The sequence below is a fragment of the Halobacillus sp. K22 genome (genome assembly GCF_052246795.1).
GTDB lineage: Bacteria > Bacillota > Bacilli > Bacillales > Halobacillaceae > Halobacillus.
In genome coordinates, this window is record NZ_JBQQCN010000015.1 from 1 (window position 1) to 57,671 (window position 57,671).

53 protein-coding genes, 1 rRNA gene, 1 pseudogene, 2 riboswitches and 1 other annotated feature (1 of these 58 running past the window's edge) are annotated in these 57,671 nt (G+C 40.3%); of the genes and pseudogenes, 17 read left to right on the top strand and 38 right to left on the bottom strand.

Annotated features, from left to right (window positions below):
* From ACTWPM_RS11770 to leuS, 4 genes are all read right to left on the bottom strand, one after another.
* Positions 1-124, bottom strand: a 16S ribosomal RNA gene (locus ACTWPM_RS11770); the annotation flags it as partial.
* Positions 125-522: 398 nt separating this feature from the next.
* Complete coding sequence (locus tag ACTWPM_RS11775) at positions 523-852, bottom strand: rhodanese-like domain-containing protein (protein WP_443133237.1); 330 nt, start codon at positions 850-852, stop codon at positions 523-525.
* Positions 853-870: 18 nt separating this feature from the next.
* Positions 871-1,182, bottom strand: coding sequence for a rhodanese-like domain-containing protein (locus ACTWPM_RS11780; protein ID WP_443133238.1), 312 nt, complete (start codon positions 1,180-1,182; stop codon positions 871-873).
* A gap of 135 nt (positions 1,183-1,317) precedes the next feature.
* Positions 1,318-3,732, bottom strand: coding sequence for a leucine--tRNA ligase (gene leuS / locus ACTWPM_RS11785; protein WP_443133239.1), 2,415 nt, complete (start codon positions 3,730-3,732; stop codon positions 1,318-1,320).
* Positions 3,733-3,783: 51 nt separating this feature from the next.
* Positions 3,784-4,004 (bottom strand) — a binding site (T-box leader).
* A gap of 119 nt (positions 4,005-4,123) precedes the next feature.
* Here leuS and ACTWPM_RS11790 point away from each other — a divergent pair.
* The gene (locus tag ACTWPM_RS11790; RefSeq protein ID WP_443133240.1) at positions 4,124-4,246 is read left to right on the top strand and encodes a hypothetical protein; all 123 of its coding nucleotides are present in this window, start codon (positions 4,124-4,126) and stop codon (positions 4,244-4,246) included.
* 280 nt (positions 4,247-4,526) lie between these two features.
* Entirely contained in the window at positions 4,527-5,099 is a 573-nt protein-coding gene (locus ACTWPM_RS11795) for a class I SAM-dependent methyltransferase (RefSeq protein WP_443133241.1), read from the top strand.
* A gap of 8 nt (positions 5,100-5,107) precedes the next feature.
* Here ACTWPM_RS11795 and ACTWPM_RS11800 read toward each other — a convergent pair whose 3' ends face one another.
* Positions 5,108-6,148, bottom strand: a complete 1,041-nt coding sequence (locus ACTWPM_RS11800) for a tetraprenyl-beta-curcumene synthase family protein (protein WP_443133336.1) — start codon at positions 6,146-6,148, stop codon at positions 5,108-5,110.
* A gap of 35 nt (positions 6,149-6,183) precedes the next feature.
* Positions 6,184-6,981 carry a lysophospholipase gene (locus ACTWPM_RS11805; protein WP_443133242.1) on the bottom strand — a complete coding sequence of 266 codons (798 nt, stop codon included), beginning with the start codon at positions 6,979-6,981 and terminating at the stop codon, positions 6,184-6,186.
* Between the two features lie 61 nt (positions 6,982-7,042).
* On the opposite strand from ACTWPM_RS11805, the gene ACTWPM_RS11810 reads away from it, so the two are divergent.
* Entirely contained in the window at positions 7,043-7,555 is a 513-nt protein-coding gene (locus tag ACTWPM_RS11810) for a gamma carbonic anhydrase (protein ID WP_443133243.1), read from the top strand.
* 165 nt (positions 7,556-7,720) lie between these two features.
* Here the strand turns inward: ACTWPM_RS11810 and metK are convergent, their stop codons facing one another.
* Complete coding sequence (gene metK / locus ACTWPM_RS11815) at positions 7,721-8,917, bottom strand: methionine adenosyltransferase (RefSeq protein WP_443133244.1); 1,197 nt, start codon at positions 8,915-8,917, stop codon at positions 7,721-7,723.
* Positions 8,918-9,142: 225 nt separating this feature from the next.
* Positions 9,143-9,255, bottom strand: a riboswitch (SAM riboswitch).
* A gap of 578 nt (positions 9,256-9,833) precedes the next feature.
* Between metK and pckA the strand changes: the two genes are divergently transcribed.
* Positions 9,834-11,426, top strand: coding sequence for a phosphoenolpyruvate carboxykinase (ATP) (pckA, locus tag ACTWPM_RS11820; RefSeq protein ID WP_443133245.1), 1,593 nt, complete (start codon positions 9,834-9,836; stop codon positions 11,424-11,426).
* A 53-nt stretch (positions 11,427-11,479) separates the two neighbouring features.
* Here pckA and ytkD read toward each other — a convergent pair whose 3' ends face one another.
* A complete protein-coding gene (gene ytkD / locus ACTWPM_RS11825) occupies positions 11,480-11,956 on the bottom strand; it encodes an RNA deprotection pyrophosphohydrolase (protein WP_443133246.1) in 477 nt (158 codons plus the stop codon).
* Between the two features lie 249 nt (positions 11,957-12,205).
* Here ytkD and ACTWPM_RS11830 point away from each other — a divergent pair, with 249 nt between their 5' ends.
* A complete protein-coding gene (locus ACTWPM_RS11830) occupies positions 12,206-13,048 on the top strand; it encodes a DUF6612 family protein (protein ID WP_443133247.1) in 843 nt (280 codons plus the stop codon).
* A gap of 39 nt (positions 13,049-13,087) precedes the next feature.
* On the opposite strand, the gene ACTWPM_RS11835 is transcribed toward ACTWPM_RS11830, so the two are convergent.
* The 7 genes from ACTWPM_RS11835 to ACTWPM_RS11865 form a co-directional block, all read right to left on the bottom strand.
* Positions 13,088-13,399, bottom strand: coding sequence for a hydrolase (locus ACTWPM_RS11835; protein WP_443133248.1), 312 nt, complete (start codon positions 13,397-13,399; stop codon positions 13,088-13,090).
* Positions 13,400-13,473: 74 nt separating this feature from the next.
* Positions 13,474-14,574 (bottom strand): o-succinylbenzoate synthase, encoded by a 1,101-nt coding sequence (gene menC, locus ACTWPM_RS11840; RefSeq protein ID WP_443133249.1) that lies wholly within the window; start codon positions 14,572-14,574, stop codon positions 13,474-13,476.
* Positions 14,564-16,042 carry an o-succinylbenzoate--CoA ligase gene (locus tag ACTWPM_RS11845; RefSeq protein WP_443133250.1) on the bottom strand — a complete coding sequence of 493 codons (1,479 nt, stop codon included), beginning with the start codon at positions 16,040-16,042 and terminating at the stop codon, positions 14,564-14,566. Before ACTWPM_RS11845 ends, menC begins: the two co-directional genes overlap by 11 nt.
* Before the next feature lie 99 nt (positions 16,043-16,141).
* Positions 16,142-16,960, bottom strand: a complete 819-nt coding sequence (menB, locus tag ACTWPM_RS11850) for a 1,4-dihydroxy-2-naphthoyl-CoA synthase (RefSeq protein ID WP_443133251.1) — start codon at positions 16,958-16,960, stop codon at positions 16,142-16,144.
* A gap of 66 nt (positions 16,961-17,026) precedes the next feature.
* Positions 17,027-17,821 (bottom strand): 2-succinyl-6-hydroxy-2,4-cyclohexadiene-1-carboxylate synthase, encoded by a 795-nt coding sequence (menH, locus tag ACTWPM_RS11855; protein WP_443133252.1) that lies wholly within the window; start codon positions 17,819-17,821, stop codon positions 17,027-17,029.
* Positions 17,812-19,557, bottom strand: coding sequence for a 2-succinyl-5-enolpyruvyl-6-hydroxy-3-cyclohexene-1-carboxylic-acid synthase (gene menD, locus ACTWPM_RS11860; RefSeq protein ID WP_443133253.1), 1,746 nt, complete (start codon positions 19,555-19,557; stop codon positions 17,812-17,814). The genes menH and menD overlap by 10 nt, the downstream gene beginning before the upstream one ends.
* Entirely contained in the window at positions 19,557-20,948 is a 1,392-nt protein-coding gene (locus ACTWPM_RS11865) for an isochorismate synthase (RefSeq protein ID WP_443133254.1), read from the bottom strand. The genes menD and ACTWPM_RS11865 overlap by 1 nt, the downstream gene beginning before the upstream one ends.
* A 235-nt stretch (positions 20,949-21,183) precedes the next feature.
* Here ACTWPM_RS11865 and ACTWPM_RS11870 point away from each other — a divergent pair, with 235 nt between their 5' ends.
* From ACTWPM_RS11870 to ACTWPM_RS11880, 3 genes are all read left to right on the top strand, one after another.
* Positions 21,184-22,128: a 1,4-dihydroxy-2-naphthoate polyprenyltransferase gene (locus ACTWPM_RS11870; RefSeq protein WP_443133255.1), complete on the top strand. Its 945-nt coding sequence runs from the start codon at positions 21,184-21,186 to the stop codon at positions 22,126-22,128.
* 86 nt (positions 22,129-22,214) lie between these two features.
* Positions 22,215-22,610: a hotdog fold thioesterase gene (locus ACTWPM_RS11875; RefSeq protein WP_443124413.1), complete on the top strand. Its 396-nt coding sequence runs from the start codon at positions 22,215-22,217 to the stop codon at positions 22,608-22,610.
* 16 nt (positions 22,611-22,626) lie between these two features.
* Complete coding sequence (locus ACTWPM_RS11880; RefSeq protein ID WP_443133256.1) at positions 22,627-22,995, top strand: hypothetical protein; 369 nt, start codon at positions 22,627-22,629, stop codon at positions 22,993-22,995.
* 46 nt (positions 22,996-23,041) lie between these two features.
* Here ACTWPM_RS11880 and ACTWPM_RS11885 read toward each other — a convergent pair whose 3' ends face one another.
* The 6 genes from ACTWPM_RS11885 to ACTWPM_RS11910 form a co-directional block, all read right to left on the bottom strand.
* Positions 23,042-23,641, bottom strand: coding sequence for an ECF transporter S component (locus ACTWPM_RS11885; RefSeq protein WP_443133257.1), 600 nt, complete (start codon positions 23,639-23,641; stop codon positions 23,042-23,044).
* 167 nt (positions 23,642-23,808) lie between these two features.
* Positions 23,809-23,957, bottom strand: a riboswitch (FMN riboswitch).
* A gap of 498 nt (positions 23,958-24,455) precedes the next feature.
* On the bottom strand, positions 24,456-24,974 hold the full coding sequence (locus ACTWPM_RS11890) for a hypothetical protein (RefSeq protein WP_443133258.1): 519 nt from the start codon (positions 24,972-24,974) through the stop codon (positions 24,456-24,458).
* A gap of 846 nt (positions 24,975-25,820) precedes the next feature.
* Entirely contained in the window at positions 25,821-26,330 is a 510-nt protein-coding gene (locus ACTWPM_RS11895) for a GNAT family N-acetyltransferase (protein WP_443133259.1), read from the bottom strand.
* Positions 26,331-26,421: 91 nt separating this feature from the next.
* On the bottom strand, positions 26,422-26,859 hold the full coding sequence (locus tag ACTWPM_RS11900) for an N-acetyltransferase (RefSeq protein WP_443133260.1): 438 nt from the start codon (positions 26,857-26,859) through the stop codon (positions 26,422-26,424).
* Positions 26,860-27,533: 674 nt separating this feature from the next.
* Positions 27,534-28,085, bottom strand: coding sequence for a DUF6609 family protein (locus ACTWPM_RS11905; RefSeq protein WP_443133337.1), 552 nt, complete (start codon positions 28,083-28,085; stop codon positions 27,534-27,536).
* 81 nt (positions 28,086-28,166) lie between these two features.
* Positions 28,167-29,594: an alpha/beta hydrolase family protein gene (locus ACTWPM_RS11910; protein WP_443133261.1), complete on the bottom strand. Its 1,428-nt coding sequence runs from the start codon at positions 29,592-29,594 to the stop codon at positions 28,167-28,169.
* Between the two features lie 324 nt (positions 29,595-29,918).
* Here ACTWPM_RS11910 and ACTWPM_RS11915 point away from each other — a divergent pair, with 324 nt between their 5' ends.
* From ACTWPM_RS11915 to ACTWPM_RS11925, 3 genes are all read left to right on the top strand, one after another.
* Positions 29,919-31,115, top strand: coding sequence for a sensor histidine kinase (locus ACTWPM_RS11915; RefSeq protein ID WP_443133262.1), 1,197 nt, complete (start codon positions 29,919-29,921; stop codon positions 31,113-31,115).
* Positions 31,108-31,755, top strand: a complete 648-nt coding sequence (locus ACTWPM_RS11920; protein WP_443133263.1) for a response regulator — start codon at positions 31,108-31,110, stop codon at positions 31,753-31,755. Before ACTWPM_RS11915 ends, ACTWPM_RS11920 begins: the two co-directional genes overlap by 8 nt.
* Positions 31,756-33,434: 1,679 nt before the next feature.
* Positions 33,435-34,925 carry an alpha-amylase family glycosyl hydrolase gene (locus tag ACTWPM_RS11925; protein WP_443133264.1) on the top strand — a complete coding sequence of 497 codons (1,491 nt, stop codon included), beginning with the start codon at positions 33,435-33,437 and terminating at the stop codon, positions 34,923-34,925.
* Between the two features lie 857 nt (positions 34,926-35,782).
* Here the strand turns inward: ACTWPM_RS11925 and ACTWPM_RS11930 are convergent.
* The 10 genes and pseudogenes from ACTWPM_RS11930 to ACTWPM_RS11975 all read right to left on the bottom strand — a co-directional run.
* Positions 35,783-35,906 (bottom strand): annotated as a pseudogene (locus ACTWPM_RS11930) (flagellin); the annotation flags it as partial.
* Between the two features lie 299 nt (positions 35,907-36,205).
* The gene (locus tag ACTWPM_RS11935) at positions 36,206-36,859 is read right to left on the bottom strand and encodes a cysteine hydrolase family protein (RefSeq protein WP_443133265.1); all 654 of its coding nucleotides are present in this window, start codon (positions 36,857-36,859) and stop codon (positions 36,206-36,208) included.
* 32 nt (positions 36,860-36,891) lie between these two features.
* The gene (locus ACTWPM_RS11940) at positions 36,892-38,280 is read right to left on the bottom strand and encodes a YfcC family protein (RefSeq protein ID WP_443133266.1); all 1,389 of its coding nucleotides are present in this window, start codon (positions 38,278-38,280) and stop codon (positions 36,892-36,894) included.
* Between the two features lie 34 nt (positions 38,281-38,314).
* A complete protein-coding gene (locus ACTWPM_RS11945; RefSeq protein ID WP_443133267.1) occupies positions 38,315-39,622 on the bottom strand; it encodes a M20 family metallo-hydrolase in 1,308 nt (435 codons plus the stop codon).
* 193 nt (positions 39,623-39,815) lie between these two features.
* The gene (locus tag ACTWPM_RS11950) at positions 39,816-41,036 is read right to left on the bottom strand and encodes an ArsR family transcriptional regulator (protein ID WP_443133268.1); all 1,221 of its coding nucleotides are present in this window, start codon (positions 41,034-41,036) and stop codon (positions 39,816-39,818) included.
* Between the two features lie 490 nt (positions 41,037-41,526).
* Complete coding sequence (locus tag ACTWPM_RS11955) at positions 41,527-43,497, bottom strand: hypothetical protein (protein WP_443133269.1); 1,971 nt, start codon at positions 43,495-43,497, stop codon at positions 41,527-41,529.
* Positions 43,498-43,512: 15 nt separating this feature from the next.
* Positions 43,513-44,856, bottom strand: a complete 1,344-nt coding sequence (locus tag ACTWPM_RS11960) for an ATP-grasp domain-containing protein (protein WP_443133270.1) — start codon at positions 44,854-44,856, stop codon at positions 43,513-43,515.
* A 159-nt stretch (positions 44,857-45,015) separates the two neighbouring features.
* Positions 45,016-45,858 (bottom strand): putative beta-lysine N-acetyltransferase, encoded by an 843-nt coding sequence (gene ablB / locus ACTWPM_RS11965; RefSeq protein ID WP_443133271.1) that lies wholly within the window; start codon positions 45,856-45,858, stop codon positions 45,016-45,018.
* Positions 45,859-46,142: 284 nt separating this feature from the next.
* Positions 46,143-46,361, bottom strand: a complete 219-nt coding sequence (locus tag ACTWPM_RS11970; RefSeq protein WP_443133272.1) for a hypothetical protein — start codon at positions 46,359-46,361, stop codon at positions 46,143-46,145.
* A gap of 138 nt (positions 46,362-46,499) precedes the next feature.
* Complete coding sequence (locus ACTWPM_RS11975) at positions 46,500-47,558, bottom strand: M20/M25/M40 family metallo-hydrolase (protein WP_443133273.1); 1,059 nt, start codon at positions 47,556-47,558, stop codon at positions 46,500-46,502.
* Between the two features lie 125 nt (positions 47,559-47,683).
* Between ACTWPM_RS11975 and ACTWPM_RS11980 the strand changes: the two genes are divergently transcribed.
* Together ACTWPM_RS11980 and ACTWPM_RS11985 are read left to right on the top strand one after the other, a co-directional pair.
* Positions 47,684-48,235, top strand: coding sequence for a thioredoxin family protein (locus tag ACTWPM_RS11980; RefSeq protein ID WP_443133274.1), 552 nt, complete (start codon positions 47,684-47,686; stop codon positions 48,233-48,235).
* A 97-nt stretch (positions 48,236-48,332) separates the two neighbouring features.
* Entirely contained in the window at positions 48,333-49,331 is a 999-nt protein-coding gene (locus ACTWPM_RS11985; RefSeq protein ID WP_443133275.1) for a potassium channel family protein, read from the top strand.
* On the opposite strand, the gene ACTWPM_RS11990 is transcribed toward ACTWPM_RS11985, so the two are convergent.
* The 3 genes from ACTWPM_RS11990 to ACTWPM_RS12000 form a co-directional block, all read right to left on the bottom strand.
* Positions 49,302-49,730, bottom strand: coding sequence for a YugN-like family protein (locus tag ACTWPM_RS11990; RefSeq protein WP_443133276.1), 429 nt, complete (start codon positions 49,728-49,730; stop codon positions 49,302-49,304). The genes ACTWPM_RS11985 and ACTWPM_RS11990 overlap by 30 nt on opposite strands.
* 124 nt (positions 49,731-49,854) lie before the next feature.
* The gene (locus ACTWPM_RS11995; RefSeq protein WP_443133277.1) at positions 49,855-51,201 is read right to left on the bottom strand and encodes a glucose-6-phosphate isomerase; all 1,347 of its coding nucleotides are present in this window, start codon (positions 51,199-51,201) and stop codon (positions 49,855-49,857) included.
* A gap of 150 nt (positions 51,202-51,351) precedes the next feature.
* Positions 51,352-52,518, bottom strand: coding sequence for an iron-containing alcohol dehydrogenase (locus tag ACTWPM_RS12000; protein WP_443133278.1), 1,167 nt, complete (start codon positions 52,516-52,518; stop codon positions 51,352-51,354).
* Between the two features lie 150 nt (positions 52,519-52,668).
* Between ACTWPM_RS12000 and ACTWPM_RS12005 the strand changes: the two genes are divergently transcribed.
* Positions 52,669-52,905, top strand: coding sequence for a DUF378 domain-containing protein (locus ACTWPM_RS12005; RefSeq protein WP_014644117.1), 237 nt, complete (start codon positions 52,669-52,671; stop codon positions 52,903-52,905).
* A gap of 49 nt (positions 52,906-52,954) precedes the next feature.
* Here the strand turns inward: ACTWPM_RS12005 and yugI are convergent, their stop codons facing one another.
* Positions 52,955-53,347 carry a S1 domain-containing post-transcriptional regulator GSP13 gene (gene yugI, locus ACTWPM_RS12010; protein ID WP_014644118.1) on the bottom strand — a complete coding sequence of 131 codons (393 nt, stop codon included), beginning with the start codon at positions 53,345-53,347 and terminating at the stop codon, positions 52,955-52,957.
* Between the two features lie 214 nt (positions 53,348-53,561).
* On the opposite strand from yugI, the gene ACTWPM_RS12015 reads away from it, so the two are divergent.
* Entirely contained in the window at positions 53,562-53,918 is a 357-nt protein-coding gene (locus ACTWPM_RS12015) for a helix-turn-helix domain-containing protein (RefSeq protein ID WP_443133279.1), read from the top strand.
* 196 nt (positions 53,919-54,114) lie between these two features.
* Positions 54,115-55,290 carry a MalY/PatB family protein gene (locus tag ACTWPM_RS12020; RefSeq protein ID WP_443133280.1) on the top strand — a complete coding sequence of 392 codons (1,176 nt, stop codon included), beginning with the start codon at positions 54,115-54,117 and terminating at the stop codon, positions 55,288-55,290.
* A 29-nt stretch (positions 55,291-55,319) separates the two neighbouring features.
* Here the strand turns inward: ACTWPM_RS12020 and ACTWPM_RS12025 are convergent, their stop codons facing one another.
* On the bottom strand, positions 55,320-55,895 hold the full coding sequence (locus ACTWPM_RS12025) for a superoxide dismutase family protein (RefSeq protein WP_443133281.1): 576 nt from the start codon (positions 55,893-55,895) through the stop codon (positions 55,320-55,322).
* 105 nt (positions 55,896-56,000) lie between these two features.
* Entirely contained in the window at positions 56,001-56,216 is a 216-nt protein-coding gene (locus ACTWPM_RS12030; RefSeq protein WP_443133282.1) for a hypothetical protein, read from the bottom strand.
* Between the two features lie 95 nt (positions 56,217-56,311).
* Here ACTWPM_RS12030 and ACTWPM_RS12035 point away from each other — a divergent pair, with 95 nt between their 5' ends.
* Positions 56,312-56,698: a kinase-associated lipoprotein B gene (locus ACTWPM_RS12035; protein ID WP_443133283.1), complete on the top strand. Its 387-nt coding sequence runs from the start codon at positions 56,312-56,314 to the stop codon at positions 56,696-56,698.
* Between the two features lie 45 nt (positions 56,699-56,743).
* Here ACTWPM_RS12035 and ACTWPM_RS12040 read toward each other — a convergent pair whose 3' ends face one another.
* Positions 56,744-57,671: the 3' portion of a cation:proton antiporter gene (locus tag ACTWPM_RS12040; RefSeq protein WP_443133284.1), read on the bottom strand. Its footprint extends 251 nt past the window's final position; the window shows 928 of its 1,179 coding nt (coding positions 252-1,179); the start codon falls outside the window, past its right edge — the gene reads right to left on this strand; the stop codon is at positions 56,744-56,746.

The window sequence follows — 57,671 nt, forward strand, 5'->3', positions numbered from 1 at the left end:
CCGTCCGCCGCTCGTTCCACGAGCTTCACCCCCGAAGGGGATCCGCTCGCTTCCCGCGCTCGACTTGCATGTATTAGGCACGCCGCCAGCGTTCGTCCTGAGCCAGGATCAAACTCTCCATAAAAGTTGAGATTGATTAGCTCTTTGCACACCGAATGTGCTTGTTTGAATTCCTTCTATTTAAAGAAAGAATATCTTGACGTACTGGTTGGTTCGTTCAGTTTTCAAAGATCAAATACTGCCTTACCGACAGTAATCAAATTCTAGCATAATGTGTTAGATACTGTCAATGCATTTAATAGAATTTGTTGAATAAAGTTTTTGTTTTCTTCTTGTAAAGTTGCTCTCAAATAAGCAACGTTAACTACTATACCTTGCTATCTAATAAAAGTCAACAGGTTCTCTACGTTTTTTAATTTATTGCTAACCTATCAAATTTCAATGCTTATAGAGTAAAAACTCTTAACCGCAGACATTAAAAAGCACCCCTCTACAGATCATTCCACGCAGCAGGAGCACTTTTTATGATTTTATATAATAAATCGCTTGGTGCCTTTTTTTCCGTATGATCTTTGCCGCTAGTTTTGCACCACGTTTATCATCTGATACTAGCAGAATTTTCTCAGGGCAGTCAAACCTCTCTTTTAAAGTCCTGGATAAATAACTCAAAGGAATGTTTTCTGCTCCTGGGTAAGGGGAGCGGTAAGCTGATATATAATCCCGAATATCAATTACGCAAAAATCAGCGCCTGAAAGTTTGGAGTGGCTATAAGGTTTTAAAGCCGTATTTAGATAAGCATTGTACAGGAACAGGGCTGCTATAATGAATATGGTTACATAGAATAAAGTCATGGCTCTTACCCTTTCTAATTAAAAAACTAATTCTCCCGTCCACTTCAGCATGCCGCCTTGCATGTTTTTAACATGATTAAACCCTTTTTCTTTCATGAATCCGGCTGCGTTCATGCTCCGACTACCTGAACGGCAGACAAGTATATACTCTTCATCTTTAGGATATTGATCAATTTCATAAGGAATGTTTCCCAGAGGAATATGCTTAGCTGTAGGAATCATACCTTGAGCTACTTCCTCATCTTCTCTTACATCTATAATCGTCAGTGTTTTATCTTGCGAAATCATTGTATCTACTTCTTGAGGTGTAATTTCTTCAATTTGGTTCATAACTTCTCCTCCTTCAAATCAACGTACAAGATTTATTCTATTAAAATATACTTCAAAGTCAAGAGATTGATTTCACATCCTCAAAACTATATAAAGGCCACCTCCATATTAATAAGGAAGTGGCCTTTATACTCATTAATTTGCTACGATATTCACAAGTTTTCCTGGTACGGCTATTACTTTTCTTACAGTTTTCCCTTCAAGCCACTGCTGTACATTTTCATTTTCTAATGCTTGCTTCTCTAAGTCTTCTGCAGAAGCTTCCTGATTAACCATCATTTTAGCCCTGACTTTACCCATCACCTGCACAACAATTTCCACTTCATCCTCTACAAGTTTTTCCTCGTCAAATGAAGGCCATTGCTGATAAGTAATTGTTTCTGGATGCCCGAGCTTTTCCCATAACTCTTCCGCTAAGTGGGGAGCTACAGGGGATAGAAGCTTAACGAACCCTTCCACATACTCTTTTGGAAGTTCTTCAGCTTTATACCCTTCATTAATGAAAACCATCATTTGGGAAATACCAGTGTTAAACCGGAGAGCTTCAAAGTTTTCCGTAACTTTCTTAACCGTCTCATGATAAACCTTTTCGAGTTCGTTTTCGGAAACCTCTGGTTTTACAGCTTCAGCTAATTTTCCATCCACGACCAATAATCTCCATACGCGATCCAGGAATCGGCGGGCACCATCCAATCCATTCGTAGACCAGGCTACTGATGCGTCCAATGGACCCATAAACATTTCGTAAAGTCTTAAGGTATCAGCTCCGTGCGAATGAACGATATCATCAGGATTTACTACATTACCTTTAGATTTACTCATTTTTTCATTGTTTTCACCAAGAATCATTCCCTGGTTGAAAAGCTTTTGGAAAGGTTCTTTTGTAGGGACTACCCCTGCGTCGTAGAGAACTTTATGCCAGAAGCGAGCATATAGCAAATGAAGAACTGCGTGTTCCGCGCCGCCAATATATACATCGACAGGAAGCCATTTCTTAAGTTTTTCGTAATCGCCAAGCTCCTGCTCATTATGCGCATCAATATACCTCAGGTAATACCAGCAGCTGCCGGCCCATTGTGGCATCGTGTTCGTTTCGCGTCTTCCCTTCATTCCTGTGTCTGGATCTACTACATTTACCCAGTCATCAATATTGGCAAGCGGAGACTCTCCTGTGCCTGACGGCTTAATTTCCGTAGTTTTTGGAAGCTCCACTGGTAATTCCGTCTCAGGAACCGGTGTAATGGAACCATCTTCCCAATGAATAACGGGAATAGGTTCTCCCCAGTACCGCTGCCTGCTGAACAGCCAGTCACGTAAACGATAGGTCGTTTGCTTTTTACCGCGGCCGTTATTTTCCAACCATTCGATGGCGTGTTCTATTGCCTCATCTTTGCCCAGACCATTTAGAAATTCTGAGTTGATATGCTTGCCATCACCCGTATAAGCTTCTTCGTTTACATCCCCGCCTTCAACAACTGGGACAATTGGCAAATCAAATTTCTGAGCAAACTCATAGTCACGTTCATCGTGTGCAGGTACAGCCATAATTGCTCCGCTTCCGTAGCTCATTAGGACATAGTCAGCTACCCAGATCGGCAGTTTTTCTCCATTAATAGGATTCATCGCATAAGAGCCTGTAAATACTCCGGATTTATCTTTAGCTAGGTCCGTGCGCTCCAAGTCACTTTTGTTCATAGCTTTTTCGACATATGCCTGAACTGCTTCCTTATGATCAGCCGATACGATTTGCTCCACAAGCGGATGTTCTGGAGAAAGCACAGCATAAGTAGCACCAAATAATGTATCTGGACGAGTTGTAAATACATCAAAGGTTCCTTTTTCTCCCTCGATATGGAAGGTTACTTCAGCCCCTTCTGATTTACCGATCCAATTACGCTGCATGTCTTTAATGCTTTCAGGCCAATCTAGATCTTCCAGATCATCAAGCAGCCGATCTGCATATGCCGTAATTTTTAACATCCACTGCTTCATTGGTCTGCGTTCAACCGGATGATCGCCACGCTCACTCTTACCATCAATTACTTCTTCATTAGCAAGTACGGTTCCCAATGCAGGGCACCAGTTTACAGCAACTTCATCTATATAAGCTAAGCCTTTTTCATACAACTTTAAGAAAATCCATTGCGTCCATTTGTAATAATTCGGGTCAGTCGTATTTACTTCCCGGTCCCAATCATAGGAAAAACCCAGTTCCTGAATTTGACGGCGAAAGGTCTGAATATTTTGAGCTGTGAATTCCTCCGGATCATTTCCTGTATCCAGCGCATACTGTTCTGCTGGAAGCCCAAAGGCATCCCACCCAATCGGGTGCAGTACTTCATACCCCTGCATTCGCTTCATTCTTGAAAGGATATCTGTAGCTGTATATCCTTCAGGGTGTCCTACATGCAACCCTGCTCCTGATGGGTATGGGAACATATCCAGCGCGTAAAATTTCTTCTTCTCTGACTCACTGTCCGTTTTGAACGTTTTTTGATCAAGCCAGTATTCCTGCCACTTCTTTTCAATCTTCTTATGATCAAAAGCCATTTCTTTTCCTCCTCATGTTCCTATCAAAAATACAAAAAGCCCCTCATCCCTATATGGGACGAGAGGCTTGATTCCCGCGGTACCACCCAAATTAACGTTTTTTTAACGTTCACTCGTGTATCGATAACGGCGATTCACCGGCAAAAAGCTACCATTAATGTTCACTTCTGCGACATCCGAGGCGAGTTCGTAAAAATCAAGAACAGCTTTCACCAGCCGCTGTCTCTCTAAAAACTTGATTTATTCCTACTACTCCTCTTCCACGTCATTTAGTTTATAATCGTATCTTAATGAAACCAAAAGTCTTTGTCAAGCTTACCAGGCCCATGTTTATAGTTAGAAGATAAAAGGTAAACAAGTTTGTAATGATTCTTATAAGGAGGTCGCATCCATGAAAAATCTTGTACGTAAAGCTGCGAACTATGCAAAGCGCAATCCACAAAAGACCAAGAGTTATGCCCGTAAAGCTGTGAATAAGCTACAAAATCGCAGCAGTAAATCGAAAGCAAAATAACTAGATCCTTATAAACTACATCTTTTACAGATGTAGTTTTTTTATACCTCTACTAACCTCGCTGCTAACTTCCAGGCTCACGTACAGACCCTCCTAATATAAAGAAGCTTGTTTAACTTAGATGAATAAAATTAATAACTTATCTATCAAAGACCTTCCATTAATCTATTACTCCGTGTTAATGAATGTGATGGTTAGCTAAAAAGGATTTATAATTTGAACGTTAATCATGCTACAATAAGGCTTGCCTTAAACAAATGAAAAGGAGCTTTTAGAACTTATGACTTTGCAGCCTATACTGAATTATGCCCATTCTTTAATAAAAGCTGTCATTAACCACGGGGACGTCGCCGTTGATGCTACATGCGGTAATGGTCACGATACCTTATTCCTCAGTAGTCTAGTGGGAAAGGAAGGTTATGTTTACGGCTTCGACATTCAAAAACAAGCGATCGCCCAAACCGAGGAGCGATTAAAGAAACACTGTGCAGAGGAGCAAGTAACTCTAGTCCAGGACTCTCATGCACAAATTGCCAAGTACATCCCTGCCAGCCACCAATTTGAAATTAAAGCAGCCATTTTCAACTTAGGATATTTGCCAGGAAGTGATAAAAACATTGTAACTACACCTCAAGAAACGATTGCTTCCGTAAAGCAGCTCCTTTCCTTTTTACAACCGGGAGGAATAATTGTTCTTGTTATTTATCATGGCCACGCAGGTGGAGCAGAAGAAAAAGATGCTTTGGTGCAGTATGCAACATCACTGGAGCAAAAGTCCTTTCAAGTATTACAGTATGGCTTCATCAACCAGAGGAATTCTCCGCCGTTTATAATAGCCATCGAAAAAAAATAGCCTGGTCCCTATAATGGACGACCAGGCTTTAATTTATGGTACATTTTAGTATTATAGTAAAAGAACTTCGCTTTACGTCCACTCACCTTCAGCAGATCTTTTACAAAACTTTTCGCATTATCGAGCTTTCCTACTTTACGGTCAGCAAGGTACATGCCAACCAGCCCCTCATGAATCATCTGATGAAATGCTGTATCAGGAAGTTTTTGTACTTCTTCATGAGTTTGTTTGACAAAATATTCAAATCGATGCTTCATTTGTTCTTCATGGGCATAATAGGAACAAAAGTTTAAATCCCCTTCTTCTTCGTCTTCCCGCTGATCAATATAATAGTCAAGCAGGATGTGAAGCCCCTGCATAAAAGGGAAGTAACTTTTCTCAACTTGTATCGCTAGTGATTCATCCATACGACCGTTAAGCATATAGGATACAAGGCAAAAAATTCCCAATGTAGAGCCAGTACAGGCAGAGAACTCATACCACTCTAGATGGGGCCACTCAGATTGATGATCTTTAAACCAATTTTTAAGACGCGGTATTCTTTCCTCTTCAATCACGTGTTTATGTACTTGCAAGTCTGTATACAACGACCCAAGTTTCAACGTGTGGTTCTGCACAAAGGGATAATCTGAAGAGTCCTTAAGTACATTTTGACAAGTATATACAAGATCTCTTAAATAATCCCCATCATCTTTATCATCACGGTAACAGTAATAATCTTTCACTTCATTTTCAGGGGTCAAGGCATCTGTCATGGATTCATGAAGCATTCGGAAATCGGTTGGATCCATGGAAGTACTGCGGTCACACAAATTATCCAGATAGTCACTAATGGTTTGATAAGCCACAATAAAACGAATCGACTCTTTCCATTTTGGTCCAGCGAGCATGGAATAAATGGAACCTCCTTCACAATGGAAGGTCTTATCTTCAATACTTGCCATCGCCTGGGTTCTCAGTTCATGGTTAGGGATCTTTTTAGCGCGATCAATCCAATAATTCAGTTCCTTATGAACTTCAGGAAAAACCTCTGTGTACACTCGATACATTAAACGAACAGCATTTTGTGGTACCTGGGTTGCCACTACAACTCCCCCTTTCCTGCTTGTTTTACTTGGAGATTTATGAAATTCAGAGCGAAATTGTAGACGTTTTCCTGCTCAGGTTCATTGAAGATTTCATGATAGAATCCCGGCCATTCTTTATAGGTTTTTTCCTGGCAGCCGACTTTATGAAACCACTCTTTAGTTTTTTCGGAATCTACCATATAATCCTCACCTGCCTGCATGACTAATAAAGGCACGTTCGGAAACTCTCCTACTTCCGATAATGACTTCTTAATTGCTTTACGGAATTCCTTATACCATCGAATAGATATTTTCTCTATGATAAGAGGATCTTGTTTATCATTGGCAATAACATCTGGATTACGCGTAACATACTCTGGTTTAAAAGGGGCTTTCACGAGAACGGAAGGCCAAACTTTATTCATTACATGAGTGACCGCTTCCAGAGACTTACTGGCTCCGTTTAATATCCCTACGGCAGGGGAGGAGAGAATCACTCCATCCACCGAAGGCTTTAACTCTTGCATAACCCTCATGACCACAGTCCCTCCCATACTATGCCCCAGTAAAAAAACAGGACGGGATGAGTCCGCTATTTGAAGCCATTTACGTACAGTATCTATGTAGGCTTCAAATTTTTTTATATGACCTTTTTTCCCTTCAGTTGAGCCTTGGCCTGGAAGATCACCATAAATAACATTAAATCCATCGTCACGAAAGCTTTCTGCCAGTGATTGATAACGTCCGGCATGTTCAAAAGCACCATGAACAATAACAATTGTGGCTAAATTTTGATTGGAGTTTAATCGTTTCACTTCTACACGGCTCCTATCACTTTGCTATACTTAATATAACCATATTATAAGGGGGTTTAGTATGATTTGCGAATATAAAGGAAAAGAACCTCAGATTGATGAAACTGCTTATATCGCTGAAGATACTGTAATAACGGGGGATGTAACGATCGGTGCTTACTCAAGCATTTGGTTTAAAACAGTTATTCGAGGAGATGTATCATCCGTACATATTGGCAACAATGTGAATATTCAGGACTTAAGTCTGCTGCATCAAAGTCCAAATCTTCCATTGGTAATTGAAGATGGTGTGACGGTTGGTCATCAAGTTACCCTTCACTCTCCGCATATTAAGAAAAATGCTTTAATAGGCATGGGAGCCTTAATCCTGGACGGAGCTGAAATAGGAGAACAGGCTTTTATTGGCGCCGGCAGTCTCGTACCTCCGGGAAAGGTGATTCCTCCGAACACCCTTGCTTTCGGCAGGCCGGCCAAAGTTGTACGTGAATTGACCGAAGATGACATAAAAGAAATGAATCGAATCCGGTCCAGTTATATAGAGAAAGGTCAATATTACAAAGGATTGCAAGATTGATCCTGGATAACTCTCCCAGTACAAACCAGACCACTTACGTTTATTTTAAAAAAACTGTTAAACTTCCGATTTGATTTTAAGGTTAAACTCTACATGAGATGGATTCAAAAAAAGGGAACTATCCTATTTAAGGAGTTCCCTTTTTAAAATATAGTAACTGTTCCTTTAACTGAAACGTTGTATTAATTTATCCGCCTTATCCGTTTTCTCCCATGGAAACTCTACATCTGTGCGGCCAAAGTGCCCGTAAGCCGCAGTCTGTCTATAGATAGGCCTGCGTAAATCAAGCATCTTAATGATACCGGCTGGACGAAGATCGAACAGATCTCTTACCGCTGCAACGAGGTCCTCTTCAGTTACCTTTCCTGTGTTAAAGGTATTGATGGAAATGGACACAGGCTGTGCCACCCCAATAGCGTAGGCTAACTGCACTTCAACTGTATCAGCAAGACCAGCTGCTACAATATTTTTAGCTACATATCTGGCTGCATAAGCAGCAGAACGATCTACCTTTGTGGCGTCTTTTCCACTGAATGCCCCGCCGCCATGACGGGCATAGCCACCATAGGTGTCAACAATAATTTTTCTACCTGTTAGTCCAGCGTCCCCTTGAGGCCCTCCAATAACAAAGCGGCCTGTAGGATTAATGAAGTACTTGGTACTGTCATCAATTAAATGACTCGGAACAACTGGATCAATAACCTGTTCTTTAAGATCTTTTTTTATTTGTTCAAGTGTAATCTCTTCAGCATGCTGAGTTGATATAACGATCGTATCTACGCGAACAGGCTGATCATTAGCATCGTACTCAATCGTCACTTGTGTTTTCCCATCTGGCCGCAAGTATTCCAGCGTTCCATCGTTACGTACATCTGATAACCGTTTGGAAAGTTTATGGGCTAATGAAATTGGTAAAGGCATCAATTCTTTGGTTTCATTATTGGCAAAACCAAACATCAAACCCTGGTCTCCTGCGCCTATAGCTTCTATTTCATCATCGCTCATCTGGCCTTCTCTGGATTCATAGGCAACATCCACGCCGCCAGCAATATCAGGAGACTGCTCATCAATTGCTGTCAATACAGCACACGTATCAGCGTCAAATCCAAATTTAGCTCTTGTATATCCAATTTCCTTGATTGTTTTACGAACAATGGCTGGAATATCAACATACGTGTTGGTACTGATTTCTCCTGAAACAAGTACTAGTCCCGTTGTTACCGTTGTCTCACATGCAACCCTTGCATTTGGGTCATTTTTTAAAATTTCATCTAAAATGGCATCAGAGATCTGGTCACAAATCTTGTCAGGGTGACCTTCTGTAACAGATTCTGATGTGAATAACCGGCGATTGGCTGGCATTCTGAAAAACTCCTCCTTCTGTAAGTACAAAGTATTAGACGGAACTCTTTACCAGTATGTGTAGAAACTTTTTCATAGTTTCAATCTATGCTCTTTTCTTATGGATGTCACAACCTAAGGTGCAAGCAATTTGGAATAGCAATAGGCATATCAGGTGGTTTAGATATTGCCTTATAAATAGAAAAAACCCTTCCTGACTCGAGGAAAGGGGGCTGCTTCCTTTCGCTCTTATCGTCCAAGGAGTATTCGTCCTTGCTTCAGGTTAGCACCATGTCATATTGCACATGACGGTTGCTGGGCTTCAAAGGGCCTGTCCCTCCACCTACTCTGGATAAGAGAGTTTCCGTTCTAGGATATCGTATCGAAAACGTACTTTAATGTCAATTAAAGCATTAATGACGTGAAAAATACCTATTTTTAGGATCGTAGCCTTAATTCAATCTCTTATTTTCACTTTTAGGGGCACCCAGCTTTTTTTTGGGAAAAGTATTAAACCTTCCCGCCATTCCTACATAGTATAATTCATATGACTTTTCTCATTCTCCTTCCTTTATATTCTCCATATTAAAGGAAGAAATTAATTACAAAGCTCACCAGAAAATAAGTGGGCGGATTATTTTCATCTTCAGGTTGGCCTTCCTATAAAGGTCTATAGTAATCGATGATGCGGATTTCCCTGCACATTTCTATCTAAGAATGAGAAGGAGGCAGGCACGCCAACACGAAAGCGATTGGCGTTCAATTTCCACCTCATCCAGCTAAAAAAATACCTTTCGAGATTTAAAGAAAAGCCTTAAAAAAATTTTGAAAGCATTTTCATTATTAGTATGGATTAATAAATCAATTGTGTTATACTAATGTTCAGATTAACACATAGCTTGGATTAAAATCTTCTTATAAAGGCGGGTAGACACATATGAGTGCCATTAATCAAATGTCAGAATTGAATCTTTTATTAGCTCAAGACCATGTCCACCATCAATTATCGGTCCCTCAGCTAGTGGAAAGGGTTCTGGATCGCAACGAAGGAACATTGACAGACAAAGGTGCCATCCAGGCAACAACCGGTGCTTATACGGGAAGGTCTCCCAACGATAAATTCATCGTCAAGGATGACCAGTCTAGTCAATTGGTTGACTGGGGCAAAGTAAATCAATCTATTGAAGATGATGTATTTGTAAACCTTTATCATAAAGTACTGGATTACTTAAAGAACCGCAATGATTTATTCGTATTTAAAGGATACGCAGGAGCAGATGAAAAGTTCCGTCTTCCCATTCAGGTGATTAATGAGTTTGCATGGCATAACTTATTCGCCCACCAAATGTTTATCAGACCCGATGAAGACGAAGAGAAGAATCATGAGGCAGAATTCACGGTCATCTCTGCACCTACATTTAAAGCAGATCCAGCAGTGGATGGAACCAATTCGGAAGCCTTTATTATGATCTCTTTCAAACATCGTGTTGTACTCATCGGTGGAACAGAGTATGCTGGCGAAATTAAGAAATCTATTTTTTCAGTTATGAATTTCTTATTGCCTCAAAAAGACGTTCTTCCTATGCACTGTTCTGCAAACATCGGTAAAGAAGGAGACGTAGCTCTGTTTTTCGGTTTATCCGGAACAGGCAAGACGACTTTGTCCGCCGACCCTCATCGAAAATTAATTGGGGACGATGAACACGCTTGGTCTAATTTTGGCATATTCAACATTGAAGGTGGCTGTTACGCCAAATGCATTAACTTGTCTCAAGAAAAAGAGCCACAGATATTTAATGCGATTCATTTTGGGTCCGTCCTTGAAAACGTAGCTCTCGACAACGAATCACACACTCCAGACTACGACGACGTTAACCTGACGGAAAATACAAGAGCAGCCTATCCGATCCATCATATTGATAATATTGTACAGCCCAGTGTTGCGGGGCATCCTCATGCAATCATTTTCCTTACGGCGGATGCCACGGGGGTCCTGCCACCCATCAGTAAGTTAACCAGGGAGCAGGCGATGTATCATTTCTTGAGTGGATATACGAGCAAGCTTGCTGGTACAGAGCGGGGAATAACCGAACCGCAAGCTACCTTCTCAGCCTGTTTTGGTTCGCCTTTTCTACCTTTACCGCCTTCTACCTATGCTGAAATGCTAGGGGAGAAAATCGAGCAGTTCAATGCAGATGTCTACTTAGTTAACACAGGATGGACTGGTGGAAGATACGGAAAAGGCTCCCGAATGAAATTATCTTACACACGTTCTATGATTCATGCGGCTCTCGAGGGAGAATTAAATTCTGTAGAGACTTATACTGATCCTTTCTTTGGGCTCAACATCCCTACCCATTGCCCTGGCGTGCCAGATGAAGTGTTGATTCCTAGAAAAACGTGGGATAATCCAGAAGAATATGACCGGAATGCTCAAGAACTCGCTGAAAAGTTTCATGAAAACTTTAAGAAGTTTTCATATGCTACTGAAGAAATTAAGCAGGCAGGTCCATCTTATCATAGAGACTAACCACTAATGGCTGACCATAAAAAAGACGTCCAGGGACTACCCGGACGTCTTTTTTATTCCTCTTCATGATGCTGTTTAATTCTATGTAAGCATAAAGGAAGAACCTCATCTTTCATCATGAAGCTAAAGCGTTCGTTTGTTTTCATGCCTTTAGGGAGGTGTTGAAAAAGAACAGGGCCATACGTTTCAAAGTAATGCTCCTGTTTAGTCAAGGCTCCTATCGCAGCAAAGTACACATTCTTAATAACTGTGCCGCCTTTACCCTCTACGTGATACTGTCCTACATATTTTAAATCTTCCACGCAGCCTCCTGTTTCTTCCATTACTTCACGCACAGCCGCTTCTTCTGCTGTTTCTCCTTCCTCTACTTTGCCGCCTGGAAACTCAAACCCTCTGTCTTTGTGCTGGGTAAGCAACCATTGGTTATTGTACCGGCATATGACCCATACATGTTTAGGGAATTTAGAGAAAGGATGATCCTCAAAGGATAATCGAACCGAGTTTTGGTAAAAGTCGTTAAATGTCTTCATGCTAGATCAACTGCCTTTAATACTTGATGTGGGTACTTTCTTTATTCGAGCAATCCTTCACCTGTTTAAATCGTACCATAAGGATATATAAATACAAACTACTCCGAGCCAAAACTATAGCTTCTTTTTTTTATTTCTTCCTTTTAATACACATCAATAAACTCAAAAGGATTTTTTTGGTACATATTGAAACTTTCTACTTCTTATAACGTAAATAAGGTAAATACTTTACTGTGAAGGAGGATTCTTTTGAAGTTAAAATTAATTATGCTTATAAGTACGTTGGCAGCTTTTATTTTGATCAGTGGCTGCGCGAGCTCAGAAGGAGCAAAAGTAGAGGATATTTATACTAAGGCAGCTGAAGCCAGTAAGAGTCTTGACAACTTTGCCATGACAATAGAATCCAAACAAATTATTGATATGGGAATGGAAACAGGGACTGACGGCAGCGAAGATTCACTTGTTCCCGGCAGCATACCTATTGCTACTACGATAGACTCTAAAATGCAGACGGATCCTGTAGCTTTTCATCAAACCGTAGAAATGATGGGCCAGACTATTGAACAGTATTACACAGAAGATGGGCTTTATATGACAATGCCTACAAAAGAGGGGTGGTATAAAGCACCAAAACAAATAGTAAATCAGTTGAATGCGATGAGTGCCCAGCAGCAGAACCCCGCATCCCAGTTAGAAAACCTGGAAGACTATGTTGACGAATTTGAGCTGGAAGAAAGTGACTCCTCCTATACTCTCTCCTTTCATTCTGAAGGCGAGAATGTGAAGAAGCTTTTAAATGACTCTTTGAATGAGATGCTGCCCAAAGATCAGGTACCTGAAGATCTAATGGAAAAGATGACGGTAAACAAAGTAGATTATACATTTATAGTGAATAAAGAAACGTATTATCCAGAATCCGTTGATATGGAGATGGATTTCACAATTAATCAAAACGGTGAGAACACTCATATGGTCCAGACTATGAAAGGAAAATACAGTCAATTCAATGAGGTTGGGAACATTTCAGTTCCTGAAAAAGTTAAAACCAACGCCAAAGTAATTGAAGGAATGGAGAGTTTATTTCAGTCCTAAATTATTTATTTGAACCCGCTCCAGTAAAGGAGCGGGTTTTTAATCTTCTAATATTTTCATCTGCTCAATATGTTCTCTGGTCATTTCATCTCCAAGATCGTGAATCATTCGAAAAGCTGATTTTAATTCTACGTCGTAATCATCATTGTCCTGATCCTGGTGGTAGGGCATGGCAGGAATGTGGGCCCGAAAAAATGAACGCATATCAGAGTTGTACACTTCATCAAAAATTTCTCTGATTTTAATGATCTCCTCTTCGGTGGCAAATACAACGAAATCGTCATTATTGGCGTCATGATTAAGGGAGATTTCCTGGGTGCCCATATTAATGTAATACTTATTCTTATTCATATCCGTCGTCCTCCTCCGGCTTAGTTTAAACCATAGACTGGTTTCTTATGAGTAATTTCAGGAGGAGGTTTTACTTACAACCGGAATGTTTTGGCCTTTTTGGTCACTCTTTCTAAATAAGATATGTCCACCTCTATGCCTATCCCAGGAAGCGAAGGAACTTCTATCTCGCCATTCTCCAATCGAATACCAGGAGTGACGAGATCTTTTTCAAAGTATCGATCAGAACCGGATAGATCGCCCGGAATACTAAAATTCGGAAGAGAAGCTAAAGCTAAATTATGTGCTTTCGAAATACCGGATTCAATCATCCCTCCGCACCACACTGGCACATTTTCGTGCGCACAATAATCATGAATCTTTATCGCTGCGGTCAGGCCTCCGACCCGGCTGATTTTTACGTTAATGATCTGACAGCTCCCTAGTTGAATAGCCTGCATGGCATCATGAAAATTCATGACCGATTCATCCAGACAGACCGGCGTTTTCATCCTATTTTGTAATTGCTGGTGTAAAAAGAAATCACCTGCCTGAAAGGGCTGTTCAATCATTGTTAATCCACACTCATCAAGGGCCAGGATATGCTCTATGTCCTTTTCCGTATAGGCACCGTTCGCATCGATCATCAAAGGAAGATCAGGCGAGACCTGCTTAACTCGTTCAATCATCTCCAGCTCTTTTCCCTTATCCACCTTTAATTTATAACGCTCATACCCTTTTTCTTCTAACGCCTTTACACCTTCCGCTTCAGTGTCATTCAGACTAATGACAGCCCCCGCTTTTACATGTTTTTTTCTACCGCCAATCATTCCGCTAAGACTTTGTCCGGTCTGTTTTCCATAAAGATCCCAAAGCGCTCCTTCAACTCCGGCCTTAGCCATTGGATGTCCTTGGATTCCACTGAGTAGCTCTGGAAAATCAAAGGGGTGGCTGATTTCCTGAAAGTCGATCGTTGGAACAATACAATCAGAAATGATATGCCAGGCTGTCTGTATTGTTTCTGACGTATAGAACGGTTCAGCAAACGCCGTCACTTCTCCGTATCCCTTAATCCCTAAACGGTCCGCGACCTCTACAATAATTAATGGTCTTTGCTTGATCACCCCCTGATGCGTGCGAAAAGGAGAACGCAAAGGTAATTCCACTAAACGGAGCCCCATATACTCAATGTTCATGTTTACTCTCCTTCTCCAGTACAGGAAACAACTCTCGGCGCAGCAGCTTGTTAGAAGCGTTTCTCGGGAGCTGATTCAATATATGAAACTCTTTAGGTATTTTATATTTAGCCAACCTTTTTTCACAAAACTGTCTTAATGCTTCTTGATCAACCCTTCCACTATCTACGACGAGAAATGCGGCGGGGACCTCTCCCCATTGTTCATCTCTGACTCCTGTTACTCCAGCCTCAATGACCCCGGGATATCCGGCCAGCACACTTTCTATTTCAGCAGGATACACGTTTTCGCCACCAGAGATAATCATGTCTTTCACCCGATCAACCACATATAAGAAGCCTTCACTGTCTTGATATCCTAGATCCCCCGTTCGAAAATGAGCTTCTCCTCTTGGAGAACGATTATAATAGCCCGAAGACACCATCGGACCTTTAACAATGATTTCCCCAATTTCTTCCGGATTTTCACTGTCAATCCATAGCTGCGCAAGAGGTAATGGCTTTCCAGCAGAGCCTATTTTTTTACCGGCTGATTGGGGGGAGAGTGTTGCAATCTGAGATGAAGTTTCTGTCATACCATAAGTTTGGAAGACCGGAACTCTTTTATAAGCAGCTTCATGAAGAAGTGGTTCTGGTACAGGACCACCACCAAGCAACATGCACCTAAAATGCTCTGGGTAAGACTTACTGTCCAAGTCATTCAGCAGTCGCTGCATCATAACCGTTACAACTGAAATATGAGTCACGTCGTGTTCAATAATCGCCTCATTTATTTTATTTTCATCAAAGTCTTTCACCAAGTGGACCGTCATTCCATAGATTACACTTTTCATCAGGATAGAAAACCCACTTACGTGGAACATGGGTAAGCATAGCAGCCATTTATCCTTGCCGCCGAGCCCCAGGTTTAATGCAGAGCCAATCGCACTGTACCAATGGTTGCCATAAGTGTGCATTACAGCTTTAGGGCGGCCTGTGGTTCCAGAAGTGTACATCATCGTAAAGACTTGATCTAAGTCAAGTTCTTTCTTTAGATGAGCTATATCCGCATCGCCCAGCCTCTCCACTTTGTCCATTCTAAACATTGGAATATCAGGTGCCTCCGCTTCAGCAAGCACTTCTAAAGCTTTTCTTTCGGTCTGTTCCCCTGTTATTAAGAAGTTGACTTGAGCATCATTGAGTTGGTACACAAGTTCTTTCGGAGTAAGTCGTATATTTAACAATACAATGGTTGCGCCTACATAGCTTAACGCGTGAATGCAAACGGGGAAATCCCTGCTATTCTCGGCCAATAGTGCTACGTGGTGCCCAGATTCAATCCCTTTTTGCCGCAAAGATTCGGCCATTTGCAGGCTCTCTCTCCGTAATTCACTAAAACTCATATTAATTCCTTCCGGAGTCTCAAGCGCAATATGACCAGGGTTTAACTCGTTTTGTTTCTCTAACCAGTGCGGAATTTTTTCACCCATGACCATCTCTCCTCCTGTACTTGAATTCAAAAAGGGGCCTTCCCTTTTAAAATGGGATGCCCCTTCAAATCATGCCTATTCAGATGCTTCCATTAACGATCAAGGAAAACGAGGAAACTTATCGAATTCAGGTTTTCTTTTCTCTTTAAAGGCATCCCGGCCTTCTTTTGCTTCTTCAGTCTGGTAATACAACAACGTTGCGTCTCCACCCATTTGCTGCAAACCGGCTAATCCATCTGTATCTGCGTTGAAAGAAGCTTTCAGGAAACGAAGAGCAGTTGGGGATTTTTCAAGCATCTCTTTACCCCACTGAACTGTTTCCGCTTCCAGATCTTCTACAGGTACTACCGTGTTAACAAGACCCATATCTTCTGCCTCTTTAGCACTGTATTGACGGCACAGGTACCATATTTCACGGGCTTTCTTATGACCTACAATCCTAGCCAGCAGACCGGCACCATAGCCAGCATCAAAACTCCCTACCTTCGGACCTGTTTGACCGAAGACAGCATTTTCTGCAGCAATGGTTAAATCACATACAATATGTAATACGTGGCCGCCACCGATTGCATAACCAGATACCATAGCCACTACAGGTTTTGGAATAACCCGAATCAAGCGCTGCAGGTCAAGAACGTTTAAACGTGGAATATGGTCATCGCCTACATAGCCGCCGTGGCCTCTTACTTTCTGATCGCCTCCCGCACAAAAAGCTTCGTCTCCAGCTCCAGCCAGGACAATCACGCCAATTTTGGAATCATCGCGCGCATAAGCAAAAGCATCAATTAGCTCATGTACCGTCTGCGGCCGGAAAGCATTCCTTACTTCAGGACGATTAATCGTTATTTTAGCAATCCCTTCAAACGTATCATACAGAATATCTTCATATTCGCGTTCGCGAACCCAATCAAAAGTCATATTGACTTCCTCCTTCAAAAATTAATATGAAACCTAAAAGAACAAAACGCTTACATACAACACCAATTATATCATGAACTTCTCTACAATTTTAGCAAAAACTCGTGGTTTTTCCAGATGAACCGTATGACCGGCCCTTTCGACCTCTACCCATCTAGCGTTAGTTAACTTTTGCTCCATCAGCTGATTAATCGCACGGAATTTCTCATCCTGCTGCCCGGTGACAAGTAAAACGCTCGCCTTCACCTTGTTTAACTTCTTCCACCACGAGGGCTGAGTGCCTGTACCCATTCCTATTAAAGATTCAGCCAACCCTTCAGCAGAGTGACTTAAACGTTCTTCTCTTAAGATCCTCTTTCGCTTTTCAGGGAGGTATTTAAGACTATCAAACAGAGGAATTGTTTCCCAGTATTCTACAAAAGATTTTATACCTTTTTGAAGTAATAGATCTGCTAATTGCTGGTCCTTTCTCCGTCGTTCTATTTGTTCAACTTCTGAAGGCAGACCCGGAGAGGCACTCTCTAGAATTAAAGAGTTGACTTTGTCAGGATAAAGTAAAGCAAAAGATAATGCTGATCTTCCTCCAAGAGAGTAACCAAGAATATTTACATTCTCAACTCCCAGGTTCCCTAAAATCAAGGATAGATCGAAGCAGAATCTTTCCATGGATACGGTTCCGATCGGGCCTGTTCTAGCATGTCCAGGCAGTTCTATCTTTATGAGCCGGCAATCTCTATTCACATAATTCAAAAATTCATTAAATGTATGTGCACTTCCTGTAAAACCGTGCAGCATTAACCACACCGGGCCACTACCGGTGTCCTCAACCCAGTAACTTCGATCTTCCGCCTTTATAAACATTCATTTTCTCTCCAAGTTTCAATAGATTCCTCGATGCTCTGCCACTTAGCTTTATGAAAGGCCACATGATCTTCACGATTTGTAATGACTTCAACCACGAAAAGCCCATCGTAGCTGTAGCTTTCTGTTAGAGCTCTTTTGTATTCATCCCATGTCTCCGCTTTCCTATGAACGCCACCATACATCTCCACTATTTTGGAAAAGTCCAAATCAAGTGGGGTGCCGAACAACTCTTCAAAGTGTTGAGGATGATTTACTTGCGGGAGATAAGAGAAAATACCGCCCCCATTATTGTTGATTACCACAATTGTCATGGGCAGCCCTTTATGCCTGGCCATTAACATACCATTAAAGTCATGATAAAAAGACACGTCGCCCAGTAATAAAGTGGTTCTGCGCCCTGATACAGCTGAACCCAGCGCAGCAGAGAGAACTCCGTCAATTCCGTTAGCTCCTCGATTAGCAAGTACCTTTACTGATTTAGGGGTAGACATAAAGAAACTGTCCACATCCCTTATCGGCATGCTGTTTCCTACGAATAAATTAGAATCCTCAGGGAGAGCATCTGATAAATATACGACCGCATGCCCTTCATTCATTTGGTCTTCGGGTTCACTCAACATTTGATTTTTAGCTGTGCTGTTTAACTTATGCCATAGTTCCAGCCAATCGGTTTCATAGCTTCCTTCTAAAAAGTAGCTGGAAAGTCTAGTACAAAGGTTTGCTGGATCGCTCCATATAAACTGCGCGGTAATTCCTGCAGGTTCACGATAGCTTTTGTAGCTATCTACGATAAAGTGATCCACCTGTTTTTCAATTTTTTTCACCCATTTTAAATAAGCTTTTGAGACAGGCATAGCACCGAAGCGAAGAATATAATCGGGTTCAATTAGTTCTTGAATGCGTTCTGACTTCAGTAAAGCATCGTAATTTTCGATAATATTCCTTTTATCGTGCGCACCGGCTCTTAATTGAGATAACGGATCTGCCAGTATAGGAACCCCTAATCTAGAAGCAAGCATCGTTACATGGGGAGCAAGTTCTTCGTCTGCCTGTGGGCCGACCACAATCACCCCACGTTCATACCTCTTTAGCCGTTGAAATAGTTCTTCAAGTACTTCTTCCTGAAGACCGGGATTTCCTGAAACGGCACGGGGAATTGGTTTGACCCCTTCTCTCCAAAGCCCCTGCAGACTAAAATCAGGAACTAGTGGTTCACGGAAAGGCAGATTCAGGTGAACGGGCCCAGGGTGATTTCCAACCGCCTCTTCTACTGCTCTTGCAGCCTGACGCCTGGCATATATGTGCAGCCCTTCCTCAGGAACGGCTAAATCATGATACCATCTGACGTAGTTGCCAAACATATTTGTTTGATCAATAGCCTGTGGTGCACCGGTATCTCTGAGCTCATGCGGACGATCTGCTGTAAGGACCAGGAGAGGGACTCGGCTGTAATAGGCTTCTACAATAGCAGGGTAGTAATTAGCAGCTGCGGTCCCCGAGGTACATACAAGAGCCACTGGCTTATGTTGTTCTTTAGCAATCCCTAAGGCAAAAAAAGCCGCAGAGCGTTCATCAAGATGAACCCACTGGTTCATCTCAGGGTGCTCTGCAAGGGTCATGGCTAAAGGAGTTGACCTTGACCCGGGGGATATAACCACGTGCTCGACTCCCGAGAAGACAAGCTGGTCAACAAAGTGTGTCACATATTTGGTTAATGACTCCACATGTTCCATTAACATCCTCCTAAAACTGAGAGCATTGGCTTTAATTTTACATCCGTTTCCTCATACTCCGCCTCTGGATCTGAATCCTCTACAACACCACATCCTGCAAATAAGGAAGCCTTATCAGATTTTATTAAGGCCGAACGAATAGCAACGGCAAACTCCCCATTATTATGCATGTCAAACCACCCAACTGGCCCTGCGTACCATCCTCTGTTTAACTTTTCATTGGTGCGTATATAATCGACCGATTTTTTCTGCGGCATGCCGCCAAGAGCTGGAGTAGGATGAAGCCTTTCAATAACATCGAGCAGAGTGTATCCTTTCTCGAGTACTGCCGTTACCGGAGTATAGAGATGCTGAAGATTTTTCAAAGGATATAATACAGGTGCTTCCGGGATCTGAACGTTATAGCAACACGCTTCTACTGCATGGCGAATCATTTCTACAACAAATTGATGCTCCTGCCTGTTTTTAGGATCATATAACAGTTCTTCCCCCAGCTGCTCATCCTCTTCTTTTGATCTGCCGCGGCGGATCGTTCCGGCTAAGCAGGTGGAAACAAGCTGCTGGTTATCAAGTTTGGCCAGCCGCTCTGGTGTAGCTCCAACAAAATATTCTCCTTCGCTTTCAAAAGCAAAAATATAGCTATTAGGCTGTGTAGAAGCTAAGGCTGCAATCACTGCTGCGAGCTGGACAGGTTCATTGAACGTAATTCGTAGTTCCCTGGCAAGAACCACCTTATCTAAAAGACCTTTCTTGATATCTTCTGTTGCCTGCTCAATCGATTTCTTCCACCCAGATGGGTCAATCTCCTCTGACTCCTTTCTCACCGGCAGAACAAATGAATGACGACCAGAGTTCAGTAAGACTTCTCGATGGTCGGATAATTGCGTAATAATCTGCTGCTTGTGGTCTTCTGGAAAAATAAGAACATTCGTTGTCAGATAGGATTTAGAACCTTTATTGGTCAACAAAAAAGCAGGGATGGTCATTTGACTGTCAGGAAAAGATTCCCAGGGACCCTTCTCTTTCTGTTTGGAATCAAAACTAAAACCTCCGAGCGCAACGATACCCGTCCCCTTTTCATTAAATTCATCATAGATCGATGCGCTTTGCTGGATATTGTCCCACATGACCTGTATTTCACTAAAGCGGTTTTCTTTTCCAGCATACATTTTATGGGCCGAGCCGACAGCTACCATTGTAAAGTCTTCTTCTGCACTTCGCCAAAACAGACAATGGTTGTTTATGGAAGTTCCAGCATCCAGAAATTGAAATGGATCTGAAGGCTCTATTTGATCTACCACACTAATCAATTGTGGTTCTTTTTTTTCTTGAGCCTGATTTACGGCTTTTTCAATTATTTCATTTATTTGAGGTGCTTGAGTATGAAGCATCAAAATTCCTCCCATTCCTTAAGGGACGTCATAAAACCTATTAAAATGGCTTAAAAACCATTTATTAAGATTCAATAAAGCTTAATCTACCTCTATTTTATTCTCTTTTTTCCCTTGACTCAAGAATTGTCCACCCAATCTTACAGTTTGTTACATGTATTGACACTCAAGAAGTGTTTATCTAAACTTAATTTGTTATGATATGACTAGTTTAAGTACAAGGGAGAGGACATCTATGAGCTCTGTTCCAAATCAAAACATGAAAGCTTCCTTGAATGAACGTGAGGGTTTCCAGGTATGGTGGAGGCTGTTAAGACCTCATACCTTGACGGCTGCTTTTGTTCCCGTATTTGTCGGAACGATGCTTGCTGCAATGGAACAGCCGATTAAATTTGGGTTGTTTACAGCAATGTTATTAGCTTCTATCCTCATTCAAGCTGCAACAAACATGTTTAATGAATATTACGACTATGTAAGAGGATTGGACAACGAGAATTCCGTTGGCATTGGCGGAACCATTGTAAGAGATGGTATTAGCCCAAGAGTGGTACGTTCCCTCGCCATTGGTTTTTTTGTAATGGCTGCTTTGTTAGGCGTCTATATTTGCATCGCCTCGAGCTGGTGGATCGCTGTCATAGGACTGATTTCCATGCTTTTTGGATACTTGTACACAGGCGGTCCTTACCCCATTGCCTACACTCCATTCGGCGAATTGACAGCTGGTTTTTTTATGGGAACGATTATTGTAGGGATTAGTTATTATATCCAGCGTTTAACGATTTCATGGGAAGTTATCCTTGTCTCTATTCCTGTCGCTATATTTGTTGGAGCTATCCTGCTTGCTAACAACATTCGTGACAGAGTGGGCGATGCCGAGAATGGCAGGAAAACATTAGCTATATTATTTGGTCATCAAGGATCTATTCGTTTTTTGACTGCCCTATTCCTAATTGCGTATGGACTGACGATCGTACTGATTATCTTTAATATTTTACCCTATTGGTCGTTTATTACCTTATTCAGTTTAACGAAAGGTTATCAGGCTATTCAAGGATTTAAAGGAAAATCTCAGCCGCTTGAAATGATGCCTGCTATGGTAGCCACTGCAAAAACAAACACTATGTACGGAGTGCTTTTGGGTATTTCTTTGCTATTAGAGATTTCAATTCCTCTGGGATAACTAAACGGGATGGCTTCCAGCCATCCTTTTTCTATAGGTTTGACTCCTGAGGCAACGGGAAATATGAGGTAAAGGATGGATATCTAATGGAAAAATTAATAAAAAACACTCTTATGGAAACCTTAGGAATGGAAATTGAACATGCGGAAGCTCATTATGTTCAAATCCGCATGCCTGTGGATCACCGTACTCATCAGCCTATGGGCTTTCTACACGGCGGTGCAAGCGTAGCCTTAGCTGAAAGTGCCGCCAGTATAGGCGCTTACTTAAATGTGGATGAAAAAGAGCAGCAGATTTTCGGTATCGAAATTAATGCGAACCACATTAAAAGTATTCGCGAAGGATATGTGATCGGGAAAGCAGCGCCTATTCATATTGGGCGAAATACAATGGTCTGGGAAGTTAAGATCCTGAATGAAGCAGAAGAAACGATTTCGATATCCAGGTGTACCATTGGAGTAGTACCAGTAAAAAATAATTAAAAGGGGTCGATTTTACATGCTAACGGAAAACCAAAAAGAATCTTTTAAACAGCAGCTTTTAGAAATGAAAAAAGAAGCGGAAGAAGAGCTTGAGGAGTATAAAGATGATCGATTGAAAAACGACTACGAAAATGATGATACTGGAGAAATTTCGAGCGTTGCCGATCACCCGGGAAACTTGGGAACTGATCAATTCGAACGTGAAAAAGAACAGACATTTTATGAAAAATCCCGTGAGAAATTAATGGAAGTAAACGATGCTCTGCAACGAATGGAAGAAGATCGGTATGGATTAAGTGAGAAGTCAGGGGAGCCGATACCTTTAGAACGTTTAGAAGCTATGCCGACAGCCCGCTATCGCGTGGATGAAATTGAGGAAGGATAAAATTTATAATAAAAAAGCTGTCCAAAACGGACAGCTTTTTTATTATTCAGGCCGCTTTGGAAGAGCGAACGCTCTTTTGCTCGATCCACGGCTTTAACTTAATAAATAATGGCACAAACAAGGCCCCGATTATAATTCCCTTAATCGCATTGAATGGGAGAATTCCCGCTAAAATAGTAATCCATTTAACATTAGCACTCATGGTTTCCCACCCCATGAACCAACTGTATGCTGGTAAGATGAGAAAGTAGTTAAGTACACTCATCCCTGCCGCCATAATAACAGAACTGGCAACAATACCGGAAACTAATGATTTGGTTGACTTAAATTTGTGATAGACCATTGCTGCTGGGACCACAAACAGGACACCTGCTGCAAAATTAGCCACTACACCTACCGGGTCCGCAGCCCCTGTATAAATGAGATACAGCGTATTTTTTAATCCTTCTACGATCACTCCGGCTAATGGAGTAAAAAGAATAGCTGCAATTAGTGCAGGAATTTCACTAAAGTCTACTTTTAAATATTGAGGAAGCATAGGCAAAGGAAAATTAAGCAGCATTAAAACCATAGAAATACTTCCCATTAGAGCTAATATAATTAATTTAAGCAATTTTGATGATTGACCTGTATATTGGTTCATCATCGATCCCCTCCTTCATCTTTTTCATCGATTCACATCCCAGATGAAGGTGAACGTGCTCCCTATGTCCATAATAAAAACCCTAAAGCATACATAAAGGGGCTTTAGGGTGGATTAATTGTCCATAGGAAACAGTAGGTAAAATTAGATATACTTCTACCTGCTTCGCTCGACATCTTCTCCCATCCAGACTGTAACTGTCGGTCCCGGAGTTGCACCAGGTCCACCGTTTAGCATGATGCCAAACGGGTCACGGACTAAAAGCGTATATACGCTCATCACCGTCGGTCGGGAATTGCACCCTGCCCCGAAGATGGAATCGATATGTAATTGTAGTTTTATTTTATACAAAACCCTATGAAATGGCAACTCTTAAGTTTTTAATAGGATCATTTAAGGATTAATTAGGATTAATTTTGGTAGTTGTTGACGAGTTTCGTCAACAACTCGTCAACAAAAAAACGATGCTTAAATAAGCATCGTTTTTTTGTTGCTGCTGACATTCCTTCACGTACATGTTTATAAGTTCCAATTCTTCTTCTAAATGCTTTGTTCTCTTTTTATACTCTTCTTTCTCTTGTTGCACTCGGTATTCCACCAGCTCTAATTCCGTTATCGGGTGTTTATCAATTACAGTTTTCCAATTGGCTTCTCTAGGGGGGTGTTTTTATTCAAAATTTTTCTATAACTTAACCATTAAATTGCCTTCACTACAGAAAGACTCGAATCCAAGACAACTCTTACTGTTCTTTTACTTAAATACCTGTTAGCAAGCATTTGTGAGTAATCTAAATCTAACTAAGGAATTCATGGTAGATTATATATTATCTTGATAAAGAACCTCACCGTTATTATCGTAAATATATAATTCCAATTCATTATGAAGGTTCATGTTTTTTTCATTCTTATCATAAAACAATAAAAACCCCCGATTACCTTCTGTTGATTCAGCGACAGATTTTCCATCTTGAAACACAACTTCTACTTTATTTGCTTCCTTTAATAAGGTTTCATCATTCAAAATAACATAGACATGAGGACTCCCTGTACTTGTCATACCAAATTGTACCTTCCCATGACCGACACCCCATCCAGAGTAGTTTTCCATTAGTTCCTCATTATCTTTTGAAAGGTAATATACACCATTATTATACAAAATAACTGTTGAATTTTGAACTTCCTCTACTGCTAATGGCTCGATGTTTTTTTCTTGTATGAATTGATCAATTTCATTTTGTGATAACAATGTATATTTTGCTGTTCCATTACTATTCGCACAACCTATTGCAGATAATAGAAGCAATACAGAAAAAATAAATAAAGAAAAACGTATCATATTAACTACTCCTAAAAACTTTAATAATAGACCCTAAACTAACCAGCTCCGTCAGTTTAAAAGTTACATTCATCATAGCCTCTACGCATGTGTAAAAAGGAGTACACTTATAAAGCAATGTCCCCAATTTCGGAAAACTTGATTTCAAGATTTATTCGAATATACTTTTTAGTCAAATAAATCTTCATCTCTGTATGCTTGAGACCAATGATACGGCTGAACTTCTTCTAAAGTTTTGAAAAGTAATGGCACCTCGTAAGATGAAGATACCGCTCCCTTTACATCCCCCCAGTAAACCAATCTTTCCCGACAACCCTCACAATGTGTTAACACCATAAATTTTTCATTATCATCGTCTCTTACAACGCATATTGGATATGAATTTGTGTATTAAATTTTTGTGCTTACAAAATGGCCCTTGTGTCTACACATAACTCTGTAGAAGCTTTTAAGACCTCTGGAGCAACACTTGTCAAAATTTTTAATCATTAGTACACATTGCTGCAGTACCACCCCAGCCAGTAGGTTATCTTCTTTTAAACAACTCTTTGGCTGCTTGATATAATTCTTGTTTAATATCTAAATTTGTCCCACTAATGACTCTTACATAATTTTAACTTCTTATACCGTTAATAAATTTAACTCATCGTCAATTATAAAATTTACTACCCTTTCTACGTTAAAAGGCGAATACTATATTTAACAATCGCACCTAAAAGTTGGGTTTTTCTAAACTATTTCATGCCTTCTAATTACATGTCATTATAGTACCCCTTAAATTTCACCATAACTATAAGACTCAGTGCTGAGGTAGTAGAATGGATAAACATATCATCTATACTGTTGTCAAATAGCCCATATATAATTTATAAATCTTAGTTTTTCTCCATTCATTACAAATTCTTCATCACTCACTTCTAACTTCTTAAAGCCATTTTTCTCTAGTACTTTTTGTGAAGCAATGTTATGCTTCGTTGTCTTAGCTAAAACTTTTTCGAAACCATCTTTACTCAAATTTTCAAGGAAGATATGCAAAGCTTTGGATGCTATCCCTTGCCCCGTATGTTTTTCACCCACTCTATAACCTAGGTGACCTAAGTTTTGGGATCTGTCTAAGTCTACTAAGTTAATTCTTCCTAAGATTTCACCATTCGTTTTTCTTATCAGATAAAAGTAAGATGAATTTTGATTCTGTTCATCTAATAATTTTTTATGTCGTATCATGAAATTGTCAAAGTTATAATAATCATCACCTCGACTTGGTATCATTTTTTCGAAATATGTTCTATTTTCTTTTTCAAAATCGAAAAGTGCTTTCGCATCTTCATAACTTAATTTATCAACTGTTATATCCATTTAACCCTCCCCCATATTTCATTTAGTATTGGCTAGGAGCTATTCCTATCTTATTGTTGTAGAATAAGCCCAGTTACTTCAATAATCACCTTTAGTATATAACCCTCTCCCATCTCATCAGTAATTCTTCCTCGTTTGTCCTTTCATCTAATAATTTTTCTATTATTGCAAAACCATTCTTTAAATAAAAATTTACGGCTTGGCTATTTTTCTCGTACACCTTCAGTTGTATTATATTCATTTGGTTTTTCATATAATTTAATAAACCTTTTCCATATCCTTTTCCTTGATAATTAACATGAATAAATAAAGCAGCCAAATAGTTGTCAACCATTGATATAAAACCTACCACATCTTTTTCATCACTTATAACATAGGTTTCAGCCATTGGAAGATACTTTTCTTTCATTTCATTTCTCTGTGTTTCCCAATAATCTTTCTCAATAAAATCATGTGCTATTAAGGATCCTTCATACCATATATCGACCAATCTATTAAGTTCCGTTTCTTTACTTCTCCTAATGTTCATGTTGTCACCTCTCAAATTAAAATAAATTGTAACCTAAAATCGATTCAACAATTCATACGATTGAATAAGAAGTTTGTTTCGAGATAAATGCACTTTAATGTAAATATGCAACTTCACAATTCCATATGTTTATGTTTATCAATGTTGGTTACAAGAACTAACATTGATATTTTCTTCCATGAACTATGCCATGAAGTGCGACATGCTGGAAAAACAGACTATGTTACGAAAAGCATTTAGAAAACTAGAATAACGTGATGCAAATATTCCACTTTGTATATAGTATTACACGCTCACATGATTAAGAGATATAACCTAAACGATCCTGATCTTCTTGAAAAATGGAAAGAAAATTTTAATGTTTCTTAACATTTGAGTAAGTCTCATTGAAACACATACATCAGCAATCATTCTTTTGTACCAACTATGTTAAAAAGTCACATTAAGATATACGTAGGAGATGGAAGTTATCTCAAGTTGTCAAAGACATGGTGAGAATTCTTACTCGACAACGAAGCTGGATAAAACGCTAAGGGGAAACACATCCAAAAAAGAAGACGACCCGTATTGAAGAAAATTTATTAAAAACAAGATAAAAATAAAAGACAATCTAAGTCAAGTACTTGTGCCTGTTCCTTTACTAAGCGACAGGCACTGGCACTTTATTAAGAAACCTATGCTGGCGGTCTGGAAAAAAGCAAGGTGAAACCAAATAACAATTTGATCACTGCATCTACATACCCGATCACGTAGAAAGGGACAGAGGGATTGAGGTAGCCGTACGAAAGGACCCCAATCAAGATAGCAGCCAGAAGAACCATAAGCTTCCCATGGACAAACCCAAACGGAACAAAGTGAATCGCTACAGCTAAAAGGGCGCCTAACCATATCATTCTAAAATCCATTGAAGGGATAAAGTACCCACCCATGAAAAAGATAAGAATAAACATCAGGGTAATGGAGAGCTGGCTGATTTTCTTTTGAAAAAGCGATTCTGGTCCATAGGAAAGCTTTTGCTCTACGTATTTTGAATTGAGAATCAGTAGAAAGCCTGCACCAAAACCGATGACAAAAATAATGGGATGAACTAACCATTTTCCTCCCTTATAAATACTTAGTGTCAGCACGACGCCTATCCAAATTAACCATATTCCACATAATCTTTTGTTCAAAAATTGCAGCGGTTCATTTTTGTCATAACCCAGCTTATCTGCTAAGAAGGTCATCACTCCATTCCCTCCACTCTGAGACTATATCAACTCTTTCTACTAATATGATAACCTTCTAATCGCTTAAATAAGAACTCATCATTTTAATTTTGCTTCTACCGTATATATAGGATCCTCTTTTTCTTCCTGAAGGAGCTGTTCGTTTTCACCTTTAAGGTATTTGTCAAAAAGAGCTAAGATATACTGATTCATCACGCGGTGGTTCTGGTTTTTGTCATACCCGCTTTCCAGGATGGGCACCCAGTATGGCATATCAGAAAAACTGAAGTGATCTCCCTCCAGAAAGGTAATCTTATAGGAATCATCTTTTATCCCTGATTGGAACAGCGTATTGATGTTCTGAAGATTCTGTTCGGATAAAGCTTTGTATTCTTCTAGCGTCATTCCGTTCATCTTTAACTCTTCTTCTGATGGGATATATTCGTAGCTCGATTGGGCGATGAGGTTCATAAATGGCTTATTAAAGCCTTTCTCTACATCGCTTCCATATAAAGCCCCATCCATATTAGCTCCCACCTTAAAACGGGAATCCTCTGCCATTACTTTAGCTGCTGTAGCTCCTCCATAGGAATGACCGAACATTCCAACTTTCGATAAATCCAATGTGTTCTGAAAGCTGCTATCACTTTTTTCATTCCAATCTTGCAGCTGATTGAAAACAAAACTTGCATCTGCAGTTCTTGCGGCAATATTTTTGCTATGATTCATTCCTGAAAAGTCGGTTGCTGTGTACTTTGTTTGAACCTCTCTTCCGTCAGGGAACCTAGTGTAAGCAGACTCATAGGTGTGGTCTAGACTCACGACGATATACCCTTGGCTGGCCAGCTCTTCCATCTGGGAGTAGTTTTGCATACGAGTGCCCATGAAACCATGAGAAAATAATACAACAGGATAACCGTCTTCCTTTGGCAAAACTTCCGCTTCGCTGAGAGTATTTGTTTTGACCTGCTTTAAATGATCGAATAATAAGGATGGAAGACCGAAAAAGTTAACAGAGAGTGCTCCTGCAACTTCTTTATAAGGATAGGAAAGATATGTGTTATCCTGCCTCTCCGGACTTATTGCTGGATACCAGACACTTACCATCAATTCTCTTGGCTGGCCACCCTCCGTTCTCTCCTTATCCACCAACATTTCTGATTTCATCCCTACCTGGTATTCACCTGTAGGAGTAGGTAAAGTAAACACAGGGAGCAGGGAGCTGAGTGTGACGGTAATTCCAATATATAAGATAACTACAACAACCAGGCATGATAATTTCCACTTGCCCATGGCGTGCGATTCGTGATCCTTAAATTTTTTTCGTATCCAGCCTATAATAATGAAAACTTCAGCCAGGTAGGCCAATAGCATCTGTGTTCTATATCCTTCTAAAAACAAATGGGCACCCAAGATGATTATGGTAATAATAAACACTAGAGTTTTCCATTTTCTAAGAGGTTTATATAGCAGTGAAAGAAACCAGACAAGCTGTACGATCAATAAAATGATTTCTAATGCTCTCATATTTTTACTTCCTTTCTCCTTAATGATCTAAAGTGTTTTCCTTATGACTTGCTCACACTTATAAAACAAAAGTTACTACTTAGTGTGCTCAATAACAAAATAATTACCCTGTGCGACTCGGAAAATTTCCTGCAATTTCTTGATTGACAGGCGAATTCCCAGCTCCTTTCTTCATTTTCTCTACCTTGAATTATATAAATTAAAAGTCATAGACCCTAGTGTCCGCAGTCATGAGAAAAGTCACAATAAAATCGAGAGAGCTATAATAATTTTATTAAACAACTGGTAAAATAAAACTAGATGAGAATGGATGAGGTGATTTTATTGAAGAAAGGAGTTTCATGGGGTGCTTTTGACAAGACGGTGCTGGGGCTGCGTGCTATTTTTTTAATACTTGGGTTTTTATTTCTTTATGCAAATCATGAGAGATTAGATATGTCCATTCCTTTCCTTGTTTTATGGCTGTTAGCGTCCTTCTCCTTTCCTTTGTTTTTTTGGAGACCGGCTTATCTTAAGGCTCATTTCTTCTTTGTCACTGATTTTATTACAACTGGAGGGCTTTCTCTCTATTTAACCTATGAAGTCAATGAACTCGTTGGAGGAATGATTTTAACCTCCTTTATGACCGGTTACCTTTATAAAGGAAGAGCAACACTATGGGCTATAGTGGCTTCCCTTATTTTCTTTCCTGCTTTGGAAAGTATTTTAATTGAAAGCACTCTCGCTTTTATCTCGTCGATGATTAATTACACGCTCATGTTTGGAATTGGAATCAGCTTAAATATGGTTCTTCAGACACAAAGAGAACTCAAGGAGCAGCTGAGAAAAAATGAACAGCAGCAAGAAATGATCAAAGAAAAGAACGAGGCCCTTATCCAGTACGCGGAACAAGTGGAACGTTTAACTTTGTTAGAGGAACGCAGTCGAATGTCACGGGAACTGCACGATACAATCGGCCATACACTGACGTCTTCTATTATGGGGTTAGACGCTGTGAAACTCTTAATATCTTCAGATAAAGGTAAAGCCATACAAAAAGTTGGCCGATTGCGGGATGTGTTAAATAGAGGACTGGATGAAACGAGAAAAAATATTCATGATCTGGACCCGGGTAGTCAGAAAGAAATAAAGCTGGCTGAGCAACTAAGAGAAATGTGCGAAGATTTCGCCTCACATACGGATACACAAGTAACTTTCACTGTAACGGGTGTGGTGTTTCCTATAAGCGAGACTCACAAAAGGACACTCACCCGCAGTTTACAGGAATCCCTGACTAACGCCGTCAGACATGGGGAAGCCACCATTATAAGTGTAAACTTAAGCTATGAGGCTGATGGGTTAAATTTAACGATTGTTGATAACGGCTCTCCTGGGGCAGAGGCAAAGCACGGATTTGGACTGCGTGGTATGGAGGAAAGGCTACTAACTTTGAACGGCTCTTTAGATGTATCTTTTTCCGATGAAGGAACCACAGTCACATGCACCATACCCATGAAGGGAAGTGAAAGGGCTTATGATTAAGCTGCTTATTGTTGAAGATCAGACGCTGACGAGAGAAAGTCTGAACATCATCCTAGATATGGATGAACATATCGAAGTCATCGGGCAATCAGAAGACGGAAAACAAGCGATAGAATTTTGCGTTAATAATAAACCTGACCTCATTCTTATGGACATTCACATGCCAAATATGGATGGAGTAACTGCCACAAAAGCTATTAAAGAACGCTGGCCTGAGATTAAAATCATTATGCTGACTACTTTTGAAGAAACGAATTATGTTATACAGGCCCTAAAATCAGGAGCAGAAGGATACCTTCTAAAAGCCATCCTGCCGGAAGACCTTATCTTAGGAATTAGGTTGGTGCACAAAGGCGGAACCCTTATCCCTCAGGGAATAGCTCAAACTTTACTATCAAAATTACCGGAGCAAAACCGTATTCTGGAGAATCATCAGGATAAAAACGATAAAACTCTTACACCGAGAGAAGTAGAAATTCTTTATGAAGTCTCACTAGGGTTAACGAATAAAGATATTGCAGAGAAATTATTTCTCACAGAAGGTACGGTAAAGAATTATATCTCCAATATCTATTCTAAATTAGAAGTGAAAGATCGGATAAACGCCGTAAAAACCGCATTCGAAAAGAATTTGATCTAACCCCTCTAAAGATAAAAAATAGCGCAACGTAGAGTAGGGCTATTGGCCCTTCTCTTATAGAACCTGCTGAATAGGTCAGTTCATAGCTTTTAAGTGACACTGTTTTCCGCTGTGTACATACATTTAAATGAACTAGGTGTGCCAACTTTTTGATCCACCTTCGCCATAATAATTAAGACATTTGAGACAGTGCTGCCACCCCCTGAAATTCAAGCTATCTCAGCACGTTTTTTAATTGGAGAAACTTACTCTAGTCTGGATGCGGCATCGTGACTTTTCCTGACTGTTGCTTAGCAGATAGGAATGTGCTTAGAGGCTCCTAATCAATTGACTTAGTGACATCTCTCTACTATTTAAAGCAGGAGTAGGAGTTAGGAAATTCAGAAATTATAAGACAAAGGAAATATAAACTCACCGTGTTTATTTACGCACATTACTGAAAACATGGAAGAAAAAGCCTCCCAAAAGTTCAGTGAACTTTGAGAGGCTCTTTAGATTTATAGCGTTTTTCTAGCAGGTGTGTCAAAAGTATGTCATTTTGACTTTTGGGATGAAGCTAAACTCTTGATATCATGGGTGCATGATTCCATCACGTCGCCCATTCACTGTATTAAATAAATAGTAGAAGATAAGACGTAAGAAGCCCTAAATAATCGGTGTTCCAACTTTACGTTATTAACACGAGATCAAATAGGATATATGTAATTATGAATAAAATCCAGGCAATATCCAGTCAGAAGTGCAGCCAAATTTACATTAAATTGTGACCCAAAAGCGACTTCCACTCTGTCAAAGTGAATGTCCCTGTATGAACGTTTCCAAAACTCTTGTAATAAATACTGTTATGTCATCTTTTATGAAAGCCCAATAGGAATAAATATGCCCATCTTATATTAAATTTGGCGAGTTTGGTCCACCATTGGTCCACTTTTGTCCACTAAATAAACGATTTACGATCAACAGCTTAGAAGGCTGCTGGAGTTACACTAATCAGGTAGTACTTAACCTCTTAAAACATATGGCCATCCCAATCGTTATTTTCAACAACTTAAGTCACTGAAATGAGGTAGAAATGATTTTCCCAGAAGAATACATTACCGCTACAATCAATGGAGATGTGCTAACAGTCTACGTGGACGGCGTAAGCTATGAATACATTAATCAGTAACTAAATGGCACCTACAAGGGTGTCTTTTTTTTTAGGAGGTGAATAATCCATGTTTGAAAAGATTCAATCTCACTTAGGTGATATTATTATCAAAGACTTTGCTCAGCATTTGGTGCTTCCTCTTCCAAAAGAAATTACATCATTTAAGGAGTAGGGCGAAATCATTGTAATTTCAGGGAAAGACAGCCTTGCTGTAGTCTTACTGATTCTATATAGATATCAGGTACCAAAAGAAAAAGTCCACCGTTGATTGAGCTAGCAAAATGTTGGCATTATATAAGCAAACATATTACTAACAGGTAAAAAACTCACCTAGTTAAGAATGAGTTTATAAATAAACCTTCTAAGACTTTCGTACTGTTATTTTTAGAATAGTGAGAAAATATTGAAAACTAAAAAGAAAAACTTTACATTTATAGTAGCTCTTACCATAAAAGGTTAAAAATAGGAAAAGGAGGTAAAAGTTTAAAAGAAGGAAGGGCAATACTAACTATAAAGGGAGCTGAATAGAGTGAAGAAGATTTATTTTATGGTAGCAGTAACTGTTCTTTTTTTTACGGCATTTACGCAAACGGTTGCACTAGGGTCGGTTTCAAAGCAGAAATCAGATGAGGTTTCAGAATGGGCGAAAGATGATGTCATTTATGAAGTAAATGTCAGACAGTACACAGAAGAAGGTACTTTTGAAGCGTTTGAAAAGCATCTTCCCCGGCTCCAAGAGTTGGGGGTAGATATTCTTTGGTTTATGCCGGTTTACCCAATCTCTGAAGAGAACCGAAAAGGAACTTTGGGTTCTTATTATTCAATTCAAGATTATACAGCGATTAACCCTGAATTTGGAACAATGGAGGATTTTGAACAGTTAGTTCAAAGAGCCCATGATATGGGGTTTAAAGTCATGCTGGATTTTGTTCCTAACCATACGGGGTGGGATCACGATTGGATCTCCGAGCATCCTGAATGGTATATCCAGAATGAAGATGATGAGATTGTGCAGCCACCGGGCACAGATTGGACGGATGTTGCCCAGTTAGACTATGAAAACAAAGAAATGCGTAAAGCAATGATTGAAGAAATGAAGTTCTGGGTGGAAAAAGCAGACGTTGACGGTTATCGGATGGATGTTGCAGGACGAGTACCAGCAGATTTCTGGGAAGATGTCAAAAAAGAACTAGACGAGGTTAAACCAATTTATATGTTAGCGGAAGATAGTGAAAACCTTAACCTTTTGGAAGAGAGTTTTGATGCTAACTATGGCTGGCCTTTTCTCGGTAATGCTATCGGAGTAGCAAACGGCGAAAACTCGGCAGAAGACATTCGTACTTATATTTCAGACGTAGAGGAAACGTATCCTGAAGGGACTTACCCAATGCATTTCCTTACGAATCATGATGAGAATTCATGGAACGGAACAAATGAAGATCTTTACGGTGAAGCAAACGAAACCCTGGCAGCTTTAACCTTTACTATGCCGGGAATGCCGCTTATATACTCCGGAGAAGAAGCAGGATTGGACAAGATGCTTGAATTTTTTGAAAAGGACGAAATCAACTGGAACAACTTGTCTATGCAAAAGTATTACGAGGAATTAATTGATCTTAAAAAAGAAAATCCAGCCCTTTGGAATGGAAGCTACGGTGGAGATGTTAACTTTTTAGAGAGCTCGAACGATGATATTTTAGCATTTGAGAGAGAAAAGAATGGCAATAAAGTAGTAGTGGTAATGAATCTAACAGAAAATGAGGAGTCTACTACTCTTAAGCCTAGATCTTCATCAGGTAAGTATACGTCTTATTTCTCTGATTCTGACTTTATTCTGCGTGGTAAACATACTCTTGATCTAGAACCATGGGAATTTAAGATCCTTGTGCAGGATAAACAAGAAGGCGGCGAATTGCCGGACACTTCATCTTCCCTTCCGCTTGGAATGTTAGCAGGGTTGGGTGTAGCGATGGTTGGTGCCATTGGCCTCAGTATTCGTAAGACAAAATCTCAAAGGTAAATAAAATTGACATCATTTGAAATCAATAGCCGGCCTCTTATTATGTGAGGCTGGCTTTTTCTAAATTATAAATTCTTCTTCATGTATTGAGATATTCCTCTTTGTTTGGTTGAGCAGGCCAAAAGGGTTTGACTGCCTTTGCTAGTATAGAACTTTTCTTTCACGATCAGTTAGAAAGGGGGAACTCTCATAACGATAATGGACTCAGTACGGAAAAGCAGATCCGAACTCTTCACATTTCTATAGACTTTCTTTATCACCCCCATCCATTTCCTTTATCCTACTAACTAAAACCGTAAATATATTCAATAAATAGTTTCCATTAAACAACAATGGACAAATAAAAATGACTAAAACAATTAACCTGTATCTGCTAGAGAATTTGAGATTGATTATCTTGTCCAATAACCATTATTTCAAAATCAACCCTTTGCCATTTGAATCTCTTACAAATTTAAGAATAAAAGAAAAGTCTCTCAAAAGTATATAAACTCTTGGGAGGCTTGTAAATTTAGTTGACGATATTATAAACCAGTCAAAATCCAGTCAATTCATAATTTAAAGGACTTCTACGCTGCCAGTCACGACTACCACTTTTGATCACTACCGAGAGAGACCCACAAAAGTTGACATTTGAACGCTTTTGGGGTACGTATGATACATAGCGATGAAATAATGTGAAACCCTAAACAACCTTTAACAGTATTAAGTACTTCCTATACGAATGGAGATGGAGCAAGAATAATAAAATTCTGCCCCAAGCGGGGTTATGAAAGTTATGACGAGTTTCTTCATTATAATGTGGCGAAGATTAACGCACGAAAAAACCCACTCTTTGATTGAGTGGGTTTTGGATATTATCGTAGCAGTTCAAGAACTCCTTGAGGTTGTTGGTTGGCTTTAACAAGCATAGCTTGAGAAGCCTGATCCAAAATAGATGATTTCGTTTGGTGCATTATCCCCTTTAGCCATGTCTACATCACAACGCTCCTGGATGTTTGTCTATTTATCTTTCAATTAGCCAGTTTTTAGCCAGTATTTTAAAAATAAAGAGCCCTCAAGTTTAGAGGGCTCTAAAAAACTTCACCCTTAATAACTCACTAAACTGAATGGAAGTATTAATTTCATCCTCTATATCTTAGTGAACGGTCGTTTCCAGCTAAAACCCCCCACTCAGTCTCGTGCATTTCGGGCTGAGTAGTGCGCAATACTTTGTTATTAAAGAAAGAATCAACTATAAACGCGCGTGTACTCAGAAGATAAAAGGATTCCAAAAATGATCAGAAGTTATCTTTGACTGTTTCGTAAGACATCACATCCGCATAGACACCATCGAGTACTTCCAAAGAATGATGATTCAGTTCCTCAGTTAAGGCTGCCACACCTTCTTCCGGAACATACATTTGATAACCCTTATCAGCACCGTCTCTGACCGTCGTTTCAACGCACTCATTGGTCAGAACACCAACAACAACGAGCTGCTCAATTCCCAAATTTCGAAGCACATAATCGATGTTTGTACTATTGAAGACCCCAGAAGCCGTTTTGGTGATTATGATTTCATTTTCTAGAGGTGCAACCTCTTCGATAAATTCGGCTTCCTTTGATCCCTTCTCCACAAAACAACCGATTCGCTGATGCTCAAGGCTACGATCCCTGCCATCATTAGTCATGGATTCAATCTTCACATGTATTACTTCTTGCTCTTGCTCCCTGAAAATTTTTTGCAGTTTCTTAACAGTAGGGAAGACCTGGTCCTCTAATCGATTAAAATAATAAGCATATTCTTGATCCTCATGTGAAACGTCTTGAAAGAAACCATATCCAGGAGCAGCATCATAATATTGTAAGTCTATACAAAGTAATGCAACTTTTCCTTCTATTAAAGGGTTCGACTTATAGTCTTCATACAACGTTTGCGATGGATTACGCATGGTAGTAACACCTCCAAGTTATTAATTGATTCTTAACTGATTAATACACTGATAAGCAATGCAATCCACGAAACGATAAACGCCAGGATTGTAAATGGGAAGATATACCGCAGCCATCTTCCGTAAGGAACCCGGCACAGACCAAGCATTGCCATCAATCCTCCAAGCGTAGGAGTGATAAGATTGGTAATTCCGTCACCCACCTGAAAAGCCGATATGGTCGACTGTCTCGAAACTCCCACTATGTCACCGACGGGGATCATGATCGGCAGTGTAACAAGTGCCTGCCCACTTCCGCCCGGTATAAATAAATTAATAATCGATTGTGATATCGACATGAAAATAGCTGCAACCGTGGCAGGCAAATGCTCAAGTACCGATACAAGGCCGTATGCAATTGTATCACTGATGTTTCCATGATTCATAACCACCTGAATACCTTGAGCGACACCAATCAAAATGGCAGCAAGTGCACTTGGTTCAAGGGCTTTCGAAAACGTCTCGGCTATCTGACTTCCGTTCATGCGGGCAATAAGTCCATTTGCAATACCGATCATTAGAAATATAGCCGATATCTCATTGATGTACCAGCCTCGAGTGAATACACCATACAACATGACGGCTAGCCCTGCCACAAATACAAGCAACATAGCAATATCTTTTTTCCTCATTCTATATGAGTCAAGAGGCTGAGTTAATTGCATGTCATCTGTATCGATATCGTCACCCAGACTCTTTTCCCTATCCTTCATAATCTTTTTGAAATATCGCACATTGTATGCCGCTAGAAGACTTAATACGATAACCACAAGAACGCTTCTAAAGCCCCACCCAGAGAATAAGGACATCTCTGCTATTTGATGACCCACGCCGACGGTGTACGGATTGAAGGGGGATAGTCCAAAACCGATTGATACCCCACCAATCCCTATTCCGGCACCAAGAATAACGTCTCCACCAATGGCGATGCTGAGTAATACGGCAATTGGAATAAGCGCGATATTATTTTCATACCCGACAAAAATTCCTAACAGACCGTAAATAAATGTCATAATAACGATAGCAAGATACCGTCTGCCTAATCCCAGCTTCTTGACGAAGGTTCCGACTGTACGCTCCAACATACCTGTCTTTTCCAATACTCCGAACATCATCGCAGCAGCAAAAACGATAAAAACGATATTCGCGATTTCCTGGAATCCCTGCGGTATTGCTGTAAATAATTCCAGCAGATTGACGGGATTCCTTTCTGTAAATTCATATGTTCCTGGGATCGTCCTTGTCGCGTCGTTGACTTTCTCTCTGTCATAGGAACCGGCTGGAATGATGTAGGTAAGTATTCCTGCAAATACAACGATATAAAACAGCAATGCTAATGGATGAGGAATCCGATCCAACCAATTTTTTTTCTTTTCTGACATTAGAAATTACACACCTTCCCGATGAACTTTTGGTCTAGTCTTCTTGCGTAACCTTTTCTAAGAAGTCCTTCAATGCATGAATACCCTGCACGCAATCATTCAACGATGACCACTCTTCCGAATTGTGGCTGATTCCATCCTTACTCCTTACAAACAGCATGGAAATCGGTAGATGACGTCCCAGAATCATAGCATCATGCCCAGCTCCACTCGGCAGGAAAACAGGCCTTATTCCGTGGTTCTCAACAGATGTTGCCATGGTCTCTTGAACCCCCTCTTTGATCGGAACAGGCTTCGTACGTGTTGTCTCCTCCCATTCAAGGCTTACCCCACGCTTTTCCACTATTTCTTCGGCTTTTTCAATTACCAGATCAACGAGTTTGTCACGCGTGGATTCATGAATATCACGAATATCAATGTATAATTCAACTTCTCCAGGGATCACGTTGACTCCGTTTGGATAAACATGAGTCTTCCCTACAGTTGCTACGGCGGATGAGCTCACTTGGGGAGGAAGATATGGAATGTTATAAATCAATTCACTGGCAACGACCAAAGCATCTTGTCGATCGTTCATTGGTGTGTTGCCTGCATGACCAGCTTTTCCCTGGATATTAAGTTTCAGCCAGCAAGGGCCAGCAATTCCTGTTACTATGCCTACGGGAACATCTTCCTTTTCCAACTGTTTGCCTTGTTCGATATGAACTTCAACAAACATTTTGATATCTTGTAAATCGCGTTTGGCATCTGGGAAGCGTTCGTTCGTCAAATCAACTCTTTTCATAACTTCTTCAAAAGGCAGACCGTCAATATCACTTAATGCCCTCTGTTCCTCCGTATCAAAATCACCCACTACCGCTTTGCTACCTGTAAAACCACGATTAAACCTTGCTCCTTCTTCATCAGAGAAAATCACAATTTCGAACGTTCTCATCGGCTTATAGTCGATTTCTTTCCAAGCCTCTACCACCTCCAAAGCACTTAATACACCGAGCACGCCATCAAAGTGACCTCCGTTTGGAACCGTGTCAATATGGGACCCGGCTAGTACAACTGGCAGAGTCTCATCTCGTCCTACAAGTTGCCCGAAAATATTTCCAGCTTCATCAACCCATGTGTTCATTCCAGCTTCATCCATCCAATGCTTCACTAGGGTTTTCGCTTTTCTTTCTTCTTCGGAAAAACCGATCCGATGTGAACTACCCTTTTCCCCTCTTCCAATTTCAGATATTGCCTGGATTCTAGTGGTCAACCGTTTTCCGTTTACACCAGAATAATTTAAACGGTGATCAAAATCTTTTAACAGTTTCTTTTCCAGTTGCTTCTCATCTTGTTCATTCATACTTTAAAACCCCCTTCATGTGATTTATCTCTATTGATGGGTCAACGATATTTTTCAGAAACCGCTTTCAACACGGCTTTCCCTTTAAATACGGTTCATTTATGGCTATGTCCTTAATGTTATGTTGAATGTCTTTTTGTGTCAATAATAAATATTTTAAAAATTAAAAAAATGACAGAAACGATTGTTTCTGTCACAAAGAAAAGCGATATATTTTTCTTGGTCGTCCTCGTGGAAATGGGTTTTCTTCACCAACGACCTCCACATACCCCCCGGTTTCAAGTGCCACTATAATTCTTCGTGCACTTCTTGGCATGATTTGCATCTGCTGCGCTAATTCATGTGCTGTCATTTCGGACTTTCCCCATTTATTCAAAATGGATTTAATTTTGCTTAAAGTTGAAATGCTAAGGGAGGTTTTTTCGCTTATTCCCTGGAGTTCGGTGGAGACATAAGAGTAAGAAATTTTTTCCGCACTCCCCAGTGGTCCGTTTATCGTTTTATCCTCAAAATGGACCATCCATGTCCCTTCTCCATACTCTTTAGCTTTCAACAGAGCTCTACCACCGTTAATTTCCGCATCATAAGCAGAATATCCTATCCCTATACCACAGGTTACGGCATGTTTACCTATGCGAAGAATTTCTTCTATTTCTGGAACAACAGTGAAACTTTCAGTGATTGCATCAAGCTCCCCCCGGGTCGTAAAAATGACATATCTCCCCGGACCGGAAGTTTTCAGCGACCCCTGAACTTTCTTTGCATATTTCAATAATTTCTGGGAGTTTCTCATTTCGATATTAGTAATTTCATCCGATGAAAACACTCCGGTAGACAGGCCAGAAAGCGGGTCGATTTCAAACATTTGAACAGCAATCTGGGTATTCTTAAAACGGATCATTTCATGAGTTCTCAATATGATGTCCAGAATAGATTTGATGGCTGAGTTTGCAGGAGTCACCCTGAATACCGGAACTCCAAGGCGTTTTAACTCAGTATAAACAGCCCAGACACAAGTTACCGCCCCCTTAGTATGATTATCACTCCAAAGATTATAGTGATGTTGGACGAATTTGCTCACAGACTTTTTGTAATGCTCTAAATAGGTTCGACTATTATCGATTTCAGATTCGGTAATAAATTCTTCTAAATAGGACTGGTCATATTTCATCCCCAACTCGTCGAATATTGGATGTAGTTCTGAGGAATCAACTGCATCAAAACTAAGTTCATCAGCCTTGATATCTTCGCTATTTAATATATGATAGAGGGTTTTATATAAACTTGAACCTGTATAAGGCGTATGATACATCGGTTGACTGGTCTTCCCCCACTTTATAGCCGTCGAGTAGGGAAGAAATCCTGAGAACAACCATACATCTACATCTTGCGAATGTGATTCCAAATGGTCCACAAGCTCTTCCTCTCCGGTATGAACGAACGACAGGCAACTGAACTCAGGGTATTCGTCTACAATGGATTGTATTAATCCCAGGTTATCCTTTGCTCCTATTAATCCTAATCTGATTTTCATAATAGCCAACTTTCTAATAGCTTGGGTTTCACAGGCAACGATGCCTATTGGGTACAATAATAACATGAAAGTATTCCACTAGTAATAAAACACTGATCAAAACGTAAAACCAATAGAAGTTCGTCGCATCACAATTCACAGTCGATAAGATGGGGGTTGCCCCATTAATTTCTGAAATTCATTGTTGAATGGCCCGTTTATCTTGTATCGCACCGTTCCCACCAGTCCAAGCATGATGAGCGGGTGGTAAATATATTTTCGATACACTTATGAGTAGATCAGCTTCTTGAATGGGGCGCCGTCTGTCCTTTCCATGAAAAAAGCCCGATTCCTGCTGATTCAGAAACCGGACCCCTTCATTCTTATTGTTTTATAGCTGGACCCACGTATGCTGTTCGCCCCAGCTCTCTTTTGCTAATTTCTCTACTTCTTGAACAATTTCCTCCTCAACTGCGTAAGCGTCTCCCTGCTCATACTGGTTATAATGAAATGCATATAACCGGGAAACAAATTCATGGAATGGAAGCGAAGATTCACCTGGAATCTCATTACATCCTTCTACGCTGGGCTCTATACCCTGCCCCCAGTCTTGAGAGCTGTCATTATTAGGGTTATAGAAATAAATACGCATTTCCCCATCCGGGTCTTTTGCAATTCTTTGGATAGAAACAGCGTGAAGCCCCAATAACTTTCCAAATGCATTGGTTATAAATATACCTACCGGATTAGGATAGATCAATTCATAACCTTCATTGTAATCCGGATGGTGAGTGCCGTAAAATAATCGGACAAACCCTGGGTAATCAGCTACTGAACCTGTCATAGGGTCGATCACACTGCAGAATCCTTTTTGAACCCAGTTTCCATAAAAAGCCGGATTGACCCATTTATGAACATCATCGCCTCTAAATTTCGAGCGGCGAACCAGTTCTGAATATATACGATCCAAATGAGGTACAAGAATTAAGGAAACAGGGTCTAATTCATCGTGCAGATCATCGACTAATCCTTCTCGTAAATCCCTCGAATGAATCGTTTGTCCTTCAAAGTTAAGATCAACATCCCCATCTCTAGCTGCTCTTGCAATTAAATCAAGCAAGTGTCCTGGAGCATGAAGCGACCAAAGACTAATCCCTCTTGCTGTCTGGCAAGTAGGGTTCATCCCCTGCCCTATACCTAAAGGCTGGCCAAGAACGCTTATCGCTCCAGCCACAAGGATACTGTTCGCTGTAATTCCTTCATTTCCATTGATTGAGTTTAACAGGATTTTTCTATTTTCTGACTGAAGATCTAATTCAATGATTCTACGCAGCCCAGGAATAACTGGTGATGAGGATAGGACTCCTCGATCAAGCATTTTTGCCAATCCATATAAGGACTGCTTTAATGGGATATGAATACCCGTTTTAATTAAATTTTGCACAAAAGACATGTGCTCTTCTAAATTTGCTTTTCCCTTATTCGTTAAATCCAACGCTTCTGCAAGTAACTGAGGGTGATGTTTATTGATATAACGGGTAAGGACCACGTGATTAGACGCAACAAGCCCTGTTTCACGCATGGTTTTAGCAAAAGATTGAGCTTCTGTCTTGAGAGCATCCTCTTTTAGATTCTTAATCTTATTCCGATACTTTTTCGTGTCACAGTTTCTACTTTTTTTCGTTCTGCCTCTTAATGCATCCACGTACGTTTGGATAGCCTTTCTATCTGACTCCTCAATGTCTTTCTCCATCAGCTTCTCAGCATGATTGACCATTTTAACGATTCTATTCACCATTATAGGGCGTTGAGCAATGAGACCACTAATTTCTTTAACAAGTTCTCCTGAAATAGAAGCTAACGATAGCTTTTCTTCTAAAAATTGGAACAAACGCTCCATACGGTCTTTATCTTTTCCTTTACCTTCAATACGAGCTGCCTCTGTTTCTTCTGGAAAGAGGATGTCTATATTTAATGCCATAACTTCGTGCAGGAAGGATTGAGCCTGGGACTCAGAGACGCCTTCCCGCTTGTACACGCCTTTAGCTATAGCGACCATTCTTAATTCACTCAGCATTTCTGAGATTGTCGTTAAACCACCTGCCTGGAGCGATCCTTTCACAAGAAAAGGCTGTAGCTTAGACGGGTCCTCCCAGGGGCTGTCTTGAAAAACGCCAGCTTGTTCATACCTTTCTGCCAGTTGATATAAAGCAGACAAGCCTTCCTCATCATCCATCAGCTTAGCTGCAGCCTGTAGCACATTACTTTGATACATGGACTTTGCAAATGAATAACTAGACTCCATTGTCTCTAGTTCTTGTTTAAAAGCCTCAATCTTAGATGTATCCATTTTTACTGCCATCGCATGTAATTCCTCCTATATATAAAAATCGTAGTCCACGTAATCGGTTAATAATTGAGATATCTCGTCACTGTCACTTCCGTGAAGAAAAACCGTCCCCCAATGATTTCCATATCCTTCGTTTGTGTCTTGAAACTTAGTAATCGTAGGCTTATACAACGTATGCTTATCAAAACTTGGATGACTTTCCATCTCAGGCGGAATTTGCACACGACTTACCGTTTTCTTACGGGGATAAACTAAGAAGCTCCCCGCATGCCCGTCAGCTTCAACGTCTTTTGGCACGTATTTTTCCAAATCTTCCTGAGAGGTATGAGGATCACAGCAAAGAAGATGAGCTCCAAATGGATTGAATTTGTAAACTTTTTGAATCAGTTCAAATATATGACCGCCTGGAATTCGGTAAGCGACCTCTCCAAAGTACACTTCTTCCTGATCCGTAATAAAAAATTCCGGATGGATCATGCCGTATTGAATATCAAACGCCTGGATTAGTTTTTCTACTTCTGTTAATATTAGCGGACGATAATGTTCCAGAGCAGCTGACGGCGGAACCATACTGGAGTAACCTAGAAGCACATATTCCGTTATATTCAGAAACTTGATTTCACCTTTATGAATGAAAACCTCACATGAAACTTCAATTCCGTGCAGATGACTTTCTACAAGCCCGGGGAAACTTTCCTCCGTTAGCTTGCTTTCGATATCATCTTCTGAGAATATCATGCGATGACCAGCTGCCCCCGCCTTATTCAATGCTTTGAAATGGATGGGATCAGGTTCCTGACTGTTATTCTTTAACAGCGAATGGTTCACACGTCTGAAAAATCGTTTGACCTCTTCTTTATTCTCTACCTCTTCAAATACGCCTACTTTTAACCCTCCTATATGAGCCCTGCGCTTCATCATCGCCTTATCTCTAAAGAGAATAGAGTGATCGAATACATTCGGATCATTCCGTAGACGAGCATTTAGTGCGCCAGACCATTCGACCGTCTCCTCGAAAATCGGGATCGTATGACCTACGTCTAACTTTACTAATTGTGAAAAAAGATCCTCTGAGCGGTCATAAACCTCCTGATAATGGCTTGGTTTCCCAAAATCCCAGGCGAAAAAAGGAATATTATGCTGTTCCGCATAAGGCTTGAATTCTTCATGGCTGACCACTATATAAGGTTTTTCCATTTGCTGCATAGCTTCAATTGATGGAACACTCCAGCCAATTAACGCCACTTTATTACCACGTTCAGGTCGTTCATGATTAATTCTAAGCGCTCCCATTTGCCTTCCGTTCAATCGCTTACGATCATTTTGATTGGTAAATTTAAATGAATTTGTTTCTTCATTAAGCCTTGGCATATGATTTTTCACCTATCCTTGAAATAATTAAGCAACATTTTGTTAGAATCTCCAATAGAGGTCTGTTTATCCCAAAATACAGGTAATTTTCATGTGAAAATTACCTGTATTTTATGTATAAAAAAATCAGGACAGCTACAAGCTGTCCTGATCCGTTCTTTAAAGGATTTTATACCAAATATTCATATCTTCAAGTCCTGTCCCAATCCAGCTGTTCTGAACCATGCACCCTCCATAAGTAAACCCTTGCTGAGCAGCCACAATGTTCATCCCCATTGAAGTAGCTCTTGTATAGGAAAACATTGTATGTACTCCTAGTTCTTTCGCTTTTTCTTCAAGAAAGGGGTACTGATGGGATAAAAGACCTTTTCCTCTATGTTCTGGCAATGTTGCACAGTCCGTAAATTCCGCTGCTTTGTATTCTGGAAATACATCGGCAGAACAGGCACTAACTAACTTCTCCCTGTTAAAAATAAGTGCAAAATGGACATGGTCTTTCATCATTTTAACGATATACTCTGGATTATGGATCGGCGTAGGGTATTTAGCAAAAGCGGTTTGATAGAGTTCGGCCATTTCTTCAGCATCCTCTTCTCTTCCCCACTTCATTGTATAATCATCCACCAGCTTCTTAGCTTTCATTCTGGAAGTATGGTTCATTTGTTTAACCTGGTCAATGACGTTCCCCTCGTTTTTCTTTTCTCTTGCAGAGTTTAAGTATTTAGCATAAATTCTAGTATCATCACCGCGGAAAAAACCTTTAATTTCTCCTTCTATTTTACACGACTGGGCTTGTAACTCTGATTCTTCTTTACTCCCAGGTTTCACATAGAAAATAAGCTTGTCACAGTCTTTTTCATAAGCTGCATGCGTAAGCTCCTCGATAAATCCACTCACATCATCAGGAAGATCGTAAACCTTAACCCTTCGGCTCACCGGTTCCACATCAAAGTAACTTTTTTCCATCAAGGTGCTGGTAGAAAGAAAATCTCCAGATATCATCAGGTACACTCCTATTAAAATGTCTATTATTATGCGAGATGGCTACTCTTAACCAAACAGCTAAGGAGTACCTCGGCACCCTTATCAGTAACCATCCTTCATAAATATTCTACCTTATCTTCCTGTCAAGAAGAGTCTAATTTACTTGGAAAGACACCGAAAACATTGTCGAAATTACACTATTTTTGACAATGGAAACTTTCCGGATGATAATCACCAATTTTTTGGACAAAAACAAGTCCCCCCCTTACTTACTCAAAGGGAGGACTTACCGTTACTTTTTATCAACCCATCATACCTTCTTTTCTGTGCACTTCTGCAGCCTGAATCAACAACCTCAAAGAAGACGACACGGTGTTAATATCTACTAACCCATCCTCTAATTCTTTGACTTTATCCAGCTGGTGATACACATATCCTTCACAGCCATTAAACGTTAACTCGCCCGTACTTATTCTTCCCTTTAAAGACATAATACTCTGATGAAGTAATTCCCGATCCATTCAGCTCTCTCCTCCGTTAAGGAAATAAAACTTAAAGCATTAATGGATAGTATATCCAAATAATCATGAATTATTCCAAACCCAGGGAGGAGCAAGTAAATGAAACGCTGTGGTATGGCCGATCAGAGTCTTATTTTTTTAATCTTCTAATGGATTCAAACTTTCCTCGCCCGTCATGCTCGCGATCATTTCTACTAACAAGTCAATTTCTTCGTCAATATCCTTAATACTTACGGTTTCTACTGGAGAGTGCATGTAGCGTAGGGGTAATGAAACTAGGCTGACCGGAACACCTTTACCAGTTAAACGCATTTTGTCTGCATCTGTACCTGTCATTCTTGGTGTGAGTTCGTACTGAACCTTCATATCCAGCTTTCTAGCAGTTTTCTCTAACAATTGATTGATCTTCCGGTTGATTGGGGCTCCCTTAGCCAAAACAGGGCCCTCATCTAACTGAACATCCCCGTGTTTATTTTTGTTTACTCCTGGATAATCTGTAGCGAAAGTGACATCACAAGCGATAGCCATGGTCGGTTCAATACCTGCAGCAGCAAAGAATGCACCTCCCATATTGGTTTCTTCATTCACCGTACTCGCGGCATACACTCCCACTTTTACTTCTTTCTCAGATAAGCGCCTTAATACTTCTCCTACAATAAATTGACCGGTTCTGTTATCAAGGCCTCGTCCAGCTATGTAGCGATTCATCATGACTTCAGGAGAACGCTTGTAAACCGCTAAATCACCGATTTGTACAATTTTTTCTATCTCCTCTTTAGATTTTGCTCCACAGTCAATGAATAGCTCATCCACACCAAAGTCTCCTTTTAATCCGCCATGGTGCTGAGCATTAACACCTATTACCCCTGTCAACGTACCTTCATAACCTAAAATCGTAACTTTCATTCCAACAGCAGCTTTCGGGTTAATTCCTCCCATTTTGTCAAAATGGAGATATCCCTGGTCATCGATTCGATTAATTACCAGCGCAATTTCGTCACAGTGTCCGGCTAACAGCACCTTGAAATCCGCTTCTGGATTTAAAATCGCAATAGCATTTCCAGCATGATCCGTTCTCACTTCATGAGAAAATGGCTTTATTTCTTTAATCCAACGTTTTTGAATCTCCATCTCCATGCTGGAAGGAGAGGGAGTTTGAAGCAATTCCAGTAAAAAATTCAAACGATTTTCATTCATTTTATATATTCCTCCTTTTTCTCTCATCATCATACCAAAAAAGTCTCTCATTTTTCTAAAACATGCTTAAATACATCTCTATTAGGGAATATATCGAGATGTAGTATTTAGAAGGAGGGTGTTCTATGAATTTGGAAGAATGGTTTCAAAAGGGCATGACGGCTCAAGAATACGTGGATTCTATGGATAAGCACCAAAAAGATCTTATATATATATACGAGCACTTCAATATATCTACAGAGGACTATCCTTTTTTTGAGAAGTTGCAGAAAAAGGATATACGGGCAGTAGTCCTCACGGAAGACTGGTGCGGAGATGCCATGTTAAATGTACCTATTTTTCTTCGATTAGCAGAAGCTGGTCATATTGAAACTCACTTTTTACGACGTGATGAAAACCTTGAATTAATGGATCAGTATCTAACCAATGGAAAGTCACGTTCGATCCCGATTATTATCTTTATTGATAGGGACGGAAAAGAGGTCTGCTCATGGGGACCCAGGGCACCAGAGCTGCAAAGTTTTATAGATGACTCCATCGGCAGTCTGCCTGAAAAAGAAACAAAGGATTATCAAGAAAAACAGAAACAGATGCTTACTTTTATTACAAAAGCTTATCGCGATCATCAGAACTTCTGGAACTATGTATATAGAGACATGCTAAAAACATTAGCCTGACTTTAAAGTTAACTTGCCACTAAGCGATTAGGGCAAGTTTTTTTATGTTTGAATCATTGTTTCATTAGCCATAATGAACTAAAAAGGAGCATTCATAATGCAATCCTTGGTTCGACTATACTTTCAAGTACCTTTATTCTTAAGACTATTAGGCACAGTCATCGTCATGATGACTTTTTTCGGTATGATCATCCATTGGATTGAGCCGAGAAGCTTCCCTACTTTATTTGATGGGGTTTGGTGGGCATTTGTTACTGGGGCAACAGTAGGTTATGGTGACTACGTTCCTCTTAGTATCCTCGGAAAAGTTACAGCTATTTTGCTTATCCTAACCGGAGGAGGACTGGTAACTTTCTACATGGCAACTTTGTCAGCCTCCACCGTCAAACATGAACAAGCTTTAGTTCGGGGAGAGGTGGACTTCCGTGGATCTAATCATTTGGTCATCATAGGGTGGAACGAACGGACACGACAGCTGATTGATATGATGGGTGCTCAGGGAATGCAGGAAAGGATTGTGCTTATTGATCGTACCATGCATGAATTTTATCGTAATTTGTCCTATGTGCACTTTATTAAAGGAGATGCAACTAATGAGGACATTCTCATAAAAGCGAATTTATGCGAAGCACGTATGGCGGTAATTACCGCAGATCCTTCTAAACGTGAAGAGCAATCAGACCAGTCAGTTATCCATCAGACTGTGGCTTTGAAAGGGCACCATCCAGAGCTATTTATTATTGCCGAGATGCTCACTGACAGACAGCGAATTAATGCAGAACGCGCAGGAGCAAATACAGTTATTCGCTCAAATGATTTTATGAGCAGTTTATTTTTCCATGAACTTTACCGCAATGATCCGGTACAACCCTTTGAATTGTTACTGGATTTATTGACGACCAGACAATTTCACGAAGAAAAAGTACCTGACGAATTAGAGGGGCAGCCTATCATTCAAGCATTGGAATATTTCTTGAAGAAAAGCTGCCAAATTATCGGTATTAAAAAAGGGAAGGAAGTTTCTTTTGAGCTCGATGGGGATATGAAATTAGAGAAAGGTGATTATTTAATCGTTTTCTCCCCGCTTCGTCAATAAAGCATGCTCAGCTTCTGCCAACACTTCCTGTCCTGCGCTGATGTGCTCCTCTGGAAATGAAGCGTCTTTATCAACAGGTTCTGAGAATTGATCAAATATCGCTCGGAAATTGCCTTCCTTTACGTTATCATCGAGCCCTGGATTATATTTATGAGATAGCAGAAAGGGTTCTTCCATGCGGATGGTCGCATAGTCAGTTGGAGCATCCATAGATCCGGATTCCATCGTAAACGGCAGCCGGATAAATTGATAGCCAACGTGATCATCGATCTTATAATCGAAATACCCATGCTCATAATCCCAATTGTCCGAAAGTTTAAAACCAATGGGTTTAAGTGCCAGTTCTGCGTCCGTAAACCTATATACTTTTCCTGTTAGCGCTGAAGATAATGGTATCATTCAATCCACTCCTTTTAGCACTAGCTTGCCCAATTAAAAACACCTCAGGTCATCCAAAATATGGATGACCTGAGGTGTTAATTATTTCCTGCTTATTGTTTTCTATACTCAATAGTGTGAATACTTACAGGCGCTTTTCAAGCTGTTGTTTTTCTTCTTCAAAGCCTGGTTTCCCTAGAAGAGCAAACATATTCTTCTTGTATGCTTCCACTCCTGGCTGATCGAAAGGATTAACACCCAGTAAGTACCCACTGATTGCACAAGCTTTCTCGAAGAAGTACACAAGGTAGCCGAATGTATAGGCATTTCGTTCAGGACAATGCAGAATAAGGTTAGGCACTTGTCCATCTGTATGAGCAAGCATCGTACCCTGATAAGCTTTTTCGTTTACCTGGTCTACTGTTTTACCAGCTAAATAGTTCAAGCCGTCTAAGTTCTGCTCGTCTTCTTCAATCGTAATATCTGAAGCAGGACGTTCAACATGAAGAACGGTTTCAAACAAGTCTTTTCGACCATCCTGCACATACTGACCAAGCGAGTGCAAGTCTGTAGAGAAGTTAGCTGAAGCAGGAAAGATACCTTTTTGGTCTTTTCCTTCACTTTCACCAAACAGCTGCTTCCACCATTCTCCAAAATACTGCAGAGAAGGTTCATAGTTCACTAACATTTCAATTGTTTTCCCTTTGTTATAAAGAACGTTACGAACGGCTGCATACTGATAAGCAGGATTTTCTGAAAGCTTACTTGAGCTTAACTCTTGTCGGGCGGATTGCGCGCCTTTCATCATTTCGTTAATATCAATCCCACTAGCCGCAATCGGAAGAAGTCCCACAGCTGTCAGAACGGAATAACGTCCGCCTACATCATCTGGAACGACGAAGGTTTCATACCCTTGTTCTAAAGCTAACGTCTTCAACGCTCCTTTTTCCTTATCCGTAGTAGCATATATACGTTTACGAGCTTCCTCTACGCCGTATTTTTCTTCAAGAAACTTACGGAAAAGTCGGAAAGCAATAGCAGGTTCTGTTGTGGTCCCACTCTTGGAAATAACATTAATAGAAACATCTTTATTCTTCAGTACATCGAAAAGTTCATTCATATAAGGGGCACTAATACTGTTACCTACGAAGAACACTTGAGGAGTATTGCGATCTTCAGAAGCAAGTTCATTGTAGAAACTGTGATTTAGCATCTCCAGAGCTGCTCTTGCCCCGAGGTAAGACCCACCGATACCAATCACAAGCAGTACGTCAGAATCCGATTTAATTTTTTCAGCTGAGTGATTTATACGTTCAAATTCTTCTTTATCATAGTCTTCCGGAAGATCAAGCCAGCCCAGAAAATCACTTCCTGCTCCTTTTTTCTCATGTAAAGCCTCGTGAGCTAAGGTAACGGCATCATGCATATAGTCTAATTCATGTTTACCTAAGAACGGCAGCGCCTTTTCATAATCAAAGCGTACGTGTGTCATTTATTTCCCTCCATTTGGTCATATAATAACCTAATCCAATTTTCACTTTATCGGAACCTACTCCTATAATCAAGCAAACATAAAAATTGTAAGCGGATACCTCAAAAAAAGAGATCCAAAACACAACGTAATGGATCTCTTTTAAATGGGTTATTTAGACATTTCTAAAATTTGAACGACATCTTCTGACCCTAACTGATTAAAGTTCCCAAAAGGTCCCCGTTTCATCGCTCGATCAGTAATTACATCAAATTTCTCATCGTTTATTTCATAGTAGCCCAGAGTTTCTGGAGCGCCAAGAGAACTCCAGAATGAACGAAGCGCTTGAATACCTTCTTCGCCCACCTCGCGACTTGTTTTTCCTTCAGGATCAACCCCGAACACCTTCACAGCCAGCTGCTTGAAACGTTCTGGATTTACATCCAGGTTGTGCTTCATCCAGTTAGGGAATAAGATAGCGAGACCTCCCGCATGAGGAATATCGTAAACAGCTGAAACGGCATGCTCAATATTGTGACTTGCCCAATCACCTCGATATCCCATTTGAAGCATACCATTCAAAGCAATCGTACCCGAGTAAAGAATGGTTTCACGATGCTCATAAGATTCTGGGTTTTCGAGAAGTTTAGGCGCCGTATTTATAACTGTTCTAAGCACACCTTCAATCATTTCATCCTGCACTGGAGATTGTGTAGGGTTATGGAAATATTGCTCTAACATATGAGTCATCATATCCACAACTCCATATACCGTTTGGTCTTCGGGAACAGAAACAGTGTATTGAGGATCTAAAATGGAAAATAAGGGATTTGTATAAGGAGGAGCTCCCCATCCATACTTTTCATTAGTCTCCCAATTGGTAATAACCGAACCTGCGTTCATTTCTGAACCAGTAGCGGCAAGTGTCAATACAGTACCAAAAGGAAGAGCATCCTCAGGCTTTTCTTTTCTAGTTACAAGATCCCAGGGGTCACCTTCAAATTTTGCCCCTGTGGCGATCGTTTTGGTGCAGTCAATAACACTTCCGCCACCTACGGCTAATAGAAAGTCCACTCCTTCCTGCTGACAAATCTCTACACCTTTTTTCACTGTTGTCAGCTTAGGATTAGGTTCAACCCCAGATAATTCCAGGATTTCAACACCAGTTTGATTCAGCTGTTCAACCACCTGGTCATAAACTCCATTTTTCTTTATGCTTCCGCCACCGTATACTAGTAGCACTTTTTTAGTACCTTCAGGTAATTGAGACGGGAGTTGAGTTACTTGGTCTTTACCAAATATTAATTTCGTTGGATTATAAAATGTAAAAGTATCCATCTGTGGAAACTCCTTTCTATGCTATGTTTACCCATCATATTATCCCCCATTTTTGTCTAAGGCTCAAAAGATATGCAATATGTATATTTTTTGGAAGGTAGCTCAAGCTAGAAATGATTCTATTTCAATCTTGAACAGGAGGATTTTACCATGAGTTGGATTCAACGTGTAGCTTTACTGTTAATCATTGTCGGAGCTATAAACTGGGGACTAATTGGATTATTCCAATATGACCTGGTTGCTGGCTTATTTGGCGGTGGAGAGCAGAGTGGTGCTTTTGCTCGTGTCATCTATACTCTTGTCGGCATTAGTGGACTTATCGCCATTTCCATTTACTTCTCACCTGCTGCTGAATATAGTGACTCTACAGTAGAATCAACAGAATAAAAAAATGGCTCAGGTTAGATAACCTGAGCCATTTTTTATTCACAAAGCATTATTTACGGTATTTTTCACGATCATCTGACTGTTTGATCCAGTCTTCAAGCTTATCTTTCAATGTGTTGAATCCAGCAGAAGCGTCTTCCTGTTGTTGCTGTTTAGGTGCTGCCTGCTTACGCGGACGACGTTGTTCAGCTTTTGGAGCTTCTTGTGTCGCACGGATGGAAAGAGAATATTTATTGCTCTTTTCATCGATATTCAAGATTTTAACTTGCACTTCATCTCCTTCAGAAAGATGCTCGTTGATATCTTTTACGAAACCGTGTGTCACTTCAGAAATATGAACTAAACCTTGGACTTGATCATCCAGCGCAACAAATGCACCATAAGGCTGAATTCCTGTGACTTTACCTTCTAATACTTGACCTTCTTGAAACTTCTCTGACATGCTATACAACTCCTGATATATATTATTCGATTCTTTTCACGCAATTAATGATTTTACCACACTTTGACCTAATTAGCAAAACTCTATCAAGAATTAAATCAATAGATCACGTTCGCCAATTTCTGACAATATCTTTAGTGACCCTTTTGTGAATTTAAGACTTTTCGATTATCCTCCATGATATAATTAAGAAAAATACAGAGGAGGAATTGCCATGTCAATTGGGGGTAATATTCGGAAACATAGAGAATTAAAAAAGGTTACGAAAGATGAACTAGCCATGAAAGCCCGAATGGGGGTTCATACATTAGAAAGCTATGAAAATAACGAACGAGTTCCCGAGCTCGATACCATCCTAAAAATTTCTACTGTGCTTGATATACCCGCGTCGGAATTAATGGAAACTGAAGTAGAAGACACCTTAATGGACGACGAATTACAAAACCTCATCAAAGAAATTGGTGTTAAGCGCACAAAACTAATTCTAAAAAAAGCTCGTGACTTCTCTGAGCAAGACGTTCTGCGGGCTATGAATCTCTTATATGATTTAAATCAACAAAAAAATAAATAGATAGGTTTAAAATCTATTAATTGTGGTAATACTGTATAACGTAAGACTTTCTCGTATTCCCCCTGTGTAAGCAAAGCGAACGTTCGCTTTGCTTATTTTTTTTTGAAAATAAACCTTTCGCAAACGGTTTATTTTCATTTATCTGAATCCATAGGTTATCATAAATAGTAAACAAGCAAGAGATGGAGGGTTGACTATGAGTCGTTTTAACACAGTAACACCGAGAAAAGGAACAAGATCTGTTAAGTGGGATATGGCTGAAGATTTGTATCAGGATAAAGAAGTGCTGCCCATGTGGGTCGCTGATATGGACTTTCAGATACCTCAAGCAGTAAAACAAGCTCTTCAAGAAAGAGTCGAGCACGGTATTTTTGGTTACACATGGCCGGATGACCTAATAAAAAATGAAATTACAGGCTGGCTCAATAAGAGGCACAATTGGGAAGTGGAAGCTGACTGGATTACATATAGCCCTGGAGTTATCCCTTCTTTGCATATGATTATTCAGGCGTTAACCGAAGAAAAAGATCCCGTTCTTATCCAGACGCCTGTTTACCCACCTTTCTATAGCGTTGTAAAAGACCACGAACGAGAGTTGATAACCAACCCTCTGGAGCTTTCAGGGGATCGTTATGAAATTAATTTTGAAGATTTCGAGCAAAAAATTAAAAAGCATCAGGTCAAAATGTTCATTTTGTGCAATCCTCACAATCCTGTGGGACGTGTATGGACTAAGGATGAATTAAATAAAATGAGCGAAATTTGCGTGAAACATGGTGTCATGGTCATTGCAGATGAAATCCACGCCGATTTGATTTTCAGTGGTCATACTCATATTCCAATAGCTTCTTTGAACGAAGATATAAATCAGCGCACTGTCGCGTGTCTATCTCCTACAAAGACATTTAATCTTGCAGGGCTGCAAGCCTCGTATTTAGTAACAGCGAACAAAGAATTAAGGGAACAAATTGATCAACAGTTTAAGAACCAGGGAATGGTAATGTTAAATACCCTTGGCATAACAGCTATGGAAGCTGCCTATAAATACGGTGAGGAATGGCTGGAGGAATTGAACCAAACCCTGGAGAACCATCGTAACTATGTAATGGAACGCTTCCACAAAGAAACCAGCACAATTCGAGTCCTTCCGGCCGAGGGGACTTATCTTCTTTGGCTGGACTGCCGCTCTCTCGGACTGGAACAAAAAGATCTTAAGTCCTTTATGCAAAAGCAAGCGAAAGTCGGACTGAACGATGGGGCTTCCTTTGGAGAAGAAGGAGAAGGTTTTATGCGTCTGAACATAGCTGCCCCTATATCTATTCTAGAGGACGGAGTGACACGTATCATTGAAGCTGTTAAGCAGCACGGATAAAAAAAGGTCTCCCACGAAGGGAGACCTTTTTAATTTTCTTCTTGCTTTTTATCAGGCTCAGTAGGGTCTGTTGTATCATCTTGATCAGCCTTTAGCGTAATTTCTCCACAAGCGATACGCTCACCAGAGTCCCCAGATGGCTGAGACATTCCATCATCCATCCCACTACTCAGAACGATGGACGTGCCTTCTTTCCTTAGCAGAGATTGTTGGGCTTCCTTGAGCTTAGCTTCACTCAACGTAAGTTTTTCATCAATCATCCCACTTCCATCTGCTTCTACATTAGCCATATCTCCTGTATGGGCACCCTTTGTATTCATTAATCCATGTTCTTTGGACATTGGATTAAAGTGGTTGCCTGCACTTTTAAAATCAGGAGCCTCGCATTTAGGGAACTCATGGATATGAACCGCATGCATGCCGGGTTCTACCCCTTCCACCTTCAGGGCTACTTCCACCCCTTCAGGACGCTCGGTGAAAGTAGCAGTTCCGATTTTATCGTTTTCGCTATTGTAGATTGATGTTTCTAGCGGAGATCTCTCTTCTCCTGAACAGCCGCTCAGAATAAATATGAAAGCAAGAACTGGCACTAACCATTTGTACATGATGTCCCTCCATTTCAGACCTCAATCTTTATGGTTATTGTCCCCCATCATTTAAAATAATATAACAAAACCACGCCTTGTATTGGCGTGGTCATAAATATAATATCAGTGCTCATTCTCTTTATGCTCACTGTTATAAAAAGTTTCTTCCGTTTTCTTTTCCTCTTTACGGGAGGCCTTAATAATAAAAATCATCGTTACAGCCGCAGCTACTACAAACAAAATCAGCATAAGTACAGCGGGAATATACTCAGATTTATCTTCTGGAAAGTATAAAAATTCCATCATAGGACGATCACTTCCTTCCATATCCCCTGTCATTATATCAAATCTGCCTCCAGTTTTTCACGAGCTTCACCATTTCTTCACAATTTAAATGTTTGATACAATAGACGGTAGTAAAAGGAGGAGTTCTAATGGCTGAATTTGAACAAGGCGCTTTAGTAAAAGCTCACTATAAAACAGGGATTTATGTAGGTGAGGTCGTTGAGGACCGGAACCGCTTCTACTTAGTTAAGATACTGGCGGTAGATAAACACCCCATGCAAGGTGATCTCCATAACCCGGGGCAAACAGAAGATGTGTTCTTCCATCAGCGAAAGGCTCTTAGCTATAATGAGAAAGCTAATGTGCAAAAAGAAGCCGTACATCCTTTTGAGGAAGATACGGTTCCAGATTATAATGAGTCTCTAAAACTGGCGGTAGAAAAATTAAAGGCAAAGCTGACTAGACGAGAAACAGAATTCAATCAGAACGCTAAGCAGCAGTTGGAGGATTTAGAAAAACAATACTTCCGCTCATAATTACCACTCTGGTGAGGGTGCCTGAATGGCTCCCTCCTATGACCATTAACCGCCAGGTACTTTTAAATTCTTCTTTTTCTTAACTGGCTTCCCATATACTTTATTCGTAATCCATGAGGCTTGTTCAAATAACAGCATGCCTACAAAAGCGGCAATTACGATATACAAGCCGCTAAAAACTTTCAAAACGCCCGCAGCAGTACTTGCAATAACTACTGAAAATTCCCCGCGTGCACACATGGATAACCCCGCTCTTAGAGAAACCCGCCTGGATAATCCATATAAAGGCCCCCCAAGTACTCCTAATAAAACTTTAGAAATGACGGACCACACTAAGATGGAAACAAGAAGACCGGCCATGGGAACTCCATCTCCGAGCTCAATGGTCGTCCCAAAGTAGATAAAGAAAGTAGGAAGCATTAGATCTCTGACAGGAATTACAGACTTTTCGACTTTTTCGATCTTTCCAATCTCCGCGAGCATCATTCCCGCTAGGAAAGCACCTAACACTTCAGACAACCCAAGTAACAGAGCGAGTCCTCCAAATGAAAGGGCAATCCCGACCAGCAGCGCTATTTTAAAATCCTCATCATCAATGCGATCAAGAAAAACTTCAAAACGTTTGAAAAGTGTTTTACTTAAAAAGATAGCCAGGGCTGTCAACCCTAAAATTTTACCTACTAACAGAATGAAAGTGAGGGAAGTAAAGCTCTCCCCTGAACTCACTCCAAATAGTATAGCCACAACAATGGGCGCAACTAAGTCTTCAAATATAAGTATAGCCAGCATAAATTCCGTTTCAGTATTGGCCATCCGCCCGCGATCATCCAGCAGCTTGGCTGTAATGGAAGAACTGGTGGCATACGTAATGCCGCCAATCAAGAAACTTGAAAATAAATCTAAATTAAATAAAAGGGCAATCCCCGTAGTAACACCCAGACTTAAGAAGACATCGAGAAGTCCAGAAGGCCAT

Coding starts and splice junctions, on each gene's coding strand:
- ACTWPM_RS11980 (WP_443133274.1), top strand. CDS start 47,684: ATGAATTTGGAAGAATGGTTTCAAAAGGGCATGACGGCTCAAGAATAC.
- ACTWPM_RS11780 (WP_443133238.1), bottom strand. CDS start 1,182: ATGAACCAAATTGAAGAAATTACACCTCAAGAAGTAGATACAATGATT.
- pckA (WP_443133245.1), top strand. CDS start 9,834: ATGAGTGCCATTAATCAAATGTCAGAATTGAATCTTTTATTAGCTCAA.
- ytkD (WP_443133246.1), bottom strand. CDS start 11,956: ATGAAGACATTTAACGACTTTTACCAAAACTCGGTTCGATTATCCTTT.
- ACTWPM_RS11895 (WP_443133259.1), bottom strand. CDS start 26,330: ATGGATATAACAGTTGATAAATTAAGTTATGAAGATGCGAAAGCACTT.
- ACTWPM_RS12030 (WP_443133282.1), bottom strand. CDS start 56,216: ATGACAGGGGATATGGAAGGAAGTGATCGTCCTATGATGGAATTTTTA.
- ACTWPM_RS11880 (WP_443133256.1), top strand. CDS start 22,627: ATGCTAACGGAAAACCAAAAAGAATCTTTTAAACAGCAGCTTTTAGAA.
- ACTWPM_RS12035 (WP_443133283.1), top strand. CDS start 56,312: ATGGCTGAATTTGAACAAGGCGCTTTAGTAAAAGCTCACTATAAAACA.
- ACTWPM_RS12000 (WP_443133278.1), bottom strand. CDS start 52,518: ATGGATACTTTTACATTTTATAATCCAACGAAATTAATATTTGGTAAA.
- ACTWPM_RS11870 (WP_443133255.1), top strand. CDS start 21,184: ATGAGCTCTGTTCCAAATCAAAACATGAAAGCTTCCTTGAATGAACGT.
- ACTWPM_RS11975 (WP_443133273.1), bottom strand. CDS start 47,558: ATGAATGAAAATCGTTTGAATTTTTTACTGGAATTGCTTCAAACTCCC.
- metK (WP_443133244.1), bottom strand. CDS start 8,917: ATGCCAGCCAATCGCCGGTTATTCACATCAGAATCTGTTACAGAAGGT.
- ACTWPM_RS11990 (WP_443133276.1), bottom strand. CDS start 49,730: ATGATACCATTATCTTCAGCGCTAACAGGAAAAGTATATAGGTTTACG.
- ACTWPM_RS11845 (WP_443133250.1), bottom strand. CDS start 16,042: ATGGGTGAAAAAATTCCGCACTGGTTAGAGAAACAAAACGAGTTAAAC.
- yugI (WP_014644118.1), bottom strand. CDS start 53,347: ATGTCAGAGAAGTTTCAAGAAGGTCAAGTATTAGAAGGTAAAGTCACA.
- ACTWPM_RS11775 (WP_443133237.1), bottom strand. CDS start 852: ATGACTTTATTCTATGTAACCATATTCATTATAGCAGCCCTGTTCCTG.
- ACTWPM_RS11865 (WP_443133254.1), bottom strand. CDS start 20,948: ATGCTTCATACTCAAGCACCTCAAATAAATGAAATAATTGAAAAAGCC.
- ACTWPM_RS11790 (WP_443133240.1), top strand. CDS start 4,124: ATGAAAAATCTTGTACGTAAAGCTGCGAACTATGCAAAGCGCAATCCA.
- ACTWPM_RS11885 (WP_443133257.1), bottom strand. CDS start 23,641: ATGATGAACCAATATACAGGTCAATCATCAAAATTGCTTAAATTAATT.
- leuS (WP_443133239.1), bottom strand. CDS start 3,732: ATGGCTTTTGATCATAAGAAGATTGAAAAGAAGTGGCAGGAATACTGG.
- ACTWPM_RS12005 (WP_014644117.1), top strand. CDS start 52,669: ATGAGTTGGATTCAACGTGTAGCTTTACTGTTAATCATTGTCGGAGCT.
- ACTWPM_RS11995 (WP_443133277.1), bottom strand. CDS start 51,201: ATGACACACGTACGCTTTGATTATGAAAAGGCGCTGCCGTTCTTAGGT.
- ACTWPM_RS12025 (WP_443133281.1), bottom strand. CDS start 55,895: ATGTACAAATGGTTAGTGCCAGTTCTTGCTTTCATATTTATTCTGAGC.
- ACTWPM_RS11935 (WP_443133265.1), bottom strand. CDS start 36,859: ATGCGTAATCCATCGCAAACGTTGTATGAAGACTATAAGTCGAACCCT.
- ACTWPM_RS11810 (WP_443133243.1), top strand. CDS start 7,043: ATGATTTGCGAATATAAAGGAAAAGAACCTCAGATTGATGAAACTGCT.
- ACTWPM_RS11835 (WP_443133248.1), bottom strand. CDS start 13,399: ATGAATAAGAATAAGTATTACATTAATATGGGCACCCAGGAAATCTCC.
- ACTWPM_RS11875 (WP_443124413.1), top strand. CDS start 22,215: ATGGAAAAATTAATAAAAAACACTCTTATGGAAACCTTAGGAATGGAA.
- ACTWPM_RS11910 (WP_443133261.1), bottom strand. CDS start 29,594: ATGAGAGCATTAGAAATCATTTTATTGATCGTACAGCTTGTCTGGTTT.
- ACTWPM_RS12015 (WP_443133279.1), top strand. CDS start 53,562: ATGTCAATTGGGGGTAATATTCGGAAACATAGAGAATTAAAAAAGGTT.
- ACTWPM_RS11985 (WP_443133275.1), top strand. CDS start 48,333: ATGCAATCCTTGGTTCGACTATACTTTCAAGTACCTTTATTCTTAAGA.
- menC (WP_443133249.1), bottom strand. CDS start 14,574: ATGAACATTGAGTATATGGGGCTCCGTTTAGTGGAATTACCTTTGCGT.
- ACTWPM_RS11900 (WP_443133260.1), bottom strand. CDS start 26,859: ATGAACATTAGGAGAAGTAAAGAAACGGAACTTAATAGATTGGTCGAT.
- ACTWPM_RS11945 (WP_443133267.1), bottom strand. CDS start 39,622: ATGAATGAACAAGATGAGAAGCAACTGGAAAAGAAACTGTTAAAAGAT.
- ACTWPM_RS11970 (WP_443133272.1), bottom strand. CDS start 46,361: ATGGATCGGGAATTACTTCATCAGAGTATTATGTCTTTAAAGGGAAGA.
- ACTWPM_RS11960 (WP_443133270.1), bottom strand. CDS start 44,856: ATGCCAAGGCTTAATGAAGAAACAAATTCATTTAAATTTACCAATCAA.
- ACTWPM_RS11795 (WP_443133241.1), top strand. CDS start 4,527: ATGACTTTGCAGCCTATACTGAATTATGCCCATTCTTTAATAAAAGCT.
- menH (WP_443133252.1), bottom strand. CDS start 17,821: ATGTTTATAAAGGCGGAAGATCGAAGTTACTGGGTTGAGGACACCGGT.
- ACTWPM_RS11800 (WP_443133336.1), bottom strand. CDS start 6,148: ATGTATCGAGTGTACACAGAGGTTTTTCCTGAAGTTCATAAGGAACTG.
- menD (WP_443133253.1), bottom strand. CDS start 19,557: ATGGAACATGTGGAGTCATTAACCAAATATGTGACACACTTTGTTGAC.
- ACTWPM_RS11920 (WP_443133263.1), top strand. CDS start 31,108: ATGATTAAGCTGCTTATTGTTGAAGATCAGACGCTGACGAGAGAAAGT.
- ACTWPM_RS12020 (WP_443133280.1), top strand. CDS start 54,115: ATGAGTCGTTTTAACACAGTAACACCGAGAAAAGGAACAAGATCTGTT.
- ablB (WP_443133271.1), bottom strand. CDS start 45,858: ATGATATCTGGAGATTTTCTTTCTACCAGCACCTTGATGGAAAAAAGT.
- ACTWPM_RS11890 (WP_443133258.1), bottom strand. CDS start 24,974: ATGATACGTTTTTCTTTATTTATTTTTTCTGTATTGCTTCTATTATCT.
- ACTWPM_RS11940 (WP_443133266.1), bottom strand. CDS start 38,280: ATGTCAGAAAAGAAAAAAAATTGGTTGGATCGGATTCCTCATCCATTA.
- ACTWPM_RS11905 (WP_443133337.1), bottom strand. CDS start 28,085: ATGACCTTCTTAGCAGATAAGCTGGGTTATGACAAAAATGAACCGCTG.
- ACTWPM_RS11955 (WP_443133269.1), bottom strand. CDS start 43,497: ATGGCAGTAAAAATGGATACATCTAAGATTGAGGCTTTTAAACAAGAA.
- menB (WP_443133251.1), bottom strand. CDS start 16,960: ATGACTTTTGATTGGGTTCGCGAACGCGAATATGAAGATATTCTGTAT.